Source organism: Yersinia sp. 2466 StPb PI (assembly GCF_041538325.1).
Classification (GTDB): Bacteria; Pseudomonadota; Gammaproteobacteria; order Enterobacterales; family Enterobacteriaceae; genus Yersinia; species Yersinia enterocolitica_E.
In genome coordinates, this window is sequence record NZ_JAULSL010000002.1 from 57,672 (window position 1) to 115,342 (window position 57,671).

Below are 57,671 nucleotides of genomic sequence, written 5' to 3' on the forward strand. Positions count from 1 at the left end.
TACTCAAATTAATATCACCAGAGGCGAGTATAGATGAGTTCTGATTAATTAATTCTGACGAATGGCTAATTGACAACTGGTCAGCCGCGAGTATTTTTGCTTCATCAGTATTTTTAATGTTATCAATATTCGTTAATATAATCTCGTTCGCTTGAATGAGTGACGAACTGCCTTTGTTATTTAACTCTTTAATGTCATCAAGCTTAAGTGAGCTTTCTGAAATTAGTTTTGCATTATTACTATTTGTAATAGTGTTAGCGTTACTAATTTCAATAGCACCACCTTGAATTAAACTGTTGTTATTATTTATATTAACTGCATGCACCCCACTGTTATTTATTTTTAGATTGGCACCTGAGAGTATACTACCCCCATTTTGATTATTAACTTCCTTACTGATATTTAGTGATAAATCTTTAGCTGCTGTGATATCGCCACTATTGAAAACACTTTCTGTTGTTATATCAATAGATTCTTCTGAGACAATTCTCCCACTATTATTAATACTATTTGACTTAATGGTATTGTTTTTATCAGCTCGCAACAATCCTTTATTAATTAAAGATCCGAGAATAAGATTTGCGTCTTGCTCAGTATATAAAACACCTTTATTATGTAAATCATTAGCGACAATGCTCAGCGGACCACTCGCATTGACAACACCATCATTGTCAAATAGTTCGTTAATAGTGAAGCTTAACGTCCCCTTCTGGCTATTAACTCCTGCACCTTGATTTAAAAATGAATTAGCATTAACTATAACATTTCCTGACTGACTGCTAATAGCAGCATCAGAACTTATAGTGGCGGAATCAATAGTTTCGCCGTTAATCGATACAATATAATTACCATCCACAAGGGATATAATTGCATTCTCTATTTTTTTACCTGAAGCATCAAGAGCGAAAAGTGTCCCTGTTATTTTATATTCACCCTTAACATCAATAAAAATTGATGTTACATCTATTTTGTCACTATCACCGCTCATTGCAAAAACACGTGCAGCATTTTGCAACAATGAATCAGCAGTAATTCTAATATTGCCATTTTTTGATACTGCATCAGCACTGAGTTTAGCTTGAGATAAAGCTCTAATAATTAGATCGCCATTACTTATAACACCACCAAAGCCTGTATTTTCATTAACTGAAATATCTATATTGTTGCCGGATAAATTAACATCACCTGACTTGCTGCTAATTGCTGTCAGTGCTAAATCACCATCGGCCGATATCTCAACAGTCTGATTACCGACTAAGCTACCTTTATGTCTAACCCCAACACCGCTTTCGGTACTGATTAGCTGTATTCTTCCCCCATACATGGAACCCAATGAACTGCCATCAATAGCAACTTTAGGGGTATCTGCAGCCGATAAGTTACGAATCTGGTGCTGTCGCGTTTGTGTGTCGTAAGTATTTAGCCCCGCAACAACTTTAATATCGGCATTCCCAGAGACTTCACCATCGAGTTTTACCGTACGACTGATCATATCAAAGTGGGTTAATCCTTCAGTAGATAGGCCTTGCCCTTCTACTGCAATCATACCCTTATTAACCTTTAATTGAATATTACCATTCTCACCATATTCCACTCGACCTGTACTGAGAGTTAAGTTATTCGCATTAATGGTTGATACGCCATTCACAGATATGCCATTTTCATTTGCAATGATAAGGTCAGCTTTTTTCCCAAACACTTCCATTGCGCCATTCAAATACGATCCCTTAGCACCCGTAACTTCACTAATGATAGCGCTAGCTTCTTGTTGTAGCTGACCGTTTTTAATTATATAACCACCTATGCTACTAACACCATCCTGCATGCTGTTATTAAAAATCAAACCATCTGGGCCAACATTAAAGTCGTCAAACTTATTGTGAGAAATCCCATTACCATTTGGATTAATAATATTTACTGTCGGTGTTCCATTGGCTGACTCTGAAATAGTTGGCGCATTTGAACTTGTATCGGGGACTAAGTTTGCATAAGACAAACTGGGCAATACTGCAACCAATGCCAAATAAATAGGGCACAACTTTTTATGTAAATTTTCTTGAGTTAGTTTCCCAATAAAAGATGATGTAGAATTATTGGTCTTACCTTTATTTTTGCTCATGCGTAAAACTCCTGCAGCTTGCTGGATATAACTTTATTAAGATAGAATTTCTTATTTATTTAGAATCGTAAATCAAACCTGTAACTTAGTGTTCTAGAATCAATATCAGAATTCCTTAATGTTGATGGTTTGGTTAGAGGATAACCCAATGTTAATGAAGTGGAGAAATGACTACCTACAGCCTTAAGGCCAAGAGCAGCTCCAGTTAAATACTCTGCAGGGCACGAGCCCATATCATCAGTACAGTTGTTTTTAATAAAACCAAGATCATAGCCAGCAAAAGGCGACATCTGCCATATCCCCAATTTATTGATAGCAATGGGCAGCTGAACTGTATTGGAAATGTAACCACCGTTATGTCCCGATACTGAACTTTCTTTGTAACCACGAACGGTATATTCATCACCAATTGATTGTTTACCATCACTCACTAATATATCTTTTGTAAATTGAAATCCTGAATTAACTTCATATGATAAACTCACTGGACCATATTGGGCCAATGACTTAGACCAGCTAATGATGCCATTATATTTTATGTAGTTTAGATCAAACCCCTTTAGGTCAGGTTCATTTTTCCATGCTGCACCAAACCAGGGAACACCCGCAGTCGAACTCAGATCCCAAAATAAACCGCCCCCCCAAAGTGTGCCAACCCGAGTTACCCCAAGGGCAATACTGCTGTATTTTTTACTACTAACACCTATTTTTATATCTTCTATTTTATTAGTATTATCGCGGCCTTCAACCTTTGTATAAGCACTAAGCTTCCCCACTGCGTCTCGAAAAATAACGCGGCTTAATTTAGTAGAAGCTCGCTGGGAAGTACCTTCACTATGATAGCCACCAAAGTATCCACCAATAACCTTCTCATATTCAGAACGATATAAAGAAGCATCTAGCAACCAATAGCCAAGTGGTAAACTGTAATTCATAGACCAAGAACTTTGACTATCGGTTTTGGTATACAAATCATTGTAAGCATAATAGAACGATAAAGAGTCATTAAATCCAGAAAAATTATTTACTGTCAAAGTCGAATTGTATTGATGCCAACCATCATCTTCACGGCCTGAGTTATTCATCCCTACAGAGAGCGAAATAGGAAAATAACTTGAATTACTGAGATCTAAAGTTGAGTAGCCAAAGTCATCCGATGGAACAATTTGTAATTTATCAGTCCTTGAAACACGAAGTAAGTTATCCAACCCTTGGTCAATATCTGACATTTTAAGCTTATTCCCTTGGGCAAAAGGAATTGCACTAAACAGCCTGGTTTTTTCAAAGAATGTGGGTGGATTCCCCTCGACACTAAACCCTGAAATCTTCCCCCATAATACCTCTAATTTAAGTACCCCCTCACGTAAACTACCCGGTTGAACAGTCACCAGCGTTGTCGCATAACCCTTGCCAACATAGAAATTGGTCAAATCCTTAACCAATTCCATTATCTCCTTTTGTCCCATCTCAGTATCTAAGAATTGCATAATAATCTTCTGCCTTTGTGGTGAATTGGCATAGATATCATCGTTTTCAATACTAATCTGATGAATAAAAAACGTATATTTTGACTTCAAAAGATTATCCTCATGCTGCTCATTGAGAATATTATTCTGACGTCTTATTTCGCTCTCTCTACGTTTTTCATCTTGAATCATTGAGCGTGTACGGCTACGTTCCAGTCTATCTAATTCTCTGGATGCGTTTGATGCTTGAGTATTTAATTGTGGTGGCTGTATTTGAGAATTAACCTGTGCGCACATAAATGCGAATGGCGCGACAATGCAGCCTGTTAAATACATCTTATTAATAATAACCATTCTGACGATACCAAACATGATATTACTCTATCGTTAAATTGAAATAAACTTGGCCAGCAACATTTCCTGATGTGATGTTTTTCCTATCTGAATCCACTATGTATATTTGAGCAAAATAGTTCAGATCTTTATGTTCATCTACGTTAAATAAAATTTCGGATGATTTTGTACCATCCACCTGTTGAGCAATATTCCTATTCCCAGTTAACATCCTTGTCCCTATTCCTTTCGCACCACCATTTTCAACGGGAATAGTATTTTGGATAACCCCTCTAGAGGAGCCTACAGGTTGTTGTTCAACAGTGGTAAATGCTATTTTTACAGAGGACGCCTGTGGACAATATACTGAGATTGAAAATAACTTTGGAGTTCCATGTTTACTACCTGTATTGAAATCAGAAAGAGGATAGCTGCCCAAATCAATATTTAAATTTGAATTTGCGATCATGCAGGAACGTACAACAACTGAAGTATTGGCTGTTAACACTATAGATAATAATGTTACACTATTGCTTGTCTCCTCAGCAGCAGTAAGAACAACCTTTGCAATTTCACCCTGGCGGATATCCCCTGCTGTTATTTTTCCGATTTGAATAAATTCGATTAATAAACCGTCGTTATTTATGGTGCAAGGCGATTGACAATCTTGAGTCGTTGGAAAATAAGCAGCGTCACGGCTAACGGGCCATTTTATTCTGATTCCTACACCACCAATTTCAGTACTGTATACATTAGGAAGAGCTGATAAAGCATTACCGCGCGTATAAGTAGACGTTAGGCGGGTTTTTACCCCCCCCCCACAGGTATAATTTAATGTATTAACGGGAATAAGCCGCGACCCAAGAATTGTACCTATTGCTCCATTTTCTGCTGGGTTAAGATCCAATTGAGGCATAGCAACCGTTGCTACATTTCCCGAACAGGTTGCAGCAGCTATTACACTCGAACTCATCCAACCTAACGACAAAGCAATAAGGGCTAACATCCTAATAATTAACATATAACATTCACCTCAATTAGGTTGGCTACTTTCATTACGACAAATAGTGTTGACGATTTTTATGTTTTCATAGTCAGAATAAAGTTCAGGTATATAGTTGATAAAACATTTCTGTATACCGTCTTTACTGTTCCAAACAATCGTAATACTCTGTGATTTCTCACTCGAGAGAATGATATTCCCACCTTGACCAACCACACCTAGTGAATCACCAGCAGCATTATAGGCGTTGGCGCCAAAGGGGATATAGTGTCCTTCTTCATTCTTAATCTTAAGAATTTGGTTATTAATATTTTTAGTATCAAACTTCACTAATACAGAAGCACCTGCTGTTGGCACTATTTTAATTCTATCCTCTTCAATCTCTATATTAGTTGGCATATCTTTTACATTAAGAGAGATTTCATTATATTGAAATGGTGACAAATACGGTAAAATAGCATATCCATTTTTAGCTACCCGTGCATTTGTATAAGGATAAATACTGGCTCCAGTCGCACCTTTGGCTTCAATAATACCCAGGGTATCGCTAATAGAATGCGATAGGTTCACTCCACCGGCATGCACGACAATACCACTACTTAAATTTACTGAAGCCATAGAGTTCGATCTACCTTGGCTATAACCAAGATTTATTAATGATGTGTCACCACTATATCCACCGTTAATGCCGAAATTGCGATCACTATTGCTTGTTCCATCGATCCAAGATCCATAGCTATATTCTTGATGTTCCCCAACAGTACCACTAATCGCTGTTTTTAATCGGGACTCGCGATCATTATGACTTATTGTCGACGTTAATCTTGGCCTATTACGATAACTTGAATCCGTAGCTAATGGAATACTGAGTGATAAACGGAAGGTATTCTCACCATTACCATAGCGATTATTTAACCGATTAAAACCTAAGCTATAATTGACTGACCCTACTGAGTTTGCGTAGCCAACCTGATAGTTTAACGTACTCTTCTCATTAACATCTTTATGCCAGTATCGACCATAGTAGGTTGTTAAAAAGAGGCTTCCCCAACCAGGGGATAGATTTTGATTTATATTTGCTTCAAGTACTTCGCGATAATTTTCAGTACGAATACCTTTGCCACTCTTTTGGGCCTCAACAGTATTTAGCGCATCCATTAATGTAAAATAATTACTACTTGAATAGCGATACGCCATTAAGCTAAAGTTAGTTTTTGTTGGTTCAACGACCTTCGCCAGGCTTACTTTAAAACTCATATTGCAAAATGTAGAGTCACATTGCGATTCATCATCTGCTTTAACTGAAGTTGAAGAACGTGTCGCATCAAAACTTAACGCACCGACTGGTGTATTAAATGCAACCCCACCAAGCAATGCAAAATAATCATTTGATATAGTTTTCTGGATACCTCCATAGCCAGTAATATAATTATTAAATCCATATTGATAGCTCCCCTCAAATAACATGGGTGGATCACTAAGGTTTGAGCTTCTTATTTCACCTACTGTGGCCGTGTATCTTGAGTATCCTTCACGTAAAAGTTGAGGAATACTAGAATAAGGCACAACTTGTACTCTTATATTCCCGCTTGCCTCTCTGATAGTTACTTCAAGATTCCCACCATAACCGGCTGTATTTAAATCATTTATAACAAACTCGCCAGGGGGAACATTTGTTTCATGGATAACATTGCCATTTTGTCGGATGGTGACCAAGGCATTACTGTCGGCAACCCCTCTGATTACTGGTGCATATCCCCGCATAGAATTTGGCAGCATGCGATCATCAGTATATAGGCTGACTCCCCGAAGTGGCGTGGTATTAAACATAGCCCCAGTAGTATTCACGTCTCCAAGGATAAATTGTGACTGATTGGCAGCGAATGATCTCTGTATATAAGCAGATTGATTATTCCACGTTACACTTTCATCGCTACTACTATTTGCCATACCATTAGTAAAAAGTCGCCATGATCCTAGCTTTGCTGATGTATTCAAGCTGCCATAATAAAATTGTTTATTTTTTTTATGATCATTATATTCAGATGAGTTTTTATAATTAGATGCATTCAAACTATAAGCTAAGGTTAATGCTGGGACACCCTCATCCCATAACTCTGGTCTAATATATCCATTAGGCATACTCTCCACATAGACCTGTGGTATCGTCAGATATAGCTTCTGATCGCTATCGTCAAAAGTTATTGTTGCATCTGGGATAATATCGTTAATTAAGATGCAACCATTGCTTTGCCAGTCCTGAGGGAGCATGTTCTGTCTTACACCAAAAGCCAGTATATTTTTCGGTGTGAAACAAGGTTGAACACCTTGTTCTTTATCTGTTTCAATAAAGTTTACATTTAAACTTTCAATATTTTTTGAGTTTAAATTCATTTCTACATAATACTTTCCAGCTTTTACTGTATCTTCACCATCAAAATCCTCTAAATTAACCCCATGCTCATAAAACTTCATAAAGCCAGACTTAAATTTAACCTGTCCCTGTGGAATAGAATTATATTTCCCCACAGCAAATGACTGTAGTGGGAAAAAACATAGGGTAATACCAAAAATGAAAAACTTCATGATAATCATAGCACCTGTATTGTTATTTTATATTTAATTTATTATTCTAATATAATTTCCTTTTCTACAAATGCACCTAAATCAGTAATATAACTATAAAATAACTTCACAGGCTGATTACCAAGGTCTGTAACCTTAAAATCAAATTCATAGTTAGAATAAGGAAGGATCATCCCTCCTGTTAAATCAATTTTATTGCTGCCATCAGTTACTACAAATTTACCGATTGATACATGATACGGTGACTTATTCTCACCTTTGATATTAATCGCCTTACCTGTCCTTTTTGCCACCCAACTAACATTTTCTGCCGCAACTCTTGGATCTGAAGATAAGCCTATCGGACGATATAAGAACTTTAAGCGTGTACGAAATGCAAGATTTAGCTTATTTTTTGAATTATCATTTTCCAGCTCTGGTGGTATATCAAGTACATTTACCCAGAGCAATGTCTCTCTATCACGGGGAAACTTTACTTTTGCTTCTTCTGTTTTAAAAACTCTAAACGACTTTCCTTTCCCCGCATTTATTCGCGAAACTGGAGGGCTAATAACAAAAGGTAAATCTTCTTTTTCCACATCACCAGACCCCATGGAATACCTATCGGATTCTAACCATACTTGGACTAATGATGGCAGATCTCCAATATTATTGACTCTAATAACTTGTTCTTTACTTTTTTCATCAAAAATTATTCGCGTTGCCATAATTTGAATAGAGGCATAGGCCGAATATCCTCCACATGCAAAAAAACCTATTAGAAGTATTTTTAATAACTTCATTTCCTACATCCTAAAACCATTGGAAAAAATAATCATCGGGGACTGGCTCTTAAAGAGCAAGCCCCCAAAAATTAGTTATAAACTATAGAATAAATAAGACTTGATTCTACATTACCCGCAGTCACCACACCGGTGGCTACATATTCCGCCCAATAATCAAACCGAGCACTGTTACCTGCAATAGTTTTTTCTTGATGTTTATCATTTGGTTCCGCTAAATTTAAAGGAGTAGTATCGTTATTTAGAATACTAATTTGCACATTAGCAGCAGCGTCTACAGCAGAATTTTTCAAATTGCCAGTACTATCGTCAATCGTGCCTCTGGCTCTTTCAAAATTCACATTTGCTTTTGCGCCATCAGTACATTCTGCTCCTGTTAGTGCAATATAAAATTTAGTTGCTTGCGCACGTTGACCAACACTTGATAATGCAGAAGTACTGACAGTTTTAAGAGGAACGGTAAAATCATTAGTCCCGGCACTCCCTGCTTCTGTTCCACCAGTTATTTCACAAGTAACAGCAGAGACTGCTCCCGTAAAAGTAATTGTACCGTCATCTGCTGCAGATAAGTTGCTATTAAGAAACAACATTGAGACCACAGCAAAAACTCCTTTTTTTAAGATAGAATTACCATATTGTGACATTTTATAATTTCCTCCTTTTAAAATTATTTATTTAACTTGGATAGGTTTAACACCTAATAATTGGCTAATAGATAATCAATCGCTGTATATTCTGCATGTTTATACATGCATATGAAATAGTGGAATTAGATTGTAATCTTGTAAGAAAATGCTTACATTGCGTAATTTAGGACATTAATCAGTTGTGTCACATTAAGCAATCGTCAGGTAACATCATATTTTATATGATGTTACCTGAGAACTTCACTGATCCGAAAACGAAAAGCCTTCAAACGCCTGCATTATCCTGCAGATATCATCACTCAATGTGTCCGTTGGTATCTGACTTATGCACTGAGTCTTCGCAACCTGGAAGAAATGGAAGATGAAACCATCACTATCAGGTAGGGTAATTACCTGAATAACCTTGTGGAACAGGATCATCGGAATATCAAACGGCGAATACGTCTGATACTGGGATTTAAGCCATTTCGTCGAGCGCAGACCATTCTGCGCTGATGTTGAGCTGATACACATAATATGTAAAGGGCAACTTCAGCATCCCGCCGAGAATGTTTATCACCAGCGGAACAATTTTATCTATTGGCCGTCTAAAAATCGGTAGGGAAACTATGGCTGACTTCCGTTAATGCGATAAATACTTTGATCCTAATGGATTTTATCCTTATTAATGATCAGAAACAAAATCATGACGACTCATGGATCGTAAAAACAGGTATTATTCCAACGACGCTTACATTCAACCTATATTAACTTCAACCAGCCATCCTCTCGCAATACTTAAAACTCATCGCCGATGACAAATGTCGATCCACAATCATGAGGTGGGATATATCAAGAGAGTTTAACGTCCCCCTGCGCGTCCGCGATCGCTTTGATATACAATCTTGGGGTTGTAAGCCGGAACCAGCCAAAATTTTATAATCACGAAAGTTGCCAGCTTACGAGAAATATACTAACCCTAGTGTTGCGGAGTCTCGAGTGATAATGGCATATTTCTCGAATAGATTCTCTGGCGCAACGTTGTTGAAACACTTCAATAAATTTAGCTGGTGCCCCCTCAAATACATCCGACTTTAACGCGATATTATCGAGAAGTTTTAACAGAGAAATGGCAGTAAAGACATTTACCATGACTTGCTCCACGTTGATTAGTACACCCCGATATTAGTAATGTCTTCATAAGCCACATGAAGAAGCGTTTTTCCGACCAACAGAGACCATCAGTATTCTCCACGAGGCTGAAGCCGGGGTATATCCGCCCGTGAATTCTGCCGCAAGCACGCCATTTCCGATGCCACGTTTTACACCTGGCGTAAGAAGTATGGCGGTATGGAAGTGCCTGAGGTTAAGCGCCTGAAGTAGCTTGAAAAAGAGAACGCCAGACTCAAGAAGCTGCTTGCCGAATCCATGCTGGATAAGGAGGCGCTTCAGGTGGCTCATGGGCGAAAGTACTGATGACAGACCAGAAGCGGGAAGCTGTGGTGTTGATGTGTGATGCGACCGGTCTGTTGCAACGTCGTGCCTGCAGACTCACAGGTTTGTCCCTGTCGACCTGCCACTATGACGCTCAGCGTCAGACTGCTGATGCGCATTTATCAGGGCGCACCACTGAGCTGCCACTGGAGCTACCGCCGTATCTGGCAGTTACTGCGCCGTGAAGGACTTCATGTTAATCACAAGCGCGTGTATCGCCTTTATCATCTGAGCGGGCTGGGCGTAAAACGCAGACGATGTCGTAAAGGGCTGGCAACAGAACGTCTGCCGCTGCTCCGCCCGGCAGCGCCCAATCTGACCTGGTCGATGGATTTCGTCATGGACGCATTGGCCACCGATCGCAGGATCAAGTGCCTTACCTGCGTGGATGACTTCACGAAGGAATGTCTAACGGTCACTGTTGCCTTTGGGATTTCAGGCGTGCAGGTCACGCGTATTCTGGACAGCATTGCGCTGTTTCGCGGCTATCCGGCTATCCGGCTACGATAAGAACTGACCAGGGCCGGAATTTACCTGCAGAGCACATGACCCGTGGGCTTATGAGCATGGCGTGGAGCTGCGGCTTATACACCCCGGCAAGCCGACACAGAACGGATTTATTGAGAGTTTTAACGGACGCTTTCGCGATGAATGCCTGGATGAACACTGGTTCAGCGACGTCAGTCATGCCAGGAAAACCATCAGTGAATGGCGTCAGGATTATAACGAGTGCCGCCCGCACTCCACGCTGAATTATCAGACGCCGTCTGAATTTGCGACGGGTTGGAGAAAGGGTAATTCTGAGAGTGAAGGATCCGACATTATTAAGTGAGCGTTGTATCTAATCCTGAGGGCAGGTCAACCAGACTAGGTTTACTAGGGTCCATTTTGGGCTTACTGAAATTACTGCTTGATGTTTTCGGTACGTCTGTATCATCGGCAGAGAGCAAGTGGTTAATCGCAACTTTACTGTCAATACTCAGATCTTACCTTGTAAGAGTGCTTCATAATGATGGATAGCGGAACGTAAATCTTGTCGAGCTTGTCGTTGGCTGGCAGTTCAACTCGTTGGCCCCGAGACCACTCGAAAGCGACTTCTCGGCCATGACGGGCCTGAGGATCTCACGATAATACCTCATGACATGACCAATGAAAAAGTTGTTTCAGATCTACGCCATAAGAAGGACAATACCCTAAAAAATTGCAAATTATCCGACTATGTCTCTGTCTTTGGTGATAATATAGAATGTATGAATAAATTGCATCTATAGACACAGATAACTGTCCGGTTAATATCCGAACAATATCGGGGCTGACTTCGCTATTCTCTTTAGTGAATAAGCCATATAACTCAAAAAAGCTTCAGTTAGATAGCAAACCCCAGCCGACCTTTATCAGTAATGCCTTACAACAGAGTCAATTGTTCAGTATTTAATAACCAAAGATCTCTTAGCTTGAATTCATCCTGCCAATATTCCATAAAATAGCTTCATTTAAGACCCCATGATAAGGAACCTTCCTTGGCTATTTTATGATCACATGTGAGATATCTCAGTGATGTACACCAAATGTCATCAAAACGCAGATACCCCCACTCTGGGCTTAATAGGCTGGTAGCTACACATAAATAGGAACAGACTCATAGAACCTGTATCCTTTCCCCTAACTACATAATTTGTATTATTTAATAAGGGATATTATGCATTTTTTAATTTTTATTTCTATTCTTCTTTTAAAAAATTATTTTTCATCTATAACTAGATGGGTCATATGTTGCCATCTAAAATTAAGATCATTTACTCCTCGCGGCGGTACTAATTCATTAACACCTCTTGGTGAAGGAATACCTGCTGAGGCCATAAAATTATTTTATTTTAATTAAATATTACTTTTTCTTTCATTTTTATCTATCCCTGATTTAATATCTCCCTCAAGTTTCCTAATCCTTTCATAACGCACATGCCCTTCACTTTTAACATTTTAGATTAATGCTTTATGTGTTTTAATTTCAAAATTCCCAGAGTTATCCGGTAATTATAAATTTGCATTTATACCTCTACATGCCTGAGAGGCTTGAAATTCATTTCTGACAATCATATATTTATAGTCTAGCAGCCATAATTAATTTAACGTATAAACAACATATAAAATAAAATGCCATTGCTGCTAAATTAAGATTTGAGTCCCATTTCCCCCATAAGGAAAGCCTATTGTATAACGTAAAATATCGTTAATATCTTTAGACTCAACAACTCTTAACTTTTCGACTAAAGACTCTGGAGTCTTTAGTCGAAATTCCCTTCCATATAATTTCGCACCTAATTTTCGGACAATATCGCCGAGAAGATTTGTTATCCCTGACTCATATTGCTTCATTTTCTCCACCATTCTAGTTGCAATGGCAAGAATTTTTGGTTTTTTTGGTTAGTCTGTCACTAATTTTCCTTAAGGATATATATTTAATCAAGGCGATTATTAGCCTACTGCTCATTCACAACTTTATGTTATAATAATAAATAAGGCTCAATATCTTTGTGTGGGTTTTTCCTTAAAAAATTAACGTATTCAACTTTAAATATTTGCATTTTTAAAACAACACTATTTTAATGAACATGGTGGAAAGATGTAAACACTATATTATTCAAGTAAAACATACCCACCGAAAGTCAATACTCAGATATCCACCATAAACTTTAACTACGTTTCTAGCTAAGCGTTAATTTATCTTTGTTCACATTTAGCAATAGAGCCATTTTTTTATTATCTTCCACGTTCAACAATTTCTCGGTCAATAACGGGAGTAGATCTCTGTTCAGTACCAAATCAATCTCACGCGCACCGCTTTGTTCAACTCGGCAACAGCTGGCAAAGAATTTGACCACGTTATCACTATATGTCAGTTGTGACTCATATCCCGCCACGCGACGGAAACGTTCACAGATTTTATTTAGCTTCATTTGAATAATACTGGCCAACGTGTCGGCAACAACTGGTAGATAAGGTATAAGCCGTAAACGGCTCATAAATGCTGGGCGAAAGTGGCGATCAAACTCTGGGCGAATCAATTCTATTAATCTGTTGTGAGCTATTTCACCTAAAGTGCAAGCAGACATCATACGATCACTGGCTAGATTGCTGGTGAGGATAATCAACGTGTTGCGGAAATTGATCAACTGCCCTTCAGCATCTTCCATCACTCCTTTATCAAATACCTGATAAAATAGCTCCATCACGTCGGGATGTGCTTTCTCAACTTCATCCAACAACACCACACTATAAGGCCGGCGGCGTACCGCCTCGGTTAACCCCCCCCCTTCCCCATAACCCACATATCCGGGTGGAGAGCCTTTTAGCCCAGAGACCGAATGTGCCTCCTGATATTCCGACATGTTGATAGTGATCAGGTTCTGTTCACCCCCGTACAACAGATCGGAGAGTGCCAACGCGGTTTCGGTCTTCCCTACCCCGGATGGCCCTGCCAACATAAAGACTCCCAGTGGCTTGGTAGGGTCATTAAGATTGGCGCGCCCAATACGGACTTGCTGAACGATAGCATCCAATGCATAGGATTGGCCGATAACTCGGGCCTCCAGTCGCGTCAACAATTCACTCAATTGATTCTGATCCTTCTCCAACATTCGCCCTAATGGGATGCCGGTCCAGTCCGCTATCACATCAGCAACACAAGCCTCATCAACACAATCGAAAACCAGCGGTTGCTCTTGATGTAATTCCGATAACTCAGCCCTAAGGGCCGCCATTTCTTGCATATCCTGACTCGCTTTGATACGTGTAACCAAATCACTCTGCCGCTGCCACTCGGGGATAAGTTTGTCCAGGTCTTGCTGGATTTCATCTTCCCTCTGAGCTAACCTGTGCAAACGGGCCCCATTACCGCCTTCCAGAAGCAAGCTATCACGCTCAACGGTGATATTACTCAGTAGCGCATTAAGATCTTCAATCTCTTTCGGCTCATGACACTGTGACACCGCAACACGGGCGCAGGCAGTATCGAGCAAACTAATGGATTTATCTGGCAGCTGTCGGCCTGATATATAGCGGCTGGAAAGCGTGACAGCGGCGAGCAGCGCACTTTCAAGAATAGTGACACCATGATGCAGGCTCATGGCCAGCTTCATGGAACGTAACATCGCAGTAGCCGCTTCTATATCAGGTTCGGCAATTTTGATCACCTGGAAACGGCGGGCCAGTGCAGCATCTTTTTCAAAATATTTTTTATATTCAGCCCAGGTGGTGGCAGCCAGCACACGTATTTCTCCGCGAGCCAAAGCGGGTTTGAGCAAATTAGCCGCATCATTTTTCCCAGCCTGCCCGCCAGCACCAATAAGCGAATGAGCTTCATCAATAAATAATATCACGGGTGAAGAATAGGCTTTCACTTCGTGTAATAGCATTTGCAAACGGTTCTCAAACTCACCTTTTACGCTGGCCCCCGCCTGTAGCAAGCCCATATCCAGTGAAAGAATCTCCATATTCTTTAACGCCTCGGGCACACTGCCTTCCACAATGCGTTGAGCTAATCCCTCAACCACTGCCGTTTTGCCCACGCCGGGTTCGCCCGTTAACACCGGGTTGTTCTGACGTCGACGTAACAAAACATCAATCATCTGGCGGATTTCAGCTTCACGACCCAGCGCTGGATCGAGCGCATTCTGCCGCGCCTGTTCTGTCAGATTACGGGTATATTTCGCTAACGCGGAATCATGACTATCGCCGGTATTCATAGGCTGACGGGCTACTGCCGCAGAACATTCCTGAAGCAACAATTTATCCGCCAGTTCACCATCACAACTCAGCGCCTGGCTTAACATCGATGAAAAACGAATCTGATTGCCGGATAAATCATTCAGTAAACAGCCAAGAAAGGCCTGCACCGGCAAATGATTTTGCTGCCAATTCACACTCGCATGCAGCCAGGAACGCTCTAAATGTTCTACCAGAGATTCAGACAGAACAGGAGGGCGAGAATTGCCACTACGCAATGTGTTCAAACTGACCGTCAGTGCGTCAAGTAAATCATCGCCTCGCAGCCCGGCATTCAGCCCCAATTTTTCTACCAGCCCCGTATGGGTAATCATCAGAGCCATTAACAGATGTTCAGTTTCCACTTCATGATGTGTCCGGCTGACCGCCAGACTGATGGCGGCATCCAGACATTTGCGTGCTTCAACATCGAGATTAGCAACAATTTTTTTGAGATAACTACCCACATTTTTTCCTATTTAGTCTATTGAATTTTATACAATTAATAATTCTTAACGGCAGTCCGCAATTTTGGCTGGCAATTGTGAAATATTGCCATGCAAGGCAGACGGTAATGTTTGTTCGGTTTTCTTATCCATAGTGTTTTGCTGAGCCACTGCATTTTCGCTGAGAGCATCGGCAGCAGCTTTCCAGCGTAACCAGGCTGCCTGTACGGCGTTTTGTTTATCAAACTGATAACGCACCAGGATCTCTTTGATCCCTAATGAGGTGATGGTGGCACTGTGTTCCGGGAAATCTTCCGCGCTAAAAGAGAGTTTCCCTTCGGCAATATCCCGTATGAAATCAGGCCAGGCGTTATCACCGATATAGTCGAATGACAGGTCAAAACCGGGGAAATTAATCGTTTGTGTCACACGACTACAATGGCCGGGTTGCCACTGGAATAGGGTCTGCTCACTGAAGTTCATGCTTTTCAGATCCCAACGCTGAGCATCACAGAACAGCGTTAGTTGACTACCGGTTGGCATCAGGCGTGCCCCGCCAGGCACCGTGGCAGGCAGGCTGGTCAGCGTCAACTCAACCGGTTGTTCCTCAATAGCCGCCAATTTCGCCTCGAGTTTTACTTGTGCTTCCTGCAATTTCGCCAATTTATCTTCGCTACGGGTATTCGCACGTTCTGGCATCGACAGAACATCGTCAGGGCGCAGGACATGATTGACAAGACGCATAAATTCCGGTGTCAGGCTCAAAGACTGGCCTTCAAACTCTCCTGCTGCTGGGCCATTATTGCCCACCACCAATACACTTTTTGCTGGCCCGCGAATGAAATCTGACAAATATTGCCAGGTCATATCCAGTTGATCCTGATAATCCAATTGCGCGGCGTTTTTTTCCATCGGCCACAGCACACGACTTTGCCATTGCTGTTGTATCCAGCAACTGGAGCGCTGCATAGCATGAGCCGTCAACAGACGCGCATCATTCATATACAAAGACCACACCGCATTAACCGCAACATCATCTTTCGCAGGATTGATACTTTTACGCAGCGCGGCAAAGCGGCCACTGAGTTTTTGCAATGGGTTACTGCTTCCCTCTTCGCTGCGAAATAAACCCCGCGTCAGATTGTCACTGTTTTCCGGGGTGGCGACGGCTTCAGCAACCGCAATACGCAGGCTGGTTTGCCATTCATTCCATGCATTTATATTGGAATCTTTCAGCGGCGCAGCCAGCGTCTGTTGATCCAACTTAAGTTTACTGGCTATTTTTTGGCTGATGGCCAGCTCAATGCGATCTTTATTTTGCATCAGTGGAGCCAGCTCATTGGTTTTTTGTAGCAAATTAAGTTGGCGCAGTTCACGCAACCAAGGTGCCGCTGCACTATTAGGAACATCCGCCAGTTGCTGCACGATATAGCGGGAAAACTTCATCGACGGGCTGTTACCCCGCTCAATGCCGATCAGCATATCTTGCCATTGTTCTGCATCCAACAGCGGTGCTTGCTGCTGGCTCATCGCCAGCAGTAATTTCATCCATTGATCCTGGCGTAATGAGCCCCACTGCCGCTCAAAATTATCCAGCGCGGTCAGTTTTATATCTTCACCGGCAGCCTGACGTACCTTGATAATCCAGTGGCTGATTTGCGCCGTTCCTAGTTGGGTCCATTGCCCAGCCAACTGCTGCTGTCTATCGCTAGCGGGCAAAAAATTAATCAGTTTCACCGGTAGCAATTCAGGATCGGTCGCTAATAACCATTGCCATTGGCTATCACTGTTCACCAGCTTCGCGAGTAACTGGCGCAAGGTTTGCACATGTTCTACACCGCCCGTTTGTTGCAGTAAGGCGCGTTGTAGCACGATATTGTGTTGAGGTGATAATACCGACAGCTCTGATGTCTTACACAATAGCCGAGGTATTTGCCCACGTCCGTAGACTTTATTGGGAGCCATACTGTTATGTAATTGTTGAACTGGGGTGGTGTTACCCACCTGGCTCAGGGCGGTCGGTATCGGTGGCAATTCATGCAGCTCGGCTATGGGTTTATATTCCAACATCGCCTGCTTCGTCATGATGCTTTGCGCTAAATCAAGGATATAGCCACGTTGTTGCTGAGGAGTGGCTTGATTGAAACGCTGCTCATAGCACTCGACAATAGCATGCGCATTCACCACAGGAGTGGGCGCAGCACGTAACACCTGCTGCTCAAGCTGAGAATGGCGATAATTAACTGCCGGGATAAAAGGCCAGTATTGCAGCGGCTGTTGCTGCCCACTTTCAATCTGTTCTAGTTTTTTAATCTGTTGAGCCACCGTCAAGGCAGTGAAATCCCCCGCGATCAACGAGTGAGTGCGCATCCCATAAAAGAGCAGTAGCGCCAGCGTCACTGAGGCCGCCATCACCACGCCCCATTGCTGTAAGAAACGGCGCAGAAAACCGATAGCATCAACCTGACGTAATCTGCTGAGTTCCGGCAATTGACGCATCAGTATATCGTGCAAAAAAACGGCCTGACGCATGGCACTGTTTTGGCTAACGGGCACCGTGGCCGTGAACCAAACCCCGCCTAAGGCTCCAGATTCAAAATACGCATCTGGCTCACACAGGGCAGCCAAATAGCTTTGCAAAGCCGGTTGTAACTGGCCAAGTTGCTCAGGAAAATCGAGTAATTGCAGCGTATCTTCATCAGGGGGCAGGCCGGTAAACATACTGATACGCACATTGTCCAACCCTTCTTTTACTGTGCTGAATAACGGATTAAGGAACGCCGGATCTTTGCCATCAACCACCGGGGATTGTAGCCAGTGATAGCCCAGTGCTTGTTGGCGCTGTGCGGGCGATAGCTTATCAGACCATAGGGTAAAACCGGACAAGTGGTCACAGCAGGTAATCACCACATATACCGGCAAACGATGTTTCACTTTTTTAATCAGTGGCTCAATTTGCGTACGAATATGGCGGGCATTCAAGCTCAACTCAGCGATATTTTTCTGTTGCAGGTCATCGGCGGAAACACACACCACAATACCCGCCGGCACAGGCAAACGCCGACACCAGCTCACCAGCCGCAGCCAGGCACGCTCAAATGCCGGGCTTTTACTCAAAAATTGGCTGGACAGATCGAGAAAACCTACCGAGCGGAAGAACCACCAACGCAATGTCCGGGTAGGAACCACCACACCACTTTCGGGTTCATTAGAGAACAAGGGCAGACCGGTACTGGCCATTAACGTGGTTTTACCACAACGCTGGCCAGTGAGGACAAACCATGGCAAGGGTTGTTTACCATTGCGAATGCGCTTAATGACTTTGGCTCCGGTTTTCCAGTGCTCAGACAAAACATGTTCCATACGCGATAATTTAAAATGCGTGGTTAATTTGTCGAAGAACTTCGCTTTTGATAATCCGACAATGCCGACCCAAGCCAGTCGAATGCCGATAATGGCGATTATCAATACCAGCCACAGAATAAAGCCACTGATTAACGACCATTCAATAACCGTAGCAATGACTAAGCAAACAATAAGCAATATACATAGCAAAAAGGCCCACACAGTGAAGGCAATCAAATTTTTAAACATTCTATAAACCTATTAGATTGAACCTAATCCTGCGATAAGCATTATGAGATAAACCGCTATTACCATTGATAATATGAGCCATTTCATATTACGAAATTTCTTTCGTACGGGATTTATCTCCCCATGGCTATTTAACAGTTCTGAAATTAGCGGCGCATTGTTCGGCCACTGACGCCATTGTTCAGGTAAACAACGGCGTTCATCTGAAATTCGTTTCTGTAATTCATCATCCTGCTGAGTATATTTGCCATGAAATCCCATTAATAAGCAGAATAAATAGACCACTCTTAATTTAGCGTTATTTTTATCAATAGAATCAAGGCATGAGAAAAACTCACTACCACCGGTCGATAAATCAAAATAATGGCTTTGTAATAACACCGCTCGCCACTGTTTAACCCATTCGGGTTCAGAACGTAAAACTTGTTCATCTAGCCAGATGACCACCGCAAAATTAGCATCCTCACAGTCTTGCAGTGAATGATGCAATTCGGAGGCCAAACGCGCTTGTTGCAATAATTGAATACATTTATTTCTGAAACGCGAATAATCAGCATGTTCCTGTGGTTCAAGAATAAAAGAAGTTATAAACCGGAAGACTGGCATATAACAATTCACGATGCTCATCATGTGGGCACCACAAATATAAGTTGAACTTGAAGATCCTCCGGCATATCTGACCAATAAAATGAGATACTTTTGTCTTGTTCAGCCGCGGCCCATAATTCACTCTGACGATCGACGATAAAATAAGATGAATCGCTACGGTTTGGTACACCACGCGGAGCCTGTCGGCACAAAGTGACCGGAGCACCCGGTAAGGCATGCTGGATCAACAGATTAATCGCTTTGGTTGAAGCCAGCTTAATACCACCGGTATTTTTTATCTGCTGATTTTCCATCGAGATAGTTGAAGAACGTAACAACAACAGTATTTTTTCCGCGTTCTGTAACTGCTCAGATTCAAAATGACTGATATATACACCGTGGATATCTTTTTCCATGGTGATATAGACGTTATCTTCCAGCACCAAATTATTCAGTAAACGGACTAACGTTTTACGCGCACTGTCGAAGCAATGACCCAACTGATCGTGGTCGTAAGGCTGCAAGTGATCATTACCGGTACGCCACTCCCCCAAGAATGAACATCCCTCATTGAAAGAAGAGAGTTCCCCAATCAACTGTGACAATAAACAATACATTTGCCACGGGTGAACCTGTCGCGCCTGAAGCATATTTTTTAATAATGGCAGCGCGTGATTTAAGGTACGCATCGCCAACAATTGCGTGATCCGATCACCGCGATCACTGCCGCTAACCAAGCGCTCAGAGCGCTTGTACTCTTCCAGTTTTTTTGCTCTGGCGCTGACATCGTAATAAATAGTTTCAATCAGTTCATAGAGCGTCGCTGAGCCATGCAAGGTGACCGCAGGTACAGAAAAATCAGGATCAAATATCACCCGGTCATTTTCATAACGCAGTCTCATCAATGGAATACACTCGCAATCGACGGCTTCCTGCATCTCTTCTGCGGTTAAAATACGCACGTTGTAACACAGGCGGGCCACAGTCGCTTCTGGCGCCTGATCATAAATATCTTTCATCACCGGATCATCATTGGTATTGACCCAGCGGGTTCCTGCCCGTTCATGCTCTTTCTTTAATAGCGTGACATTATTGTGTTGTGGGTCAAAACGGCGTAGCGCCAGCCACAGCGTAAAAGGCTGGTCGCGTTGTTTCCAGGCATCACGAAAATGACGCTTTTCAAGCTGACAATTACCTGGATATGACAGGTAAGCCCCACCCGGCATAATGCACTCAACACTGTCGATGCTCACCACAAAATCCTGCAACGCAGCTTTATTGACTTTAAGCTCGACCATCCCCTTATTATAAGGTTGAGCAGAACGGCGAATCTGAGCATGTTGCCATTCGTTATGCAGGTCAAGAGACTGAAAATGCTGTGGTTGTAGATACAATCCAGAGTGCCAGTAAATTTGCTGTTGTTCTGGGTACATTATGACTTTTCCCCATTTTCAGCTTCATCTTCAGCCGCATAATCCGTGGTGGCGCTGGCAGCCGTTGATTTGCCCTCTTTTTGCGATGCCTCAAGGCGGGAAATGCGGTCACTGCCCATGGTCACAGCAATGTTCAATGGCCCTAAACCTGCCCACCATTCTGGTTTCCACCACCCGCTTTTGGAAATTTTGACTGGAATATCAACCAGAACCCTATGTTGCTTCATAGGATAGGGATAATATCCGGCAACCAGGGCGACACTGCGGGTGTTCTGCGCACGGTTAATATGTAATGTACTGTCCTGTCCCGGCATAATGGTATAGCGATCCACTTGCAGTAAGGCTCCTTCAGCCCCAACCCCTGCAAATAGTCCTTTCAGCGCAGCTGGATTGCTAAGGATTTTATTGAGAGAAGCTTTATCTTTCGCCTGCAATAATAAAACGGTACAGCTATTAGGCAACCCGTTTACCGTATTCAGCGTCGGCTCTGCGCGTAACTGAACGGTAATAGCGCCCCCAGCATATGACGCGGTAACAGCTTGCAATGCTTCTTCTTGAGAGAACTTCTCTGGCATAGCACATCCGCTTATCAAGAATATGCTCAGTATCAGTGAAATCATTCCACCATGTAATTTCATTCGCTTTGTTGCCCTTTTAATACGCTATTAATACTTTGCAAGCTATTATCATCTTGCAGCATTTCCTCTAACCATTCGGTCAAGGTCATCCCCCCCCAACGAGCTGCGCGCTCCAGTAATAAAGGGAGTGGGCTGGAAGGCTCTGTCTGGCGGAAAAAATCTGCAATAGTCAAAATCTGGCTGATAGCCACGGCCCGAGACATTCCGTGGTGAGTCATACCACTTGCGAGTTGTTGTTCACTGGATGACTCTGCCGCAGCTTCGCTATAGATGGGGCCAAGACGATCTATCATACGCTGGACCCATTCTTGCATTTCGACTATGATCTGCTTGGTCTGACCAAACGCAGTAGAATCTGCATTGGGGTTCAATTGGCTGTATTGTTGTTCAAAAATAATCAACGCCGACGTGAGCTCTTGCAGGGTATCCTTTAGCGAGATTAATTTTTCTACACTGAGTGCCGCGGCCCAGCGGTTATAACTCGTCATTGATAAATCATCACTGCCAACTGTGGTTTCATCGTCCGTTTTAGGGGGCCCATGATGCTCCCGCATAACAACTTTCTGCCAATAGGCCAGTGAACTCTCCTGCTGCCCCAACATCGGGTATATTTTCAACCACAACGCCAGCTCACGATCCAAGCGGTTCAACGAACTTTGGCGGAACACGTGGCCGTCCGCCTCCAAAGCTGGCCAGCAATAATCCCAATAGCGAGTAGTGAACTGCTGTAAAAATGCCATACCTGATAGCAGGCCAGTGATGCCTTGTTGCTGGGTTATCCCTTCGATGAACCAACAAGCAACCTGTAGGTCTTTACTCTCGTCACACAATACTTTGCTGCTGAGTTTAACCACTTTAGCCCAGTCAGCCACGCGTAATTCGGTAGCCCACTCCCCTTGAGGCAGATAATCTGGGTCACTTTCTCGCGCCCTGCGGATACTGTCGTAGACCTGTTCATACTCAATATTGCGACCACAGGGAGCCACATCATTTATCGGTGCCAACAAGGCATCAAAATCAATTTTCATTATCTCTACACTTAAGCAATCAAAACTGTCGGGCATCCAACCACTACAGAGCCACCATGGGCGCAACTGTCGCCCATACGCGCGGCAGGTTTACCGCCAATTAATACTTTAGTACTTCCCATGATCACGGTATCTGATGCGCCAACACAGACTGCCATCGACCCTAAGGTGGCCGCTGGGACTCCGCCGATCAGTACCGTAGGGGTGCTAGGGGTGGAAATTGGCCCTCCCACATGGGGGATTGGCGGCATACCTGACGTCACCATCGGGCAAACATGCATATCACCCACTCGGGCTGCGGGTTGTCCCATCAATGGCCTCCTAATGCTGAATACCATTGAGCGACCAAGGTTTGGGCACCTCTAATAGGAGCTTGTTCTCCTGCTAATCTGATACTTATCAGCATTAGTACACAATGTAACATCACCGGTGCTAGATGTTTTTCCGGGTAAACCGCTTCAAACTCAGCCGGAGTCATACTGCCCTTAGACCAAAATAGTGCCAGTCCAAGCATCCCCATCAAGCTGTCAAAGCCCAGTTCGTCAGCTTGGTTGAAAATACACCAGCGGCAGGCGTCATCACGGTTTTTTAACCATTCAAGGATCTCCTGAGCACAGCGTTTTTCTTGCTGACTCAAAGACGCAGTGTCTACCATCAATTGCGCTAAAATCCATGTCATCAGCTTGTCTGTCGGGTGGTTACTCACCAGATAAGCCAGGGCATCCTCCCAGTTGTTTGTCCCGAGAAGCGCCTGCATATTTTCACGTTCGTCATGGATACTGCTGAGCGTCGCCAAGCCGACTTGTGTCATTAGTTTCGACTTAATCATCATATTTTCCTCAACCAATCATGGTCACGCCGCCTTTGATCTGGGTAATGCCACAACCTTGCACCGTCACCATTGCCCCTTTCAACTCTGCTGTGCCACTGCCGGTAATTTTGATGGTGACACCACTCAAAGTAATACCGGCGGGCGAAATAGAGATTTTGCTGCTACCCACTTTTAGTTCAATGGATTGGGTTGATTCAATAACACAAGCCTTATCTGCTTTGACCACGCTCCCGCCACCAGACACCTTCAATATGTGATTGCCCCCGGTCAGGGCTTCATTAACATTACCTTTTATATCAAGACAGTAGTCGCCATTCTTAAGCTGGGTAGATAAATATCCCTGCTTAAGCGTGGTCGTGTAATTTCCCTGATCGAGTGCCACAATATGGTCGCCCTGTTTCAACTGAATAGAATGGTTGCCCTGTTCAAGTTCAAGACTTCGATCGCCCTGTTTCAGCGTCAGGCTATCCTTTCCCTTGGTAATGGTGGTGAGGCGGTCAGCCCCGATAGTTTCCGTCACCTGATGTGCTATCTCAGTTTTTACATCATTTTTGATCTGCAAAATGAGATCTTTTTGTGACGTAATCTGCAGTTTTTCCTCACCTTTTTTGTCGTCAAAGCGCAGTTCATGCCCCTCTTCAACACTGCCATTCAATGAACTGCGCGAAATAAAACCGCTATGATTCTTTTCACTAGGTAAACTTAAAGGAGGGATATTTTTGCCGTTATAAACGCTACCAATAACCACGGGAAAGTCTGGATTACCGTTTATAAAGCTCACCAATACTTCGTTACCGACCCGCGGCAAGAATACTGCGCCGGATTGGATTGCGGCCCATGCTTGTGATACCCGAATCCAACACGAACTTCCGTCATCATGTTTATTTTCGTTATCCCACGGAAACTGGATCTTGATACGCCCCAATTTGTCGGTATGGATATCTTCAGATGCCGGGCCAACCACAACAGCGGTTAAAATACCCGGCACTTGGGGGATGGACGTTTTCGCGACAGGTCGCCAGATGGTGCTGTCTTTAAAAGCGGTGATCTCACAGCTAAAGTCGGGCCGGTCGTTAATAAGATTACTGGCGACTTTCAGTCTGATCGATTTGATACGATAATCACCATTGAAGACGGGGTGGTCATCCATAGCAAACTTCTCGCCACAGATCAGCCAATAAGCGCCTACCCTAGCGTCAAACTGTTGCATTTCCGCTTCCATCTGTTCCATTTTCAAGCGAGCGCTTGATGACAGCAGGTCATGTTTGTCATCACCATGGGTATCGACATAATGGAGGCCAACAACACAGTGCAGCTTATCGCAGGTTGGAGATTCACCTTCAACCTTATCCGCCTGTGCCACGCTAAAACCTTTCAACAATACCGATGAGGCAACAACAGTAGAATGGGAAGACCATTCTGTTATCGCTGCCCCATCAAATACCTGAAGCCCATACTTTAATTTAGGTGTTTTCGCTGTCGGGTGGCCGGAGGCATGATCAACCAGCACTAAGGTATGCTGACCCATCTGGTGCTTAAAGAAGTAGTAAATACCTTCCTGTTCTAGTAACCGGTTGATAAAATTGAAATCAGACTCACGGTACTGGATACAATATTCACGCGGCTGATAGTTACCACTCAGGCGAAGTTCGATATTATTTATCTGGTACTTGCGTAATAGCTTACAGACCAGATCAGGTACCGTAATATTCTGAAAAACTGCCAGATTATGACTGAGTTGCAACAATGCCATGCGTGGCTCCAGAGTACCAATATAGTTACCGTCCCCTGTGCTGCGGATATGTGTCAATACACCATGGATATAACGACTCTCTTTCTCCAAGCCTATCTTACAAGCCAGTTCCTTGCCTAAAAAGCCGATCATCTTGTCGCCACTCAACTCTGAGTGGAAACGCAGTTGGTAACAGTAAGGAGAAGAAAGCCCCTCTTCTCCTTCTATTTCCTGCAATATAAACTTGTCAGCAGCGTCTCCCACAAAACTTATAAGTCTATTTTCCTGTCCGAATAATGCCATTGCTTTATCTTCCTTCCCGACGTGCGGGTAACCTAATTTTGTGTTTGCCAAGTTCGGTAGAGTTACCAAGGCTGATATCCAGACTCAGCCTACCCGACCCCAGCAAAGTACGGGGGGCTCCCGCATGTTGAATCAGCAGATCAATATCAAAATCCAGTCCAGCGCCAACAAACTCCTGAATGTGCTGCAAAAGCAAGTCGTAACGCGGCCCTCCAGGCAAGAAAAGGCAGGTGGTTTGCAGCGGAATGGGGCCAAGTGTGACCGTAAAATGCGATTGACGATCCCAATAAACGCTACCGATCATCGGAGCCTCCCCAAGTGTTTGGTCATTACCTCCAAGGCATGAACAAAACGAAGGTGCCATCTTGCGCCATCCCCCCGTAAACGGCGTTATTTTAACCGGCACGCCATACAACGTTTTCAGCCAGGTCTCCAAATTGACCATGGAGCGCACCGAATGGGCAAAAAGAGTGGCAACACGCTCTTTTTGTAGTGATGATTCCCCTTCACTAAACCCCGATAACCCGCGAATTGCGGCACTCAGCGGCATTGTTGCTTCAAACTCTGCCTGTGCATAAAAGTGATATTTCTGCCATGCCAAATAACGCAAACATTGCAGACGATGATTAAAAATATCAAAAAAGGCTTTAGCCGCCGTATCACCATAGCGGTAATAGCGCTCGATCAACCATTCGGTATAGGTTGTCGGTAGCGCCCCCATAGCACCTGTCAAACCGTAGGAAGAAACTTGCACCTGCCAGCGATTTTCAGCCAACGGCTTAATGGGACCAACCTCACCTCGTGGTGTCTCAAGGGATAATGGCGAAACAAAATAGAGATGATCCTCAAGCAACTGCTTTGGCTTCATACCGCTCGACTTTTTCAGTTGACCAAGCATGACGCGCACTTGCTGGAAAAAATTATGTTTACTGAGTACCTTACTTAGATCCACGACAACCTACCCGCACTCACAGGCCAGTAACGAGAACTTCCCTCAACGGAATCAATACAAGTGATTACGCGGGAAAAACTATTGACCGGTGCATACAACGCCAAAAGGCCATCGATAAAGCGACACAGTAAGAAATACTCAACTTCTTCTTCTGCATCGCGCGAAAAAGTGATAGTTATTTCAACACCACGGGCCAGCGAGTGCGGGTCGTTCTTCACTAATCGCGCCGTCACCGGGCGAGATTCCACCTGTTGAACAAGGTTGATTAACCGCTGCACTGAGGGCTTTTCGGTGATGTTATACAAGGCCAATGTCTCTTTCAGGACACGAGTCCCCTCCGCGCCACTGAACAGCATGTGATTGAGAGACATTTGTGAAATTAACCGCCAGCGAGCGCCCTGTTTTGTTGCGACTTTCACTACTCTAGTGGGTCGAGTTAGCGCATTAACTTTAACCCCTGCCAGCGGGTTCTCTGACTCAAAATCACCGCCAGGATTGCCGTTGAGCAATGTGGATGGCAGGTCGCCATTGGTACAGGTTAACGACAGGCTAATAATATCGCTCTGCGGTAACAGAGGTTGCTCACTACGATCCGAAAAAGCGATAAACAGAGCCGAAGTGATACCACCATCATGTACAGATTCCCGCCGCATAGCCTGCCAAAAAATATTATTCTCAGAGCTAAGCCCTGAATGGTCGAGCCCGAACAGTGGATAAACAGTCCGACGCTGGGTTTCATTACCTTGTTTACATAAGGCCTGCACACGATCAATAGACCACACCTCAATAGAATCCTGATAGCGAATATCGGGCACCACTGGGTATTCCGCTATTTGATGTAGCGGAGCAATAGGTTCTGCTCTTTGCTCAAATAAATTGATTGCCGGCGTGCAATGTAGCTTAAAAAGACTTTCATCAACGGATGCCGCCATTTTCTCCAACTTATGAGCTGTCGTACCACGATTGAACTTTATAACAAAAGTCAGTTTACTTTGACTATTAGCCGAAAAACCGGTCGGCAAAAGTAAGTCAATAAAATGAAACTTTTGTGGAAAAAGAAAATAATCCAACAATAAAGAGTGTATTGGCGAAACCAGTGAATCTGTTGCCAGCAAATTTTCATTTTCTGCAAAGCCAACCGCTTGTATGCTCTCTGGTGATAAATCATAAAGTTGATGTTGATGAAGCAATGAAAAAGACATAACTTCACTAAACAGCAATGTATAAATAATATTGACTATTGCATTCGAACCATTAAGGAAAAAACGGACTGACTCCCCACTAAATATGGCCCCTGGCCATACCTGCAGTTGCAGCGTCAAACTCCATATCATCTCTTCCTCATCTAACTGCAACCCAGCATGATCCAGGCTCACCGGTAACAAATTCACAGGATACGACGTCCGAAATTTACATGTCCGCCCGCTATCCATTTTGTTGTACAGCGCAGTTCTGGCTGCAATAGCATTACTTTCAGTTAAGGCCCCGACTTTGACATCAGGCTCCATCTGCACAATACACACAGAGGGAAAAGACCTTGCGAATTGTGGAGCCATTACAGTTAACAAGGCATCGGTCGTCTCTGGCATATCTTCATCCAGGCGCAACTGAATTTGGGCTGATATCAACGAAAAAGATTCAATTAATCGCTCAATATGCGGATCTTCTGAAGAACCCTCAGACAAGCCCAAGCGGTGTGCTACCTTGGGGAATTGGAGCGCAAATGCTTTGCCATATTTTTTTAAAGTAGAGAGTTCTCGCTGATAATAAGCAAGCAGTTTTGTCGCTAACATGGTTAAACTTTCTACTCCAAAAAAGAAAAATGACTTATTACATCGTCCCACATAATTCGATAACGTACCGGCCCTTCCATAGATCTCGCTTTTATAATAAAAAAATAGAATGACCCATTCTTATTTTCAGCTTCAACCTGGATATCATGTAAACGTGGTTCAAAACGAATTAGCGCCATTTTTATGCGAGAAGCTAAAGTAGATGCAATTTCTATTGCAGGGATATTATATTCAAATGCATCACTTACTCCATAATTTAAAATAGATGCATTAACCAATGAAAAATCAGAAACATTAATCTCACAAGGTCTAGTAGATAATATCATCATAAACTCTTCAGAAAGTATACTATTTTTATCTCCAATTATAGGATATGACTGCTGACTATAATCAAAATTATTATCTGAAAGACTGATTAGTAATGATTTCATATTTCATCATCTCTAAGTGACAGTGTATTTCTACACTGTCAAATTATGAATTTACTGGGCTTCTGCAGTTACAAAATCGAAACCTTTAGGCCCCTGTTTCTTAGTAGTACCATCTTTCGCAACTGTATTTGATTCTCGTTTGAATGATGACGTTACAATCGAATAGTGGTTCACAGCTGCTGAAGCATTTAGAATGTTAGTCTCAGCCGCCACAATGCAAACATTGTTCAGAGTAATCTTTCTATTTTCAACTGTTTTACCTTTATTCGTTGTAACTTTAACAATAATAACTTCCTTGAAAGATTCAGCGTCAAGTATTTTTGTGCTTAGTAATTCATCTGAATTAAAATCATCATATTTTGAAAAATTGATAGCAGAAATATTAGCACCACCGCTAGACAAAACCCCTGAAGAATCTGGTTGCACACTAGCAAAAGTTGAAAAGTTCACACTATCAATAGGTATATAATCCGTATACCCTTTAACATTAGCAGTACCTGGGATATCGGTGAATTTAATAAATAATGTTTTAACATCTGACATAATTAACTTCTCTTACTAGTTTAATGGTTATGCGCCCATGGGTGCAGGAAGTTCAGCAACAAGGCGTAGCGACATACTGAGACCTTCTAACTGAAAATGGGGTTTTAAATAGGCAACCGCACGATAATGCCCTGGCGCACCTGGCACATCGACAATTTCAATGTTTGCATCGCGCAGTGGATGACTAGCCTTTATAATAGGACCGGCATCGTCTGATCCAACGACATACTGATTAATCCAATTCTGCAGAAAATGTTGGCACTCTGACTTCGTCATAAAACTACCTACTTTATCGCGCACAATAACTTTCAAATAATGTGCAAAACGTGATGTAGTCAGAATATATTGCAACTGGCTGGAAAGCCTTGCGTTAGCATTTGCCAACTCTGATTCATACTTACGCGGTTTATTTGCTGATTGAACCGCAAAAAAAGCGGCATAGTCAGTCCCCTTGCAATAAACCAATGGGATAAAACCAAGGTCTGCAAGTTCCTTTTCGCGGCGATCTGAAATTGCTACTTCTGTTGGACATTGCATGACTTTCTCGCCAGTTTGCGAAATATAGTTATAGGTCGGTAATGCTTTCACTAAGCCACCACCTTCTACACCACGGATCGCTGCACTCCAGCCGTATTCTTCAAAAGCTTCAACTATTCTGCCTGCCAATTCATAAGCGGCATTTACCCATAGATAGCTATCACCCCCCTTATCTTCATCAATGTTCTCTTCAAAATTGAACATCTCAATGGGTACAGTTTTAGCACCATAAGGCAAACGGCCAATCACACGTGGCAAGGTCAAGCCAACGTAACGCGAATCATCAATTTGGCGGAACGATTTCCAGCGAATATAATCAGAAGTATCAAATAGTTTACCTAAGTCACGTGGGCGCGGCATTTCAGAGAACGAGTTCATAGCAAACATACCGGAACTGGCTGCCGTCAAAAATGGCGCATGTGCAGCTGCGGCAACGTGAGAGATTTGCTCTAATAGTTGAACATCTTCTGGCATGGCATCAAATTCAAAATCACCGACAAAAGCGGAGAATGGTTCGCCACCGAAGGTGCCATACTCGCTTTCGTAGATTTTTTTGAATAGAGCAGACTGATCAAAATCAGAGGCCGATTTAAAGTCGCGAATCAGTTCCTTTTTGGTGCAATTAAACAGGCGAACCTTAGTATTTTCGGTAGTACTACTCTGCACTAATTTACGTAACCCGCGCCAGGAAGACTCCATGTTCTGAAACGCCGGTGTCTGGATAATATTGCTCACCTGCGCAGATAACAGCGCATCAATAGCAGCAATACGGACCTCTATGCTGCCCACCAAGTCGTTAGAAATAATAATTGCGCCAGAAGTAACGTCTGTCAGGAAATTATCAAGCTGATGCTTTAATTTACCGCGGTCTTCCTCGCGACGAATAGCCTGGGTATCATCAATAATTTGATCAAGGTAATCGCGTTGGAGCTCAGTTTGAGAAACTGCATCCAAGATCTGAATATCACTCATTTCAAATCCCCTTGCGGGCCGTCAACTATGAGGTTGACATTCCCTTGCTGACTCAACAACTCAACCAGTTGTTCTTTTAAAGCATCATTACTGGCAATACGATTGCGCAATTCTGTTAATTTCTCACGAAGGGCAAGCAGATTTTTTAGAGGTTCAACTTGCATAGCGACATTTTCAGGGGAAAAATCCTCCATCGAATTAAACTGCAAATAAACTGCTAATTGTCCATTTTTACCAGGGATAGCACTATCAACCAGTAATTCAATACTTGGACTCATACCGTCCATGACATCATTGAAATTATCTTTATCAATATGCAGGAAATTACGATCTCTTAGAGGAACGTCTTGCTGAGAAAAATCACCCACAACACCTAAGACTAAAGGTAATTCTTTCTTACTTTCAGCACCACAATTTTCTACATCATAAGTGATTTGAACGCGTGGCGCCCTTATTTTTCCTAATTTCTTTTGTGTGTTACTCATTTAAAAATTCCTGTTAGTATTTGAATATTAATTATTTAAATGTATCTCAACCGAACTAGATAAATAATTCAACCAATCCTACTTTTCCAACCATTCAACTAACAGCCCTTTCAAGAACTTATTATTATTTTTCGATTATGTATACGAAAATTCAAGAAACCGGAGCAATAGTTCGCCTATACAGAGATAAATAAAGTACTCAACCATAAATACTCATGACCCACAGACAAGCCATTTACTTACCAAGCAAATAATTAAAAGTTAAATTATTATATAGAATTATCCTTGTTTTTCTTTTTAAAAAAAATAGTCCATTAGCTAACTTCCTGTAGGGGAATGCCTACTTTCTATATTAATTCAAAATAAGTAACAATTTGCTATGCTGTATATTTATCGAGTAAATCAATAATTACAATCATAGCTACGCAAGACTGATTTTTTTTGTTAGTGTATACTTCACATATTGAATATGATAATAAATTAAAATGACGCATTCTAAATTTGAATTTATTGATGGTGATATACTTTATGGCCTTGATGGGCCAAGAGATGCTATGCGTAATGCTATTCTTTCCACCCAGAAAAATAGCATTCAAAAGATAAATTTTTTTAATGTGGCTATCTATCGAAGATAAGTGACAAGAATCATTATCCAGAATCAGATCATTAACAGTGTCATTGGTGTACCGAAACATAGGGATCAATTGTACAAGCCGGGTAAATTCTACGAAAGTAATTCCCAGATTCGTAAGAATCCCGAGGTTCAACAGAATATCGAAAGGGTACTACAGTTCAAGAAATTCTTCCGTAGCCATCCTAAGTGGAATATTGAAAAGGGTATAGATCTCTACGGTACAGAAGGAATTCATATGAACCGATTGTTTCCGTCAGGAAAAGTTGTCGAAATTAATTCTGCACTACTCAATAAAAAATCTAAATTCAAAAAGATAGAACCAAAAAAAATCGCATATCAGTCTTGACGATTCTAAAGAAGCTTGAACGCGCACGAGTAAAGCCGGATTAGCCTTCCAGCTTTATGAAAGAGAAAAGCGAGTACATTTTATTCTAGATATAATTGATTTTAATAGAGTTGTTAAGAAAAATGCCGGGCGATATTACCAGTAGCGAAATTCGCTGGCTTTATCGCAATCGGCATAAAAGTGAAGTGATAAATAATGTCATGTTCTAGTTGAAAGGAGAACACGTTACTGCACCTTGGAATACATCAGCAAGAGCACATATTTTTGCAACCTACGTTCCTAAATCGGAAGCTGATCTTGGTATCCAAACTCAGTCTATACAGCATTTTATAGAAACACCTATTTATAGGATTCTAATTGAATGGACGCCCCAAACTTAAACGGCATCAGTATGCAAAAATGGAGGGCGCTGGCTTTATTAAAACGAGAAGGCAAATGCTTGCCGGATGTAGAGCACCAACAGGTGACGTACCTCAACAACGTGATTGAATGCAACCACGGTAAGTTGAAGCAGATAATCAATCCAATGTTAGGCTTCAAAACCATGAAGACAACTTACGCCACGATCAAAGGTATAAAGGTCATGCGCGCGTTGCGTAAAGGCTAGACAGAACCTTGGTCACAGGGCGAAGTACGTCTGGTGAATTACGTTTTCAGTCTCTAAGGCTTTTAACCTGAGAGAGAATTTACCTTTAACGGCTCCGTTATATTCGTTAGCGGCCTAATTACACCCTGAATAAGGCCACCCTCGACTTTGGCGAATATTTTCAACAGAACCCACAGAACCCTTTGTTACGTTTCGACTGGGAGTGGGGCAGACGCTTACCAACCTTCTTATTTCTATACCATACAATCTGTTTGTTTAGACGAAACGCAAGGAGAGTTTATGTACCATTCTGCACCACATGTTCAGAGAAACGCATCGCCATCATCCGACTGGATTGGCATTATTATCCCTGAGGGTAGTCTTATGAGGAACCTAGAGGTTGCCAGACAGCACTCATGGTTGCGCCGTCAAGCGGGTAATGCCGGCGCTATTGCAGCCCGAAATACGGCATCCGTTGTGATACCCACGGCAGTCAGGGAATTCCTTCGACGCTATGTATTCAACCGTATTGCCGAAGGTAGCGCTTCGCTCGCGTTGGGAAGCGTTGCCGGTTATTTCCCTTGCGTGTTAGAAGCTACGGGGCTTTATCGTGATGTCAATAATCATACTTATACCCGGTGGACTATTGCGGGCAGGATTGCCTGCATCATCCTGTCCGGCGCGGGTGTGACAACCTTGATTGCCATCGGAGCTATGGGCAGTTCCGCAGCCGCGGCACTAGCCGCAGCGAATTTTGTGTATACGCCATTACGCGACGTTATCCAGCATTACATTCTTCGCGAGGATAATCTCGAGACAGATGAACGTTGCCAGAGAATATCCGCAGCGATGGGTGCCATTGCATATGTTCCCAATCAATTTGCGGTCAATGAGGCAATGCAGTACTGCACAAATATTCTTGAACCCTATACCGGTGCCTTGGGGGCGAATATTGCAGCACGTTCTGTGGTGAACTTTCTGGGCGAGTGCGCCGATGATACGGTCTCTTTAGGCAGTTCTTCTTACCTCACGGGCAGAGAGGTGGAAACGCATGTTCGCTTCAGTCCACCGTCAATGCGCACATGGAGTGTAATAACAAACAGAATACTTAACAATAATGCAGGCCGCAGTGCCTTGTTCTCAACGGTACTCGGTGCCGCTTATACGAGCGACTTCACCGCAACACCCAGAACTTCGAACAGTCATGTCTCACTGACCATAGAAAGTGCGGCGGCGGGGGCAGCTGCCGGATTAGCATATCTTCCCTATGTCTTGACGTTGGGACAGGCACCTCGCAGAGGATATGACCTAGAGGCGGGGCACGCGTGGGGAAACAACCCTGAGGGCCAAATTTCCCAGACAAGTTTTAATGTTATACGTGAGCTATAGATCCCATTCCCAATCAAAATGCAACAAAGTGAGGCGTTGGTGCATGGATGGCTAAAGGGGTATAATGTGGGGGTTCTGTCGAAAATCTGAAAGCTCCGTTATTGCGGACCAAGACATCTGAATAAAGGTTGAATGATGCTCAGTTTTAAAGGTCGCCACTTTCCTAAAGATATCATTTTGATGGCTGTGCGATGGAAGCTTTTCTACCCGCTCAGTTATCGTCATATCATATAGAAGAGCTACTGGAAGAGCGGGGCGCCACTGTAGACCATTCAACCGTGCAAAAATGGGTCATCCATTATTCGCCGCAACTTGAGCAATCTTTCAGAAAAAGGAAGAAGCCCGCGGGCGCGTTTGGAAGATGGACGAGACCTATATCAAAGTGAATGGCCAGTGGGTTTACCTTTATCGGGCGGTGGATAATGGCGGGTATACGATTGATTTTATGTTGTCAGAAACCCGTGACAGCGCAGCGGTATTGAGGTTTTTCAAAAAAAATTGGGTACGGAATGGGAACACTCAGTAAACCGCTGTTTACCATTGCGCCTTCTTCCAAACGGTCCATTTGCATTCGATCTTTTGTCGGTATAAACCGCTCCGGACCATAGCCTGCTTCATTATCTTCTACAAGAGAAGGTACCTGTCACGCTACGGCAACACCAGTTCCTCGCTGATTTCTGGAGAAAAACGCCTTATACCCGACTGGCCCTAAGAAGCCTGCGCCAGGCTATCTCTGTATCACATCCCAGAGGGCTGATAATGCCACATCCGGTTACGACTATTCGCGAGACTCATCGTTAAATCCTCATCATTCGGGTCGGTGTTTTCAAGGCCGCCGGAACGTAGTCTCTGGCGACCCCTTCTGTAGTACGTCACGGTCAAACCGCTGTCTGTGACTCCGCAGGTTTCTGTCCATCAGGACGTATCCTGAACCAAATGGCATACATGGGCTCCGTTTGGGAAACGGAAAACATTGTACTATAAGGGCTTCCCCGGCATGTCAACGCCGGTTTTATGGTTTCTGTCTGCTCGTCAGTAAAATAAAGGGGAGAGACTGCGGTACTATAAACGGCCATGATGAATCGTTATCAATTCGGGCCCTGATGAAAGACGCGCGTGAGGTTCTTGTTCGTTAAGCGGATACGTATATCCTGTACAATAGCCAGATAGGCCTCACCGAAGTCTGCCCGTTTTCACGTGGGATAATATTGTTAACTGACTCAATCCCTATCTGCCTCATTACAAGGCAGCATTCGCTTTTTCGGTTTTCCTTTACCCGCATTGTTATCGGCTCCTCTTACGATTCGCTTTGCTTTCTCAGCGACAGTACGGACTTACCGCGTTCCATACTCATGACACGGATAGATTAGGTTCCACATCTTCCCCGGTGATGTTGTGTTCCTGTGTTCGGATTTAAAGACCGAGACATCCCATCACATACCTTTTGGCCCAAGCCTGTCAGCATCTTTGGCTTGTTCGCACTAACGGGGACTAAACCGTGATTCACGTATGTTAACCATCCTATCCAGCCTAGCATCCCTGCCGGATGATGCTTCCAGCAGTAGGGGTTACCTCACGGTAAACCCTACTCGTTGAGGGATTACATTGTCCCGAAGGCTTCATACCCTGCCGTTACCAGCAACGCATGCTTCGGTAGGCTACTGCTGAGGAAACAACAGGTCTCTCTGTCCTAAGTGGGTGAGACAATCATGAGTACGACTTCGCGTCGCACTTTAAAAAGTGCATCGTACGGTGTGGGTGTCATTTTCATTGGCCAATAGTAGCATAGTCATTGATAACACGTATTTTAGCACCATAGCGTGAAGAATACTGCGGTTAGGGCCGGAGTTGGTGATGCGATCTCGCGCTTTAAGTGTGGCTTCATCAGCACCATAGATTCCGTTTTCCAAGCAACCCCCTTTATAGTCGACTTTAACTGCCGCTTTGCTCGCCCCGCTAAGTTTCCTAAGGATCTGCACCGTCCCGTGACTGAAATTCAAGAGGAACTTGAAGATATTTTTGCCTAGCAAAGCCTGAGAACGCTATCGAAATCACTGACGTTTCAATATGATTAAAACCTTTATCTTGTTGACCCTACAGAAGAAAACTCACTGATTGTCGGTGAAAAAATCATGTCGTATGACTATCCGGATGGAACGATATCGTTCAAGTACGGCCACCGTAGCCTGACATACCAATCCTTTGACAAATTGGCCTGCGTTGACCAAGGGCGCATAGTTGATAATAAAAGGCTGGGTGCGGTACTCCAATTGGCTCAACTCAAACAGGAAGAACTTAGCCTGGCGGGGAAACGGAGTCGGAGCCAGCACATGCCTAAACGCAGAGCACAGCTCAGGGCACTGGAAAAACTTAAAGCCATCAATCCAGTACTGGTCAATCCAGAAGAATTCAGAGCCAATTTAAAACGTTAATCTCAAACGCCAAGGTGACATTTCTACTTTGGATAGGCAGCGCAACAGAGAAATCTAACCTTCCGGTATGAGGTATATAACAATTCAATCATTAGATATACATATATGCGGAATGTGCATGGTTGTATTCAAAAACAGAGTTAAAGCATGTTGCCATTGCAGCGGTAACTGGGCACTTCCCGGGAAATATCCATCTCTTTTCATAGATGTCGCACGAGAAAAGTTATGGTGATACCTTGCACCTGGTTTATCAGCATTCAGGGAATTAGATGCCATCTTCATTTGAGCAAAATGACTGTTTATTTTTATCAGACTAAATCCAAGGGAACTGGATGGATCAAAACCAGCTTGCAAGGCCACTGCGGTATGGTGCGTCATTCCAGCAGCACGATTTAGAAGATATTCAGGCATAGCTGAGCCACCAAATCTCTCACCGACAGCGCCTGAAGCATAGCGGTTCATGCCCTGCATTGAAGTATTATTTAATACCGCTGAATCTAGATTTCCTCTGGCATCGAATATATTTACAGGAGCTAATTTTACGGAACGCTTTTCTGTATCAACTACACCAATAAACCACTGCCCAGACAGCGCAGATTTCCAGTCAGCGATGCTGTCATGGTCAATGCTTAAGTACGGAGTGGCATTAGAATGATATGGCATACGTGAAAACTCTAAAAATAAATAAAGTTGCATACTAAAATATATGGAAGCTATTTCAAAATCTAAGATGCAATAGAGTATTTCTGCTTACCACGCATCCGCCTGTTCTTTCAGAATCGTATGCAGGTGACGACCATCGGCGGTAAAGGGGCACTGTTGCAAAAATCTGGTGATGATAAGCTAAAGCGCCATTTCGGCTGAAGGGGGCTTGTTGCAAAAAATGGCGTTGTCATGAAAACTGAAGCTATTCATCCCTTCTTCAGTGAACCCACATGACCCCTGGCGATTTCAAATGGAAACATGTTGCACCCGAGATCATCCTGTGGTGCTTACGTTGGTACGGTTCAACCCCAATGAGTTATGCCAATGTCAGCGATATGCTGGCAGAGCGTGGGATTTCCGTTCATCGTTCTACCATTTACCGGTGGTTTATTGAATATGCACCCATACTTCGTCAGAAATTGAGACGATATCAATTTACGCATGCCGACTCCTCATGGCAACTCGATGAAACCTATATCAAAGTCAACGGAAAATGGTTTTATCTCTATCGCGCCATCAATAAGCACGGTACTACATTAGATTTTTACTTTTCGGCTAAACGAAATAAAAATGCTGCCTATCAATTCCTTAAACGGGTGTTAAAACCCTATCCGGTTGAAAGACAGCCGAAAATACTCAATACCGATAAACATTCGTCATACGGTTACGCTATTACTCGTTTGATGAAAGAAGGAAAGCTACGGGATGATGCGAAGCAGCGGCAAGTCAAATACCTGAATAATCGTATCGAGTCTGACCATGCACCCATCAAAAAATTGGTAAAAGCGGCCGGGGGGTTCAAACGGCCAAATCGAGCCTGGTCAACTCTTCAGGGATTTGAGACGATGCGACGACTGAATAAAGGTCAATTTGATATTTGGCTACGCTGTGACGAACCTGAATGTCGCGTGCGGGAAATATCCGCCTTTATGAATCGGCTCTTTAACATTGAGACGGTTTTAGCCTAATTATTTCCCCCATCAATGAGTAAAATCAACGACTCTCATTATTTGCAACAAGCCCGTTCAGCGCTATGCACCTGAAATGGAAAAGTGCCTGCGATGGTACTGGCGTCATCCGACCGACCTTCGTCCCTGGCATCTGGATGAAACCTACGTCAAAATCGGTGGCAAATGGGCTTATCTGTACCGGGCCGTCGACAGCCACGGTAGAACGATTGATTTTTATCTTTCGTCTCGGCGTAATACTCAAGCGGCTTATCGATTTTTGAAGAAGATGTTGGGTCACTTACGGGATTGGGAACAGCCACGACGCATTATTACAGATAAAGCAACCCACCTATGGCAGAGCGCTCGCGTTATTGAAGCCCGCCAGACGTGGTGCACCGTCTGGTGAAATACCTCAACAACGTGATTGAATGTGATCATGGTAAGCTGAAGCCGATAATCAATCCGATGTTAGGCTTCAAATCCATGAAAACGGCTTATTACACGATCAAGGGTATAGAGGTGATGCGCACGTTGCGTAAAGGTCAGGTTGAACCTTGGTATTATGGTCATCCTCAGGGCGAAATGCGTCAGGTGAGCTACGTTTTCAGCCTCTAAGGTTTTTTAGCCTAAGGGAGCGTTGACCCTAACGGGCTATTTGCAACAGTGCCAAATGACCAGCAGTAAAATTGAGTCGGCTAAAAAATTATTAGCCAGCGATATCCCTCCCAGAGACGTGGCTAAAGATCTCGGCGTTTAGGTACCAACGCTGTACCGTTGGTTGCCGGCATCAAAGCATTCTTAGATTGCATGCAGGAAATATCTGACACTTTCACGAGGAAAAGAATGATCGACTTAACCGCAGAGCAGCAACAGTTGGCGAAGATAGTTCATGACTACGCCAGCCAATTTCCTCCGACAGAGAATGATTTTGATGTAAGTTTCATCCATGCGTCACCGACGACCTACTGAGCGTTTATGCCGGCGAAATACCTTATCCAGCAAGGGCACCAGACGGATGACCCAACGGTGAAGCGTGGAGTGGTCAACGATAATACCGCGCTCCGCCATCATCTCCTCGAGATTACGCAGGCTCAGGGCGTAAGCCAGATACCAACGAACACATTGCGCGATGATATCGACGGGATAATGCAGGCGTTTAAAGGCATTTTGGATCAGAGACATGGGTAGGCAACGTCGTAAAAAAACAGCATGTTACCTGACCACGCCTTAATGCGACAGAACCAGGGAGTACACCCTATTGCGACAATACCACCTGTTCAATCTGTATATTTTCACGTCGTTTTAATTTGACACTTTACCATTACATGACTATTGTAAGTGTCAAAGAGAGGTAAATATGACTAGCACAATTCAAAAAGAATGCCGCAAACTACTGTCCGCAGAGCAAATGTCCGTGTTTGACCGCTTATCAAATTTAGCAGTCGAGTTAGTGGCAAAATTAGCTGAAAAAAAACAGCTAACCACCGCTCGCAACATGACAGATAACGAGCTGGCTAAACTCTTTTTTGAAACTCAACTAGACCGGTCTTCTGAGATGTCACCGCGTGAAAAACGCAAAATGGATCATCTAAATGAAAGCGCGGTCAAATTTGCAGAACGTTTGAAGAGACTCGGCGGAACATGCCGGGCAAGTAAAGCAGCTGACATCATCGGAGTAAAAAGACAGACAATTAACAATCGACTGAAAGCAAAAAAATTGCTGGCAGTGCAGGTAGGGGGCGAGAGCAAATTCCCGACATTCCAGTTTGACGGAAACCGCATGGTTGATGGGCTGGAAGAGGTTTTATTGTTGCTGGGAGATTTTAGCCCAGTCACTAAAACCTCGTTCTTGACTGCTATGTATTTTTTCGATGATGAAGAAAATTTAAATGTCATAGATGCACTGAAAAAATACGGCACGGCAGGTGAACACATGAAAGAGATCCGCAAACAAGCCGCTCTCTTCGGTCATCAGGCATCCCACTAAAAAAGGCCCCTTAGGGCCTTTTATTTACGAGTAATCTGCACTCACATCAAACTGTAGCGTTTCCACCACAATTTCAAATCCATCAATGTCTTTTTCCTGCCAGTTTTGAGGGAAATTATCTGGGTTCGAATCAACATGTGAATAAACGGAACTATGCGTAACATCAGCTAAGGGGCCTGTCTCCCCTTCGCGTTCCCAGAAGGCAGTACATATCCCCACACCGTAATGCCTGGAACTGTACGAAACACCGTCATACTGTAGCCCTTGTGTGTTCGCAGCCCAATCGGTAATGGCTTGTGTAATGTCCTGTCGATTGCCCATCGTCTGATCAGCAGTAATATGCAACATACCCTGCAACTTCGTCATATTGATGGTTCTCGTATCACGAGTCGTCTCTAGCGTATACATCTGAGCCTTGTGTAAATCACTCAAACCGAGAGTAAAATTCTCTGGGTCACGTTGGTAGACTCTTCCCAACGATTCAGCTATTGCAGCGGCGGCGTTATCTGCGGCGTAGCAGATACCTGTGCGGCCCGTAGGGTCGTTGTAGCGACCTAACGGTTCTGGGTCCATCGGTGCGCCATAATGCACACCTGAAGGATATTCGTCCCATTGCCAGCGCATTTGTTGAATGCCTGTCTCACGAATGTCACTCGGAACACGCCCCTGCATTTCTAACTGGTTTAACTGCTCATGGATGGAATCTCCATTCGTTCTCTTTTCTGTTGCCACGGAACACCTCTGTTTCTTTCAAAAATTATTTGAGCCATACATTCACCATTACTGGGATATAGGGAATTGATTAGCCTACGTGTTTACCCGTAAGCCACTTACCTTTTTAGGGGCATACGCATCTTAGGTTTTGTGGAACGTAGTTTCAACGATATGATTTATATGACTTCTAATTAAGAGAATTGACAGAGAGAGAAAGGGCAGAGAGAGCTGCTATATTGTGAGAAATCGGGGTCTATTTAACATATTGCGCGGAAAACGGCATATAGCGCGGGAGTACGCCCTATTGCAATAGGTAAGCCTGTTCAAAAATCAGGCTTAACGAATGGAAGGGACTTCCCCTGGATATCTGCTAGGGGGTCCTCAATGGGTGCTCAAGCCTCAACAATCCGAAATTGGGAGAGATGTTCCGAGTTTTGCTGATGGCCTTCGTCTCTCGTTACGTCAGGCACCGACTTTAATTGGTGTTGGTGAGATACGTGATCTTGATAGGGGTCAGTTTGGATATCGAAAATTATTGTACGTTAAGGTGATTTTTTGTACCTCTGAGCTGTGGTAGAGCTTGACCATGTTGACAGGCAGCTTTGAGCGATCAGCAGACGTTTGCATTATCGCTCATGCATCGATAAATGAAATATGGCTTACGGATTACATAAAAAGAGTCCGGTGTAATCGGACAATATAATCTGCAGTCGGATTGGATCGCTTATCCCCCATTCGCTCCTGAATTGCCTGAACAGCAATATCCCGACGCGCAGGCAGCCGCGTTTTTTCCGTTGCGGCGATCGCTGACTTCATTTCATCATATGTGAGGTCAGTGCAGTAGCAAGGTGCACCCGGTTGTTGACGCCATGACTCCTCAATTGTACCTGCATCGAAAGCGTCGAACCCCGTATCACTGACAAGACGCATAACCATTTTCTTGTGCTCTTCGATATTCCCTGCCACCGGAATTGAAATACGTCCCACCGTGCCCTCTGCTGTACCTTTTGTCGCAAGGGAATCTGAACCTATTGCATTCCACGCCTTCACCAGCGGACGGTTCAGGAGATGCGCCACCCACGCGCTTTCGACCTGACCATCTGAGAACGCATCAATGTTGCCGTCGCGATGTGGATAATAGTTAGAGGTATCAGCAACGATAACATGCTGGGGTAATTTCCGGATCAGAGGAGCGATATCCGCAAGCTTTGCCATAGGTATGGAAAGGATGACAACCTGCGCATCCTTCATGGCACTGACTGCATCAGCTGCTGCAGCGCCCGTTTCAAGCACGTCGGGGGCTATCGTTTCAGGTCCGCGTGAATTAGCAACCTTAACGGAGTAACCGGCAGATGCGAGACTGCGAGCAAGCGTTTTACCGATGTGGCCGGTTCCCAGAACAGCAATCCGGTACTTTTCATTACTAATCATAATTTTCCCTTTTTGGCTCAGGCCGTTACTGCACGGTTACGTTTGACGATAGCATCATGAGTGAGTTGTTCGCCTGCAGACATAAACTCCCTGATCAACGCATCTCTGTTCAGTGGAGCGCGAGTTTTATCCGCTGCCTTAAGGGCTGCTTCAAGCTCTCCGGTTTTTAGCTCAGTACAGTAGGCTGGCGTGCCGGGCTGTTGCCGCCATGATTCGCTAAGCGTACCGGCATCTACTGCATCGAAACCGGTCTGACTGACCAATTCAAGCGCAACAGATTTTGCTACCGGACTGTCGCCGGCAACCGGGATAGCGATACGGGACGGTGAACCGGCAGCCAGCCCTTTCTCTTGAAGCGTCTGGGCCAGAACAGCGTTCCAGGCTTTGACAAGAGGGCGTTTGACTATTTCACTGGCGTACACGCTTTCAGGTTTGCCTTCACGGATCTCTTCAATGTCCCCGTCGCGGAAGGGGTAGTAATTAGAGGTATCAATGACGACGACGCTTTCCGGAACATCACGCAAGAGTTCAGCCAATTCACCATGCTTATCAAAGGGTATAGAGAAGATGATGACGTCCACATCTCGTACGGCCTCCTGGCGCTCAACCGCCAGCGCACCCACTCTTCGCGCCAACTCTACAATGGTTTCCGGTCCTCTTGAGTTCGCCAGTTTGACCTCATGGCCCTGCACAGAGAGCTTATGTGCCAGCGTCGCACCAATGTTTCCGGCGCCAATAATGCCTATTTTCATACAAGTACCTTTTATCTGAGTGGAGGATGATCAGTTATCAGCGGGATGGGCAAAGCTATTCAGGGTATCTCGTAACTCCTCAAGCTTTGTATCCGATAACTGACAGGCTGATTTGATTCTTTCGGTTACGCGCCACAGCTCGCTTTGCAACGCGAGCCCGTCATCGGTGAGGGTAATGAGAACCCGCCTTTCATCTGCGCGATCCCGCGTGCGGGTTATGCGTCCGGCAGCCTCAAGTCTTTTGAGAATGGGAGTAATGGTGCCGGTGTCCATGCCAAGCTTATTCCCAATATCACCCACGGTGCGTGGGGTTCCGTTAAACAACTCCAGCATGACCAGATACTGGGGAAAGGTAAGGCCCAGCGGATCCAGGAACGGCTTATGTAACCGGTTCATGCGGCTCGCCGCACCATAGAGCGCAAAAGAAAGTTGTGTCCCTATTTCCTGTCGTGACTGCATGTTCATATGCCAATCCATTATCTTGTTGATGATTATATAGTGTGCTAGATAAAAGCATATAGCAAACTTTTCGTCAGTTATAGAGTGATGAATAAGTAATTCGTGCGGTATGACAATGACAACAAATCAGGCTGAGAAGTCTCCAGACCGACGGGTACTATCGTTCTGGGCTATTCAAAAAGGTCTGCTGTTGGCACGCAGCGGACTTTACTTACATAGATGATGCGTCACGCTGCTAGTCACAGGGCGCTAACTATTACGCCATGGCTGCAAATAAACACTGTTATTTCAGCTTTTCAGGTTGATTCATTATTTTTATGAAGCGCTTGTATCCGGCAAACCTGTGATGCACTGTAGCCCGTAGCATCAGCCGTTTCCTGGATACTCAGTTTCTTTACCTGTCGGTAGTACAGGACTTTCTGATGCCGCTCCTGATCGGCTTGTTTACCCCGGTATTTCCCCAGTGTATGTGCCCGTTCAATTCCCTGCTTCTGGCGCTGGCGGCGGCTCAGCCAGTCCTTATGCGACATCGCGGCCATCAGGTCGATAAGCATATTATTGATGGCGGTTATCACGGCACGGGTGATTGGATCAGCCTGCGAAGGGTCTTTATCTGACAGCGCCTGCCATGAGGTGGGTACATCCAGGCTGACAATCCGCAGTTCGTGTTGTTCTATCTGCTTTTTCAGCGTCATCCAGTCACTGTTACTCAGACGGGTCAGGCGGTCAATTTGCTCGACCAGTAAAATATCATTGCGGTGACTGTCCATCAGTAAGCGTCCCAGCTCCGGGCGGTCGAGTTTTGTACCGCTTATGTTCTCCCGGTAGTAACTGGCTATTTTATGTCCCCGCTCCTGAACAAACTGCTCCAGCATCTCTTTTGCCCGATCGGCGAACTGATCTTCCGTCGATGCCCTTAAATAAGCTCTGATGAACACTTTTCCACCACGTTATCGCATTTAGGTTATTGCATTTAATCTATCGCATATAGGTTATGTCATTCATCGTGTGTCGTCACGTTTTGAGTATGGCGTCAGGGTGTACCCTTATGCGATAAGCATTTTTGTTAAAAATACCGAACCGAATAATTTATGAGGGAAACTATATGGCAAGGAGGCAGATTCTTTCTCTGTCGGAAAGAGAATCATTACTGGCATTGCCAGAAGATGAGTTAACGCTGACCCGAATGGCGTATTTCAGTGAGCATGATCTGGCGCTTATCAGTGCTCACCGTAAACCCGCCAACCGTTTTGGTTTTGCCGTCCTTCTTTGCTACCTGAAAAATGTCGGCTTTGCCCCGGATAAAAAAATCCCACCCTCTGATGCGCTGCTGAAGCATATCGCCAGCAGGCTAAAGCTTACCGGGGATCTCTGGCCTGCTTACCTTTCCGGCAGGGATACGACCCGGCGTGAGCATTTAACCGAACTGTACCGCTATCTTGGCGTAAAGGCGTTCACCGGCAAAATACAGCAGGACTGTATTACACACCTGTTGTCGATGGCGACGCGCACCGATAAAGGTATTCTCCTGGCCGAAGAGTTACTGGTCTGGCTCCGGCAGAACAACGTGATAATCCCCACGATTGATGTCGTGGAGCGTACCTGTGCGGAGGCCATGGCTGGCGGAGATAAAATCGTATTTCAGACTCTGAATGCCCCGTTAACTCCGGCGCACAGGGATGCCCTGGATCGTTTACTTGAGTCATCAGATAATCAGCCTTCCAGGCTGACATGGCTTCTGCAACCGCCGGGGAAAATCAACGGTAAGAACGTGCTGCAACATCTTGATCGGCTCAGTAGCATTGAATCGCTGGCATTACCTGAAGGTATAGATCGTACCATTCACCAGAACCGGTTGCTGAAACTGGCACGGGAAGGCCGAAAGATGAGTAGCCGGGATTTGACCCGATTTTCAGCAGCCCGCCGTCATGCGATCCTGGTTTGCGTGCTGGAAGAGGCCAGAGCCACACTGACAGACGAAGTGATTGAGCTGCATGAGCGAATGCTGAACAGCCTTTTCAGCAAAGCCAAAAGAACACAGGCTGAGCGCCTTCAGCAGACCGGAAAGCTGATCCAGTCCAAACTGAGGCAGTACATCGATGTTGGTCAGGCGCTGTCTGATGCCCGCGACTCCGGTGGCGATCCATGGCTCGCAATAGAAAACATACTCCCGTGGCCTGAATTTGTCGCCAGTCTGGAGGAAACACGCCATCTCGCCAGAAAAAATAATTTTGACCCGCTGCATATTATTACTGAGAAATACAGCACATTACGGAAATATGCCCCGCGCATGTTGTCCGCTTTACAGTTAGTCGCCACCCCGGCAGCGCAACCTCTGGCTGATGCCCTGGTTGTGATCAAGGATATGTACCGGAAGCAGTCACGTAAAGTTCCGGCGACTGCGCCGCTTGAGTTTGTCCCTGAAAGCTGGCGCAAGGTGGTGATTACACCTGCGGGTATTGACCGGCAGTACTATGAATTTTGTGCGCTCAGCGAGCTTAAGGGAGCGTTGCGCTCCGGGGACATCTGGGTTAAAGGCTCACGCCGCTACAAAAATTTTGATGATTACCTCATTCCCGAAAAGGACTTTGACAAACTCACACCGGCGCTGCCACTGCCCGTATCTGCTGATTATCATGAGTACATTGCCAGCCGTATGACTCTGCTTCAGTCCAGACTTGAAGAGGTCAATGCTATGGCTGCCCTTGGTGAACTGCCCGATGTGGAAATATCCGACAAGGGCGTAAAAGTCTCTCCGCTGGATAACTGCGTTCCGGCGCAGGTTTCACCGCTGGCAGAACTGGTTTACAGCATGCTACCGCGACCTAAAATCACGGAAATTCTCGACGAGGTAAACAGCTGGACGACGTTTACCCGTCATTTTTCGCATATAAAAAATGACATTATCCGCCCCGATACCCGCCTGCTCCTCACCACCATTCTTGCAGATGGCATCAATCTTGGCCTGACTAAAATGGCAGAAGCCTGCCCCGGGAGCACCAAATCATCACTGGAAGATATTCAGGCATGGTACATCCGCGACGAAACCTATTCAGCCGCTCTTGCTGAGCTGGTAAATGCGCAGGGAAAAAGACCACTGGCGGCATTCTGGGGAGACGGAACAACGTCATCATCAGATGGACAGAATTTCAGAACAGGCAGCTCAGGCCGCTACGCAGGGCAGGTTAACCCGAAATATGGTCAAGAGCCTGGACGTCAGTTTTATACCCATATTTCGGATCAATACAGCCCGTTTTACACCTGCATAATCAGCCGGGTCAGGGATTCAACCCATGTTCTCGATGGCTTGCTGTATCACGAAAGCGACCTGGAAATCAGGGAGCATTACACCGATACAGCTGGTTTCACCGATCATGTCTTTGCCCTGATGCATCTGCTGGGCTTTGCGTTCTGTCCACGAATCAGGGATCTCCACGACAAGAAGCTGTTTATCAAAGGGAAGGCAGACCAGTTCCCGGCGCTTCAGTCACTGATATCAACAACCAGCCTGAATCTGAAAGAGATCGAAATTCACTGGCGTGAAGTGCTGCGCCTGGCAACCTCGATAAAGCAGGGAACCGTGACGGCATCCCTGATGCTGAAAAAGCTTGCCAGCTACCCCAAGCAAAACGGACTTGCCAAAGCACTGAGGGAAATTGGCCGTATTGAACGAACGCTGTTTATGCTCGACTGGTTCCGCGATCCGGCACTTCGTCGGCGGGTCCAGGCGGGACTGAATAAAGGAGAAGCCCGTAACGCGCTGGCGCGCGCGGTATTCCTGCACCGTCTGGGTGAAATCAGGGATCGTAAACCGGAAAATCAGAGCTACCGCGCCAGCGGACTGACGCTGCTGACGGCAGCTATCTCGCTGTGGAATACCGTCTATATGGAAAGAGCGGTCGATGCCCTGAAGCGTAAAGGGATGAAGATCACCGAGCAACTGCTGTCGCATTTGTCCCCGCTAGGCTGGGAACACATCAATCTTACAGGCGATTATATCTGGAAAAGCAACCGGATACCGGCTTCCGGTAAGTTTCGTCGGCTGAGGCCAGCTAAAGTAGAAAGGTCAAAAAATAACCTTAACGTACAATAATTTTCGATATCCAAACTGACCCCTTGTACAGCTATGGCCGCGGTAGATATAACAGTGAACTTAACTAATAGACCTCAAGACTACGGCCCGTAAATATCGAAGGTTCCGGCTTATGCTCTTATAGCCAGTCGTGACCTGGCCCCCCTAATCATTTGTATTTTTCAGAGGCTATTCCCTTTTTTATATAAAGTAACGGAGAGCATGAAAAAGTTTAGGGCAATAACGTAACACGTTGATGGAATAGTCATGTTGTTCTCACCCACATTCTGCTTTTAATACAAATCTAGCTTGCTATGATGTGGCCAATATCATGGTGTGCCCCACACTTTTTCATGCTCTCCTTAGATAATTTTAACAGAAACTTAAGTTTTGGGATTGTAAGCAAGATATTTAGTCACCTAACTCACTGGTATATTTAGGTGACGAAATGCCAGCAATGGGCAGAATTACCTGAGTGCCCAGAAAGATTTAATTTTCTGAGCAATGAGAGTAACAACAAAGGCAACAATGATAACAGCGGCAACGACAATGGAGAATATAGAAACCTCACGAAACAAAAAGGCAAAGCCCGTCACAATCATATCTATGATGCTGCTCATCGACTACCAATCATTGAAGGATGACGGGTTTAGAACGGCACTTATAAAAAGTTTAACTGTATCCATACTGGCCTCCAATAAAAGTATTGTTTGATTAGCATACAAAATATACTTAACGTAGGTTTTCACCCCATTGGACCTCAAACCCCGTAACTGACTAGGTTTAACCTGTTAGTTAATCTGTACGGCAACTTTCTTTCATTAATTTCTCATAAAGTTTATCTCTATGCCCAAGATTCAAACTAACATTCGTAACTCCAAATCTATCTAGAACTGATTGAAAATATTCAAGAGATAGGGATGCAAAATCATTTTCATCCAAGTTAGAGTAAAGGGGTGGGTCGCGGTCTGGTTCTATTACAAGGAAAAAATAATCTAGAACTTTATCCCAACCTAACAGAATTTCTATCCTACATCCATTTGAAGTTATTCCATCAAGAATATATCGACTCATTATCATCATCAGTAACAATCATAAGACATTAAGTATAACATACTCAAAAGTATTATTTTTCATGTAAGTAATATATAATTTAAATACAGGTAGAATTAATTTTAAATAAGGTATAAAGATTTATATATTCAGGCCGATAACTATAGTACAAACAAGCAAGGATTATTATGCGTAACTCATTGAAACTCCCAAATAGGTTATGTTCTATAACATCTCATCCTTAATCATCATTAAGGATGAATATTTGTTTTTAACGACGATGACAATTATAAAAAGTAGATAGATTTGTAATTGTAGCGTTCTTTCATAATTACTAATTATACTCAACTGAGGTTTTTGTGCACATAGCGACTATAATAACTCTGGTCTTTTTATTTATTACATTAATTTTTGTGTGTCTTGTTCTATTTTATAAACTGAGAAGAAAAAACGAGCAGATTAATGATCCAAATGCTGCATATTCAATATTGTCTCACTGGTGTACTAATGTACATAAAGGAAGTGATTTGGAGAGATTATACGCAGAAATGGAATCCTCAATTGAACTTCTAAATCAGCGTAGAAATAGTTAAAAAGATACCCAGGGCGCTTAGATAATAGCGCCCTAGTTAATTATTCCAATACCCCCAGTTTTGTTCCCAAAGCCTCGGCAGTTTCTAACTTTTGTTCCATTTCCTCAATCAGCTGCAGCGTTAGCTTTACCAGATCTAGTGTCAGCTGTTCCGCTGCCGTAAAATTCAATTTGAGAATATTGAGCTGCCCTTTAGTTAACTGGCTCTGTATCTGTGCTTTTTCAAAACCATCGTATGGCTTGTTATCTTTGAGGATTTGTGTGATACGCCGCAGGATAACCTTATCAATACCAGGGTACTTTGGATTATCAAATATATGGGGATGGCTTTTTATAAAAGGCTCCCAGGAGAAGAGAATGTCATACCTGTGCGCATAAGTATGTTGTTTAGGTCGATAATGCCACACCCCAATAAAAGGGATATTCTCATTTAAGCACCGCTGGAAATGTTGCTGTAAATCCTGAGCTACAGCCCGTCCCTCATACAGTAGATAGTAATCGGAAGGCCTTAGGGATGGCACTGTAATGCGCGGCGGTGAGGCAGTCAAAACAGTATGAGTAGTCTTACCCAGCCACATGTCCCGTATTTGATCACGAACAGGAGGTATTGTTATACAGAACCAGTAAAGCGGGATGTATACCGCTATTGGAGGATCGAGCTCATTTCCATTTTCTGGAATATGAGGTAAAAAAGTATCTAGGATTTCATTAATACGTGGGTTATCTCTAAACTTTTCAAGCCAGCTAAGAAAGGGCCGTGTAACTACCTGGCATAAACATCCCCAGCTTGTACCATATTTGTACAATGACCAACCAGGCTCTCTCGCATAGTGTAATTGCACGTATGCAACCAGGCATTGTACGAATGCATCATGCGTGCGGGTTTTTATCGTAAATCTTTTACGCGGTTTGATTAGTAAATCAATAAACAACGTGGACATAGAAACCTGGCAATCTGAATTCATGGCTAAACCCATAATCCTACGTCATTTTTTTTGGAATAGCACTTTGCCTGCCTGTAAAACCAGTGTTAAACCCGATCCATCGTTCATGATTGATCGAATACTGATCAATACGGCTATGCCGTATGCAGGCGACAACAATGTAAAAGATAAACGCTATTGGTAAGGGTCGCCGGTGACCCGCGTAGCGGTTCCAGGCTTTCATAATCCCGTTACCTCCCCCATCCTGCTAGACCTATCTTTTTGAGGCTTGAGCTGTGCGAGAGCCGTTTAACTCGGCTTACAGCAATGAATTAGTCTAACGGTCGGAGACAAAAGAAAGAACTAGCGACTGAAACTGATGGGTAGGATTAATCCTAGTTAATAACGGATGGTTATGCGAAGTCCTTTTGCCCGGCTTTAGCCGGGAGCTACTTACTTCTGTTTTTTATTCAGTATTGGCAATGCGTAATTTGCCCTGAGCGAAGCGAGGGGAGCTACTTTAGAGAGCTGGCTTTAGCCGCTCGAAAAGTACTCCTCTATTTAGAGGCTTCTTTTGTTCAGTAATAACGTTCGAAATTAATGATATTTATCAGACAAGTTACGAAATTAAGTACATCCATTCGAAGTTAATAGTACAACTATTCAGCATTGTCTGAATTGCGTCACTCTCAGTCATAAATTCGGGAAAATAATGCTAAATGAAGAGTCGGGGAATAGTAAAATAACGCTCTACTTCAAGCGTTCTGCCAACCCAAAAACCGCGCCAGGCACGGTAAAGTTCGGGATGTGTGAATATGGGGGCTAGACTATGCCTGCACGCTCAAGCAACAGGCGGTAATAGGTTTCAGGGTCACTGTGTTTGAGGCCAGGCTGTTCTTTCTGCAACGCTTGTTCTTGCATCACGACTTCATGCGTCATGACAGCCCCACTTGTTGACCATTTAACATACGCCTGATAATACGGGTTTTGCCGTTTATGTTTCGCTTTGGCCAGACTGCGTATATTTTGCTGTGTCTGGTCCAAAATAAGATCGAGGCGCTGGGTATTATCACTGTCTATTTCAGACAGTCGTCCTTCTAAAAGAGCCACTTTTTCTTGTTTTTCTTTTGCCAGGTCAGGACTAACAACCCAACGTTTGATTTGTTTCAAGCGATTACGCAGTGCAGGTTTGTCTTTCAGGTCAATACCAATACGCTCAACACGCAACAGGTGCCGTTCATATTTCTTACGCAAACTTTCAGTCAATCCGTTTTTTATCGCCCACGTTTTGAACTGGCCAAGCCAATGACGGATCTCTTCAACAGCAATGCCTCGGGAAATGAAGAATTTCTCGGTCAGCCACAGTCGCAGCGGCTTGTTCTGGCCACTGTCAGTATCTTTACCGTGAAGCGCTATCACATAGCCCAGCTGTTCCTGCACGGATAACGCATGCAAAGGACTGTCGTAAGCTTTGCGACCATTATCATAAACATGCAACATCCCCATCGAGGCCGCAATTTGCTCAAACGGGGCCATTATTTCGAACGGGTAATCACTGTCAGGGTTGTAATCGCAATTTGCAGCCAGTGCCATTGACAACGCTGTCAGTGCTTCACAACTTTCAGAACGTGCCGAGATACGCATTGCCTTTGGCGTAAAGTAAGGGTCATTACGCTTGGTGTAAGGCACATAACCTTCCCGCCGCAGTTCAATGAGATCATGATTGCGGTGCCAATTATGGCTTTGCATACGCGCAACAACTTTAGCCGCCATGCCTCGAGGCACAGGGCAACACAACTGGGGTGTATAACGCCGATGAACTTTAGATTGTCCACGTCGCAAAGCGTTTGATTCGCCTCGCCGTGTACGTTTTAGAGGATCAGGATGTACCTGAATTGCCTGTTGGCTTTGACTATTCACCCCATCCTACACAGATGGCGGATGGGTATTGTTTTCTAAATTGCATGAGTTATAATCTCTCACAGGCCAGCGCCTGCTTTGTGACCCCCTGATATCTGTCTCTTCCTCCAAGTTGAAACCAGATTTCGGGGGGTTTTTGCATTTAAGGCCCGTTGTTCTGGAACCTTATACCCCAGACATTTAAGGATATGCCCCATCCTGCAACAGAGCGACATAAAAAAACATCGCTCTTTCTCATCCATTTGTACCTGTTCAGATACTTATTCTGCTAAGAAACCCCAGCAAAAACATGCGTAAATACTACCGGATTTTGGCCGGCTTGCAACAATTGGATCTCTGGTGATCTCTTTTTGTGTCGAATGCCACCATTTACGTATCCTATCTCACCGCACGATTATTTTGTATCCCCCCCAGTAACACAACCAACAAAATCCGCAAAAAAAACCATTCCTCAAACATAGTTAGCCTGGAAAGAAAACAAGAACATTCCGATTACTCAATTTTTTAGCCCGTAATCGATCAATGTTTAACCGGTCAGTGAAGTAACTATGAAAGTCAAATATTCTGATTATTTAGTTTTAAAGATCAATTGATCTGTAAAAAGGATCTTTCCCAGATCTTTTAATCAAAAAATAGGGGTAACTAGTTATTTATCACTGTTTGATACATTCATATCAGGATATATGATCGTTAAAAAGTAATTTACAACAGATTAGATTGAAAATACCATTCAACACCATACTTAAGTACAGGTTCAAACGGTTTGCAAGTCCGCCAACTTTCACCCGCGAAAAACCCGTACATTTGCTTTAGCCTGGACTGTGCCTGGTAGCTTCCTACCGGCACCTCTCTGCCCTTGGTTGTCGGGTACAGTCCAGGCTAAAGCGCAGTTAGGAGAACCGCGATGCACGTTTTCACTATCGCTCGTCTTTGTCAGTTGAACCCACTGGGTTCGATTTTGGCGGAGCTTACTCACTTCATTGCGCTTTTTCATTATTCTTCCGCTCATCACCGGGGAACATCATGGAACGCTGGTATCTCGCTTGCCATAAAGCAGGAAAAGATAACGTCTTCAAAGCCCAGATGACCCTGGAGCGCATTAATGTCATGGCTTTTAGTCCAATAATGCGCACTTATCGTCCTCGGGCCGACCGTCCGGGCCAAAACCGACAAGTCATTGAGCAGTTATTTCCTGGTTATATCTTTATTTGTTTCGATCCCGAAATTCATCACTCATCTAAAATCGAAACCTCCCCAGGCATCAGCCATCTGGTACGTTTTGCAGGCGAAATCGCGCCTATCCGCGAAACAGTCGTGGACAGTGTGATGCGGTTGCCGGTTTGTGTGCAGGCATTTGCCAGCATTCATCCCGGAAAACGTCAGTGGGATAAGAATCAGATTCCACTCAATAACGTGCAACGCCAGCAGATCCAGTCGTTGGTTGATGAAAAGGATGGCGAAGTCCGCAGCGCACTCTTCTTCGCTTTTATCGAGGCAATCCGCTAGCTACTAATGAGTTTGTTGTATTTGATTTCAGTATTTCTCTGCTTAATCGGAGGATAGATGTCAAAGCAAGTCCAAGATGTTCCCCCTGTCATTGAATGGCAATCTGATGATTTTGTTCTACAAGCTTTTACCTTAGAAAATGATGTTCGTAGTCCGGGTAACAAAACACACGACACCGGTAAAGATTATCTCCCACAATATATTTCCCATTTGAACTCTTGTAGGCCACGCCGGCATTCCTACCCCCAGTAGCACCCTCAGTCTCCACTGACCTCTTGACCACCCGTAATGTCGGGTGGTCTTTTTTTCCTGCATACGCCACCGCGTAACCGAGGTGACTTGAATGTCTCTACGCAAAACATATTCCCTGGGTGTTCAGCATGACCAAATGCTGACAGAACAGGCCGTAAACTTGACCGGAAGACTCGACCGGCCCATTGCTTGTCGCCATGTCCTTTACGCCATTCTGGACCTGGCTTACCAAATCGACAGCGCTGAACTGGCTCAGAAAGTCCTCGATATAGCCAACGAACCCCGTCGAACACGCGGCTCCAGGAATAAACGCCAATGAAAATGCTCATCCCCATGGCATTAGCGCCGATGGTGTTGAGCGGCTGTGCCCTGACGAATCACAAGCCCCCTGCAACTCCGGCACAACAATTTGTTACCACGCTGATACAAGAACAGCGCCCTCTTATTCAGCAAGCTCAGGCTGAACTGGCGTTAGTCAGCAATGTCCGATTAAAACCTAAGAATCCGTTGCCGGTTGTGCCACAAAAAGCAAATAAACCGGTATTAAATGCGGCCAATAAATCACAATCATCTATGCTGGCGGGCCAGAAGATTGCTGGATTACACGCTGTTAGTTTTACTGATGGACGACCGGGTACTCCTGCGCTGGCGGGCGCGGGTCAAGCTCAGACACTGAGGCAGGCAGTTACACGAATAGCGCCAGTAGGTTGGCAACAAAGTTATGGCCCAGGTATTATGCCCGATGTGCGGCGACCACTAGAGTGGCGCGGTAATGATCAGTGGCCGTATGTACTGAATAGTTTGCTTACGCAGGAAAAACTAAAAGCATCAATCGACTGGCCAAATCGAAGGATTTCTGTTTCTACGTTATCCACGACAGTCCCACTTGTACCCAAAGCCTCCGCGATCACAACAACTACCGCACCATCCCTTAAAACCGAAGTAGTCAATAAAAGCAATCCATTCACTGGAAAATCTGTTCCAGAGAAGAAAACCCAAACAGTACTTTCTGCAAAAATATCCACGCCAGGTGAGAAAGAAGCACAGCGTGTCTGGATTATGGCGCCGGGTAGCACCCTCAAAGACTCAATTTTGACATGGTCTGCCGAAGCGAAATGTTCACTTCCAAACGTTAAACACTGGACCGTGGAGTGGTTAACTTCCGTGAATTACCGTATCGATGCTCCGCTGGTGTTCCATGGAACATTTATGGATGCACTGAACGGTGCTTTTAGCCTTTATCTGAATGCTTCGGTGCCGCTGTATGCAGGAACTCGGAGTCAGCAGTGTCAGGTGACCGTCAGTGACGAGGTGCCAAAATGACGCACTGGATGATGGTGTTTATGGTCGGTCTGTTGACATTGACGCTCGTCCCGCCCCGGCACACTGAAATGAATGCGTTGTCTACTCAAACCACCGAGGCGCAGGCACAAGCTGTGGCAACGGTAAGTTATATCAACCAGATAAACGACACGCTCTACACTCACCCACAGAACGATGGCGTGGTTGATATCGCAAAACCAGCATTCCCTCTCGGCCCTGTCAATAACCTCCGAACCCAAGGAAAAACATGGGTTTATCAACCTGACTATCCTGGACTCATGAATGCATTAATCAATGCATCACTGAGTTCATCGCTTGTAGGTCGAGTCTACAACCGGCAGCTGTTTGATCACACGGGACTCAGCACAGGACTCATGGCTCCCACATCAATTCCAGATGGGTCAATCGTCTACATCAATTAATGGAGAACACATGTTGCTACAACCAAGGGTAAAACTTGCCCCTATTTTTGCCTGCCTGTTACTGACGGGTTGCCCAAGTCTGGACCGCATTAATACTCAGATCAGTGATACTGAAAATACTCAGAAAATCGTTACTGGCAAGATTGAGGACATGCGAAAGGGCAAGGTCGTTCAAGAACTGACATCGCAATGGATTAATACAACCCCCATCACCGGAAAAGGCAGCGAAAAAAGCCAACTCCCTTCGTGCGCACCAACATTTAGTCGTGCCGGTGACGTTAGCCTTGCAGAGATTGGTGCCTTCATTTCTACAACCTGCCGAATTCCGTTATTTATCACACCGGATGCCCAAGGGGTCAGTAGCTCAGGGGGAACAACGACTCAGGCAATGAGCGGTTCTATTCCCCCGCCTGATCCGACTACGGGCATGATCCCGTTGGCACAATTAGGTTCAATGTCAGGCCCTTCTACTACACCGGTGACTACGGCCAGTAACACTTTGCATGGTGTGTTCTGGCAAGGTGGGCTAGATGGCTTCCTGGATAACATCACAACCCGCCTTGGGCTATCGTGGCGTTATGAGCAGGGTAAAATAACTATTTTTTACATTGATACACGCACGTTTCCTGTCAATTTTATGGATAACATGACGGTCTTTTCTTCCACGACAGTCAGCGGTACAACAACCAGCAACGGCAGTTCAGGAGGGACCACTTCTTCAGGCGGTATTGCCGGCGATAACAACACATCGCAATCGACCGAAACGAAGATAAAAACCAGTTTATATGACGATATCAAAACCACTGTAACCGCTATGCTGACGCCTAAAGTGGGTCGTATGAATCTTTCTGCTGGAATGTTAACGGTAAGCGATACACCTCAAGTACTTGAAGCTGTGGGTCGTTATATCGCTGACCGTAATAAACAGCTTAACCGGCAAGTGGTCTTTAATGTTCAGGTTTACAGTGTCGAAGCCCGTAATCAGGAAAACCTGGGGTTCGATTTGACAGGCGTCTTTAACAGCGGCAGCGTCAAAGGCATGCTAACAGGTTCATTTGCGAATGCGGCCGAGAATGCGATGAGTGGTGGGGTTACCCTACTGGATGGAAAAGGAAAAGGGTCTGCGGCATTTATTAAAGCACTGTCTGAAAAAACCAACACCAGTATCGTGACTCAAGCCTCTGCCATGACCACGAATATGTCACCAGTACCTTTACAAATGGCATTACAGCAAGACTTTGTCGCTGGAATTACGACATCTCAGACGGCCAATGTAGGCAGTTCTACTGATATTCAGCGAGCCACCATTACCACGGGTTTTAATATGGTGGCCATGCCTTACATGATGCCGGAAAGCGACCAGATGCAACTGCAATTTTCTATAAGCATCTCAGATGATCCGACGTTCCGCACCGTCAAACAAGGTGATGCGCAATCAGAGCTTTCCCGAACACACCTTAAAACCTCCACTTACCGCGTTATTCTCCGTTCTGGCAATACCATGCTGCTGACTGCCTTTGATCAGGGCAACAACACGGCATCCAAACAGGGCGTTGGATCAACCTCATTCTGGGGATTAGGTGGCGGCGGAAACGCGGAGAAAAGTCGCAATATGTTACTCATTCTGGTGACAGCTAACATTGTGGGATAAATAAATGGACGATTCGTTACACATATTAAACGGTGCCACCCGCCTCCCTCTTCCCCCTGACCAGAACTGGCTGGCTGCATTAAGGTGGGAAA

At 44.4% G+C, this 57,671-nt stretch carries 44 protein-coding genes and 8 pseudogenes (2 of these 52 cut by a window edge); 18 read left to right on the forward strand and 34 right to left on the reverse strand.

Features of this window, described 5'->3' with window-relative positions:
• The 6 genes from Q2T72_RS22340 to Q2T72_RS22365 form a co-directional block, all read right to left on the reverse strand.
• Positions 1-2,119, reverse strand: the 5' portion of a protein-coding gene (locus tag Q2T72_RS22340; protein ID WP_372569958.1) for a hemagglutinin repeat-containing protein. The gene continues 5,762 nt to the left of window position 1, outside the view; the window shows 2,119 of its 7,881 coding nt (coding positions 1-2,119); it begins with the start codon at positions 2,117-2,119; its stop codon lies off the left edge, out of view.
• Positions 2,120-2,178: 59 nt separating this feature from the next.
• Positions 2,179-3,957, reverse strand: coding sequence for a ShlB/FhaC/HecB family hemolysin secretion/activation protein (locus tag Q2T72_RS22345; RefSeq protein ID WP_372569959.1), 1,779 nt, complete (start codon positions 3,955-3,957; stop codon positions 2,179-2,181).
• Between the two features lie 4 nt (positions 3,958-3,961).
• Positions 3,962-4,939 (reverse strand): fimbrial protein, encoded by a 978-nt coding sequence (locus tag Q2T72_RS22350; RefSeq protein ID WP_372569960.1) that lies wholly within the window; start codon positions 4,937-4,939, stop codon positions 3,962-3,964.
• A gap of 12 nt (positions 4,940-4,951) precedes the next feature.
• On the reverse strand, positions 4,952-7,507 hold the full coding sequence (locus Q2T72_RS22355) for a fimbria/pilus outer membrane usher protein (RefSeq protein WP_372569961.1): 2,556 nt from the start codon (positions 7,505-7,507) through the stop codon (positions 4,952-4,954).
• 41 nt (positions 7,508-7,548) lie between these two features.
• On the reverse strand, positions 7,549-8,289 hold the full coding sequence (locus tag Q2T72_RS22360; protein ID WP_372569962.1) for a molecular chaperone: 741 nt from the start codon (positions 8,287-8,289) through the stop codon (positions 7,549-7,551).
• Positions 8,290-8,360: 71 nt separating this feature from the next.
• A complete protein-coding gene (locus tag Q2T72_RS22365; RefSeq protein WP_372569963.1) occupies positions 8,361-8,933 on the reverse strand; it encodes a fimbrial protein in 573 nt (190 codons plus the stop codon).
• A gap of 246 nt (positions 8,934-9,179) precedes the next feature.
• Here Q2T72_RS22365 and Q2T72_RS22370 point away from each other — a divergent pair.
• Both Q2T72_RS22370 and Q2T72_RS22375 read left to right on the forward strand, forming a co-directional pair.
• A pseudogene (locus Q2T72_RS22370) lies at positions 9,180-9,527 on the forward strand (DDE-type integrase/transposase/recombinase).
• Between the two features lie 596 nt (positions 9,528-10,123).
• A pseudogene (locus Q2T72_RS22375) lies at positions 10,124-11,241 on the forward strand (IS3 family transposase).
• 1,334 nt (positions 11,242-12,575) lie between these two features.
• On the opposite strand, the gene Q2T72_RS22380 reads toward Q2T72_RS22375, so the two are convergent.
• The 16 genes from Q2T72_RS22380 to tssB form a co-directional block, all read right to left on the reverse strand.
• On the reverse strand, positions 12,576-12,785 hold the full coding sequence (locus tag Q2T72_RS22380; RefSeq protein WP_372569965.1) for a hypothetical protein: 210 nt from the start codon (positions 12,783-12,785) through the stop codon (positions 12,576-12,578).
• A gap of 329 nt (positions 12,786-13,114) precedes the next feature.
• On the reverse strand, positions 13,115-15,640 hold the full coding sequence (gene tssH, locus Q2T72_RS22385) for a type VI secretion system ATPase TssH (RefSeq protein ID WP_372569966.1): 2,526 nt from the start codon (positions 15,638-15,640) through the stop codon (positions 13,115-13,117).
• A gap of 45 nt (positions 15,641-15,685) precedes the next feature.
• Positions 15,686-19,213 carry a type VI secretion system protein gene (locus Q2T72_RS22390; RefSeq protein ID WP_372569967.1) on the reverse strand — a complete coding sequence of 1,176 codons (3,528 nt, stop codon included), beginning with the start codon at positions 19,211-19,213 and terminating at the stop codon, positions 15,686-15,688.
• Positions 19,214-19,225: 12 nt separating this feature from the next.
• Positions 19,226-19,843 carry a DotU family type IV/VI secretion system protein gene (locus tag Q2T72_RS22395; protein WP_372569968.1) on the reverse strand — a complete coding sequence of 206 codons (618 nt, stop codon included), beginning with the start codon at positions 19,841-19,843 and terminating at the stop codon, positions 19,226-19,228.
• Positions 19,840-21,234, reverse strand: a complete 1,395-nt coding sequence (gene tssK / locus Q2T72_RS22400) for a type VI secretion system baseplate subunit TssK (RefSeq protein ID WP_372569969.1) — start codon at positions 21,232-21,234, stop codon at positions 19,840-19,842. Before tssK ends, Q2T72_RS22395 begins: the two co-directional genes overlap by 4 nt.
• A complete protein-coding gene (locus Q2T72_RS22405; protein WP_372569970.1) occupies positions 21,234-21,809 on the reverse strand; it encodes a type VI secretion lipoprotein TssJ in 576 nt (191 codons plus the stop codon). Before Q2T72_RS22405 ends, tssK begins: the two co-directional genes overlap by 1 nt.
• A 59-nt stretch (positions 21,810-21,868) precedes the next feature.
• Positions 21,869-22,900: a type VI secretion system protein TssA gene (gene tssA / locus Q2T72_RS22410; RefSeq protein WP_372569971.1), complete on the reverse strand. Its 1,032-nt coding sequence runs from the start codon at positions 22,898-22,900 to the stop codon at positions 21,869-21,871.
• A gap of 11 nt (positions 22,901-22,911) precedes the next feature.
• Complete coding sequence (locus tag Q2T72_RS22415) at positions 22,912-23,211, reverse strand: PAAR domain-containing protein (protein ID WP_372569972.1); 300 nt, start codon at positions 23,209-23,211, stop codon at positions 22,912-22,914.
• The gene (locus Q2T72_RS22420) at positions 23,211-23,729 is read right to left on the reverse strand and encodes a hypothetical protein (protein WP_372569973.1); all 519 of its coding nucleotides are present in this window, start codon (positions 23,727-23,729) and stop codon (positions 23,211-23,213) included. The genes Q2T72_RS22415 and Q2T72_RS22420 overlap by 1 nt, the downstream gene beginning before the upstream one ends.
• A 10-nt stretch (positions 23,730-23,739) precedes the next feature.
• Positions 23,740-25,767: a type VI secretion system Vgr family protein gene (locus Q2T72_RS22425; RefSeq protein WP_372569974.1), complete on the reverse strand. Its 2,028-nt coding sequence runs from the start codon at positions 25,765-25,767 to the stop codon at positions 23,740-23,742.
• A 4-nt stretch (positions 25,768-25,771) separates the two neighbouring features.
• Entirely contained in the window at positions 25,772-26,719 is a 948-nt protein-coding gene (gene tssG, locus Q2T72_RS22430) for a type VI secretion system baseplate subunit TssG (RefSeq protein ID WP_372569975.1), read from the reverse strand.
• Complete coding sequence (gene tssF, locus Q2T72_RS22435; RefSeq protein ID WP_372569976.1) at positions 26,710-28,512, reverse strand: type VI secretion system baseplate subunit TssF; 1,803 nt, start codon at positions 28,510-28,512, stop codon at positions 26,710-26,712. Before tssF ends, tssG begins: the two co-directional genes overlap by 10 nt.
• A gap of 11 nt (positions 28,513-28,523) precedes the next feature.
• Positions 28,524-28,943 (reverse strand): GPW/gp25 family protein, encoded by a 420-nt coding sequence (locus Q2T72_RS22440; RefSeq protein WP_372569977.1) that lies wholly within the window; start codon positions 28,941-28,943, stop codon positions 28,524-28,526.
• Positions 28,944-28,994: 51 nt separating this feature from the next.
• Positions 28,995-29,486: a type VI secretion system tube protein Hcp gene (locus tag Q2T72_RS22445; RefSeq protein WP_372569978.1), complete on the reverse strand. Its 492-nt coding sequence runs from the start codon at positions 29,484-29,486 to the stop codon at positions 28,995-28,997.
• Positions 29,487-29,513: 27 nt separating this feature from the next.
• A complete protein-coding gene (tssC, locus tag Q2T72_RS22450) occupies positions 29,514-30,995 on the reverse strand; it encodes a type VI secretion system contractile sheath large subunit (RefSeq protein ID WP_372569979.1) in 1,482 nt (493 codons plus the stop codon).
• A complete protein-coding gene (gene tssB, locus Q2T72_RS22455; protein WP_372569980.1) occupies positions 30,992-31,480 on the reverse strand; it encodes a type VI secretion system contractile sheath small subunit in 489 nt (162 codons plus the stop codon). Before tssB ends, tssC begins: the two co-directional genes overlap by 4 nt.
• Positions 31,481-32,866: 1,386 nt before the next feature.
• Between tssB and Q2T72_RS22460 the strand changes: the two are divergent.
• The 3 genes and pseudogenes from Q2T72_RS22460 to Q2T72_RS22470 all read left to right on the forward strand — a co-directional run.
• Positions 32,867-33,067: pseudogene (locus tag Q2T72_RS22460) on the forward strand (DDE-type integrase/transposase/recombinase); the annotation flags it as partial.
• Positions 33,068-33,346: 279 nt separating this feature from the next.
• Positions 33,347-34,435, forward strand: a complete 1,089-nt coding sequence (locus Q2T72_RS22465) for a hypothetical protein (RefSeq protein WP_372569981.1) — start codon at positions 33,347-33,349, stop codon at positions 34,433-34,435.
• A gap of 361 nt (positions 34,436-34,796) precedes the next feature.
• Positions 34,797-34,961 carry a DDE-type integrase/transposase/recombinase gene (locus Q2T72_RS22470; RefSeq protein WP_372569982.1) on the forward strand — a complete coding sequence of 55 codons (165 nt, stop codon included), beginning with the start codon at positions 34,797-34,799 and terminating at the stop codon, positions 34,959-34,961.
• A gap of 1,207 nt (positions 34,962-36,168) precedes the next feature.
• Here Q2T72_RS22470 and Q2T72_RS22475 read toward each other — a convergent pair.
• Positions 36,169-36,345 carry a hypothetical protein gene (locus Q2T72_RS22475; RefSeq protein WP_372570011.1) on the reverse strand — a complete coding sequence of 59 codons (177 nt, stop codon included), beginning with the start codon at positions 36,343-36,345 and terminating at the stop codon, positions 36,169-36,171.
• Between the two features lie 9 nt (positions 36,346-36,354).
• Between Q2T72_RS22475 and Q2T72_RS22480 the strand changes: the two are divergent.
• Positions 36,355-36,867 (forward strand): annotated as a pseudogene (locus Q2T72_RS22480) (ISNCY family transposase); the annotation flags it as partial.
• 84 nt (positions 36,868-36,951) lie between these two features.
• On the opposite strand, the gene Q2T72_RS22485 reads toward Q2T72_RS22480, so the two are convergent.
• The gene (locus Q2T72_RS22485; RefSeq protein WP_372569983.1) at positions 36,952-37,563 is read right to left on the reverse strand and encodes a hypothetical protein; all 612 of its coding nucleotides are present in this window, start codon (positions 37,561-37,563) and stop codon (positions 36,952-36,954) included.
• Positions 37,564-37,802: 239 nt separating this feature from the next.
• Between Q2T72_RS22485 and Q2T72_RS22490 the strand changes: the two genes are divergently transcribed.
• The 4 genes and pseudogenes from Q2T72_RS22490 (at position 37,803) to Q2T72_RS22505 (ending at position 39,491) form a co-directional block, all read left to right on the forward strand.
• Complete coding sequence (locus Q2T72_RS22490; RefSeq protein ID WP_372569984.1) at positions 37,803-38,540, forward strand: IS6 family transposase; 738 nt, start codon at positions 37,803-37,805, stop codon at positions 38,538-38,540.
• A gap of 55 nt (positions 38,541-38,595) precedes the next feature.
• A pseudogene (locus Q2T72_RS22495) lies at positions 38,596-39,137 on the forward strand (IS6 family transposase); the annotation flags it as partial.
• 52 nt (positions 39,138-39,189) lie between these two features.
• Positions 39,190-39,279, forward strand: a pseudogene (locus tag Q2T72_RS22500) (recombinase family protein); the annotation flags it as partial.
• An 86-nt stretch (positions 39,280-39,365) separates the two neighbouring features.
• A complete protein-coding gene (locus Q2T72_RS22505) occupies positions 39,366-39,491 on the forward strand; it encodes a hypothetical protein (RefSeq protein ID WP_372569985.1) in 126 nt (41 codons plus the stop codon).
• Here the strand turns inward: Q2T72_RS22505 and Q2T72_RS22510 are convergent.
• Positions 39,477-39,704, reverse strand: a pseudogene (locus Q2T72_RS22510) (IS6 family transposase); the annotation flags it as partial. The gene Q2T72_RS22505 and the pseudogene Q2T72_RS22510 sit on opposite strands and share 15 nt — an antisense overlap.
• A 175-nt stretch (positions 39,705-39,879) precedes the next feature.
• Between Q2T72_RS22510 and Q2T72_RS22515 the strand changes: the two are divergent.
• Positions 39,880-40,509 (forward strand): DNA-binding protein, encoded by a 630-nt coding sequence (locus tag Q2T72_RS22515; RefSeq protein ID WP_372569986.1) that lies wholly within the window; start codon positions 39,880-39,882, stop codon positions 40,507-40,509.
• A gap of 24 nt (positions 40,510-40,533) precedes the next feature.
• Here Q2T72_RS22515 and Q2T72_RS22520 read toward each other — a convergent pair whose 3' ends face one another.
• On the reverse strand, positions 40,534-41,241 hold the full coding sequence (locus tag Q2T72_RS22520; RefSeq protein WP_372569987.1) for an RES domain-containing protein: 708 nt from the start codon (positions 41,239-41,241) through the stop codon (positions 40,534-40,536).
• A gap of 346 nt (positions 41,242-41,587) precedes the next feature.
• On the opposite strand from Q2T72_RS22520, the pseudogene Q2T72_RS22525 reads away from it, so the two are divergent.
• A pseudogene (locus tag Q2T72_RS22525) lies at positions 41,588-41,725 on the forward strand (plasmid transfer ATPase TraJ); the annotation flags it as partial.
• A gap of 164 nt (positions 41,726-41,889) precedes the next feature.
• On the opposite strand, the gene Q2T72_RS22530 reads toward Q2T72_RS22525, so the two are convergent.
• The 4 genes from Q2T72_RS22530 to Q2T72_RS22545 form a co-directional block, all read right to left on the reverse strand.
• A complete protein-coding gene (locus Q2T72_RS22530; RefSeq protein WP_241569609.1) occupies positions 41,890-42,654 on the reverse strand; it encodes an NADPH-dependent F420 reductase in 765 nt (254 codons plus the stop codon).
• A gap of 17 nt (positions 42,655-42,671) precedes the next feature.
• Positions 42,672-43,406, reverse strand: a complete 735-nt coding sequence (locus Q2T72_RS22535) for an NADPH-dependent F420 reductase (RefSeq protein ID WP_214194878.1) — start codon at positions 43,404-43,406, stop codon at positions 42,672-42,674.
• Positions 43,407-43,436: 30 nt separating this feature from the next.
• On the reverse strand, positions 43,437-43,871 hold the full coding sequence (locus Q2T72_RS22540) for a MarR family winged helix-turn-helix transcriptional regulator (RefSeq protein ID WP_181540659.1): 435 nt from the start codon (positions 43,869-43,871) through the stop codon (positions 43,437-43,439).
• Between the two features lie 290 nt (positions 43,872-44,161).
• Entirely contained in the window at positions 44,162-44,803 is a 642-nt protein-coding gene (locus tag Q2T72_RS22545; protein ID WP_099064839.1) for a recombinase family protein, read from the reverse strand.
• A gap of 167 nt (positions 44,804-44,970) precedes the next feature.
• On the opposite strand from Q2T72_RS22545, the gene Q2T72_RS22550 reads away from it, so the two are divergent.
• Positions 44,971-47,958: a Tn3 family transposase gene (locus Q2T72_RS22550; protein ID WP_372569988.1), complete on the forward strand. Its 2,988-nt coding sequence runs from the start codon at positions 44,971-44,973 to the stop codon at positions 47,956-47,958.
• 446 nt (positions 47,959-48,404) lie between these two features.
• On the opposite strand, the gene Q2T72_RS22555 is transcribed toward Q2T72_RS22550, so the two are convergent.
• The 4 genes from Q2T72_RS22555 to Q2T72_RS22570 form a co-directional block, all read right to left on the reverse strand.
• Positions 48,405-48,557 (reverse strand): hypothetical protein, encoded by a 153-nt coding sequence (locus Q2T72_RS22555; RefSeq protein ID WP_179210579.1) that lies wholly within the window; start codon positions 48,555-48,557, stop codon positions 48,405-48,407.
• 175 nt (positions 48,558-48,732) lie between these two features.
• Entirely contained in the window at positions 48,733-49,011 is a 279-nt protein-coding gene (locus Q2T72_RS22560; RefSeq protein ID WP_372569989.1) for a hypothetical protein, read from the reverse strand.
• 612 nt (positions 49,012-49,623) lie between these two features.
• Entirely contained in the window at positions 49,624-50,547 is a 924-nt protein-coding gene (locus Q2T72_RS22565; RefSeq protein WP_050074375.1) for a hypothetical protein, read from the reverse strand.
• A 780-nt stretch (positions 50,548-51,327) separates the two neighbouring features.
• A complete protein-coding gene (locus Q2T72_RS22570) occupies positions 51,328-52,254 on the reverse strand; it encodes a Replication protein (protein WP_329956817.1) in 927 nt (308 codons plus the stop codon).
• A 1,194-nt stretch (positions 52,255-53,448) separates the two neighbouring features.
• Between Q2T72_RS22570 and Q2T72_RS22575 the strand changes: the two genes are divergently transcribed.
• The 5 genes from Q2T72_RS22575 to pilO2 all read left to right on the forward strand — a co-directional run.
• On the forward strand, positions 53,449-53,931 hold the full coding sequence (locus Q2T72_RS22575; protein WP_050074372.1) for a transcription termination/antitermination NusG family protein: 483 nt from the start codon (positions 53,449-53,451) through the stop codon (positions 53,929-53,931).
• A 567-nt stretch (positions 53,932-54,498) separates the two neighbouring features.
• On the forward strand, positions 54,499-55,506 hold the full coding sequence (locus tag Q2T72_RS22580; RefSeq protein ID WP_050074368.1) for a TcpQ domain-containing protein: 1,008 nt from the start codon (positions 54,499-54,501) through the stop codon (positions 55,504-55,506).
• A complete protein-coding gene (pilM, locus tag Q2T72_RS22585) occupies positions 55,503-55,928 on the forward strand; it encodes a type IV pilus biogenesis protein PilM (protein WP_372569990.1) in 426 nt (141 codons plus the stop codon). The genes Q2T72_RS22580 and pilM overlap by 4 nt, the downstream gene beginning before the upstream one ends.
• A gap of 10 nt (positions 55,929-55,938) precedes the next feature.
• Positions 55,939-57,579 (forward strand): PilN family type IVB pilus formation outer membrane protein, encoded by a 1,641-nt coding sequence (locus Q2T72_RS22590; protein WP_050074365.1) that lies wholly within the window; start codon positions 55,939-55,941, stop codon positions 57,577-57,579.
• Between the two features lie 4 nt (positions 57,580-57,583).
• Positions 57,584-57,671, forward strand: the start of a protein-coding gene (gene pilO2 / locus Q2T72_RS22595) for a type 4b pilus protein PilO2 (protein WP_050074363.1). The gene runs 1,178 nt beyond the window's last position; 88 of the gene's 1,266 nt are visible here — the first part of the coding sequence; its start codon is at positions 57,584-57,586; its stop codon lies beyond the right edge, outside the window.

Bases quoted from the DNA above. Each gene is read 5' to 3' on its own strand.
- Q2T72_RS22345 (WP_372569959.1), bottom strand. From the start codon at position 3,957: ATGTTTGGTATCGTCAGAATGGTTATTATTAATAAGATGTATTTAACA.
- Q2T72_RS22350 (WP_372569960.1), bottom strand. From the start codon at position 4,939: ATGTTAATTATTAGGATGTTAGCCCTTATTGCTTTGTCGTTAGGTTGG.
- Q2T72_RS22355 (WP_372569961.1), bottom strand. From the start codon at position 7,507: ATGAAGTTTTTCATTTTTGGTATTACCCTATGTTTTTTCCCACTACAG.
- Q2T72_RS22360 (WP_372569962.1), bottom strand. From the start codon at position 8,289: ATGAAGTTATTAAAAATACTTCTAATAGGTTTTTTTGCATGTGGAGGA.
- Q2T72_RS22365 (WP_372569963.1), bottom strand. From the start codon at position 8,933: ATGTCACAATATGGTAATTCTATCTTAAAAAAAGGAGTTTTTGCTGTG.
- Q2T72_RS22380 (WP_372569965.1), bottom strand. From the start codon at position 12,785: ATGAAGCAATATGAGTCAGGGATAACAAATCTTCTCGGCGATATTGTC.
- Q2T72_RS22390 (WP_372569967.1), bottom strand. From the start codon at position 19,213: ATGTTTAAAAATTTGATTGCCTTCACTGTGTGGGCCTTTTTGCTATGT.
- Q2T72_RS22395 (WP_372569968.1), bottom strand. From the start codon at position 19,843: ATGATGAGCATCGTGAATTGTTATATGCCAGTCTTCCGGTTTATAACT.
- tssK (WP_372569969.1), bottom strand. From the start codon at position 21,234: ATGTACCCAGAACAACAGCAAATTTACTGGCACTCTGGATTGTATCTA.
- Q2T72_RS22405 (WP_372569970.1), bottom strand. From the start codon at position 21,809: ATGCCAGAGAAGTTCTCTCAAGAAGAAGCATTGCAAGCTGTTACCGCG.
- tssA (WP_372569971.1), bottom strand. From the start codon at position 22,900: ATGAAAATTGATTTTGATGCCTTGTTGGCACCGATAAATGATGTGGCT.
- Q2T72_RS22415 (WP_372569972.1), bottom strand. From the start codon at position 23,211: ATGGGACAACCCGCAGCCCGAGTGGGTGATATGCATGTTTGCCCGATG.
- Q2T72_RS22420 (WP_372569973.1), bottom strand. From the start codon at position 23,729: ATGATTAAGTCGAAACTAATGACACAAGTCGGCTTGGCGACGCTCAGC.
- Q2T72_RS22425 (WP_372569974.1), bottom strand. From the start codon at position 25,767: ATGGCATTATTCGGACAGGAAAATAGACTTATAAGTTTTGTGGGAGAC.
- tssF (WP_372569976.1), bottom strand. From the start codon at position 28,512: ATGTTAGCGACAAAACTGCTTGCTTATTATCAGCGAGAACTCTCTACT.
- Q2T72_RS22440 (WP_372569977.1), bottom strand. From the start codon at position 28,943: ATGAAATCATTACTAATCAGTCTTTCAGATAATAATTTTGATTATAGT.
- Q2T72_RS22445 (WP_372569978.1), bottom strand. From the start codon at position 29,486: ATGTCAGATGTTAAAACATTATTTATTAAATTCACCGATATCCCAGGT.
- tssC (WP_372569979.1), bottom strand. From the start codon at position 30,995: ATGAGTGATATTCAGATCTTGGATGCAGTTTCTCAAACTGAGCTCCAA.
- tssB (WP_372569980.1), bottom strand. From the start codon at position 31,480: ATGAGTAACACACAAAAGAAATTAGGAAAAATAAGGGCGCCACGCGTT.
- Q2T72_RS22465 (WP_372569981.1), top strand. From the start codon at position 33,347: ATGTACCATTCTGCACCACATGTTCAGAGAAACGCATCGCCATCATCC.
- Q2T72_RS22470 (WP_372569982.1), top strand. From the start codon at position 34,797: ATGGACGAGACCTATATCAAAGTGAATGGCCAGTGGGTTTACCTTTAT.
- Q2T72_RS22485 (WP_372569983.1), bottom strand. From the start codon at position 37,563: ATGCAACTTTATTTATTTTTAGAGTTTTCACGTATGCCATATCATTCT.
- Q2T72_RS22490 (WP_372569984.1), top strand. From the start codon at position 37,803: ATGACCCCTGGCGATTTCAAATGGAAACATGTTGCACCCGAGATCATC.
- Q2T72_RS22505 (WP_372569985.1), top strand. From the start codon at position 39,366: ATGATCGACTTAACCGCAGAGCAGCAACAGTTGGCGAAGATAGTTCAT.
- Q2T72_RS22515 (WP_372569986.1), top strand. From the start codon at position 39,880: ATGACTAGCACAATTCAAAAAGAATGCCGCAAACTACTGTCCGCAGAG.
- Q2T72_RS22530 (WP_241569609.1), bottom strand. From the start codon at position 42,654: ATGATTAGTAATGAAAAGTACCGGATTGCTGTTCTGGGAACCGGCCAC.
- Q2T72_RS22535 (WP_214194878.1), bottom strand. From the start codon at position 43,406: ATGAAAATAGGCATTATTGGCGCCGGAAACATTGGTGCGACGCTGGCA.
- Q2T72_RS22540 (WP_181540659.1), bottom strand. From the start codon at position 43,871: ATGAACATGCAGTCACGACAGGAAATAGGGACACAACTTTCTTTTGCG.
- Q2T72_RS22550 (WP_372569988.1), top strand. From the start codon at position 44,971: ATGGCAAGGAGGCAGATTCTTTCTCTGTCGGAAAGAGAATCATTACTG.
- Q2T72_RS22555 (WP_179210579.1), bottom strand. From the start codon at position 48,557: ATGAGCAGCATCATAGATATGATTGTGACGGGCTTTGCCTTTTTGTTT.
- Q2T72_RS22560 (WP_372569989.1), bottom strand. From the start codon at position 49,011: ATGAGTCGATATATTCTTGATGGAATAACTTCAAATGGATGTAGGATA.
- Q2T72_RS22565 (WP_050074375.1), bottom strand. From the start codon at position 50,547: ATGAATTCAGATTGCCAGGTTTCTATGTCCACGTTGTTTATTGATTTA.
- Q2T72_RS22570 (WP_329956817.1), bottom strand. From the start codon at position 52,254: ATGCAAAGCCATAATTGGCACCGCAATCATGATCTCATTGAACTGCGG.
- Q2T72_RS22575 (WP_050074372.1), top strand. From the start codon at position 53,449: ATGGAACGCTGGTATCTCGCTTGCCATAAAGCAGGAAAAGATAACGTC.
- Q2T72_RS22580 (WP_050074368.1), top strand. From the start codon at position 54,499: ATGAAAATGCTCATCCCCATGGCATTAGCGCCGATGGTGTTGAGCGGC.
- pilM (WP_372569990.1), top strand. From the start codon at position 55,503: ATGACGCACTGGATGATGGTGTTTATGGTCGGTCTGTTGACATTGACG.
- Q2T72_RS22590 (WP_050074365.1), top strand. From the start codon at position 55,939: ATGTTGCTACAACCAAGGGTAAAACTTGCCCCTATTTTTGCCTGCCTG.